Below are 56192 nucleotides of genomic sequence, written 5' to 3'. Positions count from 1 at the left end.
ACAGGACGTCGTCCTTGAGCGCGTACTGCACGTTCATCAGCCCGCGCACGCCGATCCGGGCGGCGAGCGCCTCGGTGGCCCGGCGGATGGCGGCCAGGTCGGCGCCGCCCAGGGTGATCGGGGGCAGCGCGCACGCCGAGTCGCCGGAGTGGATGCCGGCCTCCTCGATGTGCTCCATGACCCCGCCCAGGTAGAGGTCGGTGCCGTCGTAGAGCGCGTCGACGTCGATCTCGATGGCGTCCTCGAGGAACCGGTCGACCAGCACCGGGTGGTCGGCGCTCACGTCGGTGGCCCGGCGGATGTAGGCCTCCAGCGTGTCGTCGTCGTAGACGATCTCCATGCCGCGCCCACCGAGCACGTAGGAGGGCCGCACCAGCACCGGGTAGCCGATCGACGCCGCGATGGCGGTCGCCTCGCCCGACGTCGTCGCCATGCCGTGCTTCGGGGCGAGCAGCCCGCAGTCGGAGAGCACCCGGGAGAACTCGCCGCGGTCCTCGGCGGCGTCGATCGCCTCCGGGGACGTGCCGAGCACGGGGACGCCGGCGTCCTTGAGCCGCTGCGCCAGGCCCAGCGGGGTCTGCCCGCCCAGGGTGCAGATCACCCCGGCGACCGGGCCGGCGGCGCGCTCGGCCTCCACGACCTCCAGGACGTCCTCGAACGTCAGCGGTTCGAAGTACAGCCGGTCGGCGGTGTCGTAGTCGGTGGAGACGGTCTCGGGGTTGCAGTTGACCATCACCGCCTCGTAGCCGGCGTCCTGCAGGGCCATGACCGCGTGCACGCAGGAGTAGTCGAACTCCACGCCCTGGCCGATCCGGTTCGGGCCGGAGCCCAGGATCAGCACCGCGGGCCGCTCCCGCGGCTCGACCTCGGTCTCGGAGTCGTAGGAGGAGTAGTGGTACGGCGTGCGGGCGGCGAACTCGGCGGCGCAGGTGTCGACCGTCTTGTAGACCGGCCGGATGCCCAGCCGCCAGCGCAGCGTCCGGACGCCGTCCTCGCCGGCCAGCTCGGGGCGCAGCGCGGCGACCTGCCGGTCGGACAGGCCGTGCCGCTTGGCCCGGCGCAGCAGCTCCGGGGTGAGCGAGGGCGCCTCCCGGACCTGCTCGCCGATCTCGTCGACCATGGCGATCTGGTCGACGAACCACGCGTCGAAGCCGCTGGCCTGGGACACCTGCTCGACGGTGGCCCCGGCGGCCAGTGCCCGCTGGGCGGTGTAGAGCCGGCCGTCGACGGGGGTGCGCAGCTGCTCCAGCAGCGCCGCGGCGTCCGCGGCCGGTGCCGTGTCGGTCCAGAAGCCGGCCGCCGACGTCTCGGTCGAGCGCATCGCCTTGCCGAGGGCCTCGGTGAAGTTGCGGCCCATCGCCATGACCTCGCCGACGCTCTTCATCGTCGTGGTCAGCCGCGGGTCGGCGCCGGGGAACTTCTCGAAGGCGAAGCGCGGGATCTTCACCACGACGTAGTCCAGCGACGGCTCGAACGAGGCGGGGGTGACCCCGGTGATGTCGTTGGTGATCTCGTCGAGGGTGTAGCCGATCGCCAGCTTGGCGGCGATCTTGGCGATCGGGAAGCCGGTCGCCTTGGAGGCCAGCGCGGAGGACCGCGACACCCGCGGGTTCATCTCGATCACCACGAGCCGGCCGGTCTCCGGGTGGACGGCGAACTGGATGTTGCAGCCGCCGGTGTCCACCCCGACCTCGCGCAGCACGGCGATGCCGACGTCGCGCATCTGCTGGTACTCGCGGTCGGTGAGGGTCATCGCCGGGGCGACGGTCACCGAGTCACCGGTGTGCACGCCCATCGCGTCGATGTTCTCGATCGAGCAGATGACCACCACGTTGTCGCTGCGGTCGCGCATCAGCTCGAGCTCGTACTCCTTCCACCCGAGCACCGACTCCTCGATGAGCACGGTGTGCACCGGTGAGTCGGCCAGCCCGTGGCCGGCCATCCGGCGCAGCATCGGCTCGTCGGTGGCGATCCCCGAGCCCAGCCCGCCCATGGTGAAGCTGGGCCGGATGACGACCGGGTAGCCGACCTCCTCGGCGGTGGCCAGCGCCTCCTCGACCGTCGAGCAGACCGTCGAGCGGGGGGCGTCGGCGCCGATGGAGCGGACGATGTCCTTGAACTTCTGCCGGTCCTCGCCGCGGTTGATCGCGTCGACGTCGGCGCCGATCAGCTGGACGCCGTACTTCTCCAGCACGCCGTTCTCGTACAGCCCGATGGCGATGTTCAGCGCCGTCTGACCGCCGAGGGTCGCCAGCAGCGCGTCGGGGCGCTCGGCGGCGATGACCCGCTCGACGAACTCCGGGGTCAGCGGCTCCACGTAGGTGGCGTCGGCGACCTCGGGGTCGGTCATGATCGTCGCCGGGTTGCTGTTGACCAGGCTCACGCGCAGGCCCTCGGCCTTGAGCACCCGGCAGGCCTGGGTGCCGGAGTAGTCGAACTCGCTGGCCTGGCCGATCACGATCGGCCCGGAGCCGATCACCAGCACGTGCTGGAGGTCCGTCCGCTTGGGCATCTCAGGCCCCCTTCTCGCCGGTGGTGTCCTGCACGGTCAGTGGGGGGCTGACCGCTTGCCCGCGCTCGCGCTCGGCCGCCATCAGGTCGACGAACCGGCCGAACAGCGGGTTGGCGTCGTGCGGGCCGGCCGCGGCCTCGGGGTGGAACTGCACGCTGAACGCCGGGGTCTCCAGCAGCCGCAGGCCCTCGACCACCTGGTCGTTGAGGCCCACGTGGCTGACCTCGACCGGGCCGAACGGGGTGTCGGTCGGCCGGTCCAGCGGGGCGTCGACGGCGAAGCCGTGGTTGTGGCTGGTGACCCGCACCGTGCCGCTCACCCGGTCCAGCACCGGCTGGTTCAGGCCGCGGTGGCCGAAGCGCAGCTTGTAGGTGCCCAGCCCCAGCGCCCGGCCGAGGATCTGGTTGCCGAAGCAGATGCCGAACAGCGGACGGCGGGCCTCGAGCACCCCGCGCACCGCCTCGACCGCGTAGTCCGCAGCGGCCGGGTCGCCGGGTCCGTTGGAGACGAAGACGCCGTCCACGCCGTGCTCGAGCAGCTGCTCGGCGGTCGCGGTGGCCGGCAGCACGTGGGTCTCCACGCCGAGCTCGGCCAGGTAGCGCGGGGTGGCGGTCTTGATGCCGAGGTCGAGAGCAGCGATGGTGAACCGCTTCTCCCCCACCGCCGGGACGACGTAGGGCTCGCTGGCGCTGACGCCCGGCGCGAGGTCCGCGCCGCTCATGCTGGGGCTCCCGGTCACCCGGGCCAGCAGCTCGTCGGCGCCCAGCTCGGTGCTGATGCCCGCGCGCATGGCACCGCGGTCGCGCAGGTGCCGGGTCAGCGCACGGGTGTCGATCCCGCTGATCCCCACCACGCCCTGGGCGACCAGCTCGTCGTCCAGGCTGCCGGTGGCCCGCCAGTTCGCCGGGCGGCGGGCGGGGTCGCGCACGACGAAGCCGGCCACCCACATCCGGCGGCTCTCGTCGTCCTCGCCGTTGACGCCGGTGTTGCCGACGTGCGGGGCCGTCATCGTGATGATCTGACCCGCGTAGCTCGGGTCGGTCAGCGTCTCCTGGTAGCCGGTCATCCCGGTGGAGAACACCGCCTCGCCGACCGTCGTCCCGGTCGCGCCGTAGGAGTCGCCCCGGAACGTCCGTCCGTCCTCGAGGACCAAGATCGCACTCACTTCGTTGCCTTTCCGTCGAGCACGGTCGGCACGCCCCGCAGGAACGTGGCGACCACCCGGCCGGGGAGCTCCCGGCCGGCATAGGGGCTGTTGCGGCTGCGGCTGGCCAGCGCAGCCGGGTCGACGGTGGCCCGGTGCGTGGGGTCCAGCAGCAGCAGGTTGGCCGGCTCGCCGACGGCGAGCGGGCGGCCGTGCCCGTCCAGGCGGCCGATGGCCGCGGGGCGGACCGACATGCGATCGGCGACGCCGCGCCAGTCCAGCAGGCCGGGCTCGACCATGGTCTGGACGACGATCGCGAGCGCCTGCTCCAGGCCGAGCATCCCCGGCCGGGCGGCGGCCCACTCGCTCTCCTTGTCCTCCACCGCGTGCGGGGCGTGGTCGGTGGCGACGGCGTCGATCGTGCCGTCGGCCAGCCCGGCCCGGAGCGCCTGGACGTCGGCGTCGGTGCGCAGCGGCGGGTTCACCTTGAACACCGGGTCGTAGGTCTCCGCGCACTCGTCGGTGAGCAGCAGGTGGTGCGGCGTCACCTCGGCGGTCACCTGCACCCCGCGCGACTTCGCCCAGCGCAGGATCTCCACCGACCCGGCGGTGGAGACGTGGCAGACGTGCAGCCGCGCCCCGACGTGACCGGCCAGCAACACGTCCCGGGCGATCACCGCCTCCTCGGCCGCGGCCGGCCAGCCGGTGAGCCCCAGCCGCGCGGAGCGGTCGCCCTCGTTCATCTGCGCGCCGACGGTGAGCCGGGGCTCCTCCGCGTGCTGGGCGACGACGCCGTCGAGGGCCTTGACGTACTCCAGCGCCCGGCGCATCAGCGCAGGGTCGGCCACGCAGTGCCCGTCGTCGGAGAAGACGCGCACCCGGGCGGCGGAGTCGGCCATCGCGCCGAGCTCGGCCAGCCGCTCGCCGCGCAGGCCGACGGTGACCGCCCCGACCGGGACGACGTCGACCAGCCCGGCCTGCTGGCCCAGCCGCCAGACCTGCTCGACGACGCCGGCGGTGTCGGCGACCGGGTCGGTGTTGGCCATCGCGTGCACCGCGGTGAACCCGCCCAGCGCCGCGGCTCGGCTGCCGGTCTCGACGGTCTCGGCGTCCTCCCGGCCCGGCTCGCGCAGGTGGGTGTGCAGGTCGACCAGCCCGGGCAGCGCGACCAGCCCGGAGCCGTCCACCACCTGGGCGCCGTCCGCAGGCAGGTCGGTGCCGACGGCGGCGATCACGCCACCGTCCAGCAGCAGGTCGACGGCTTCCTCGCCGTACGGGCGGGCGCCCTTGATCAGCGTGCTCATTCGGGTGCGCCTCCCAGCAGCAGGTACAGGACGGCCATGCGCACGCTGACGCCGTTGCCGACCTGGTCGACGATCGTGGAGCGGGCGGAGTCGGCCACCTCGGCGGCGATCTCCATGCCGCGGTTCATCGGGCCGGGGTGCATGACGATCGCGTCGTCCGGCAGCGCCGCCATCCGGTGGGCGTCCAGGCCGTAGCGCCGGCTGTACTCGCGGGCGCTGGGGAAGAACGAGGCGTTCATCCGCTCGGCCTGCACGCGCAGCATCATCACCACGTCGGCCTTGGGCAGCACGGCGTCCAGGTCGTAGCTGACCGTCACCGGCCAGCTGCCCACGCCCACCGGCAGCAGCGTCGGCGGGGCGACCAGGGTCACCTCGGCGCCCAGGGTGGACAGCAGCCAGACGTTGGAGCGGGCCACCCGGCTGTGCAGCACGTCGCCGACCACCGCCACCCGGACGCCGTCCAGACGGCCCAGCCGCTGCCGGATCGTGTAGGCGTCCAGCAGCGCCTGGGTGGGGTGCTCGTGGGTGCCGTCCCCGGCGTTGACCACGCTGCCGCGGACCCAGTGCGCGAGCCGGTGCGGCGCCCCGGAGGCCCCGTGCCGGACGACGATGCCGTCGGCCCCCATCGCCTCCAGGGTGAGCGCGGTGTCCTTGAGGCTCTCGCCCTTGGAGACGCTGCTGCCCTTGGCGGAGAAGTTGATGACGTCGGCGCTCAACCGCTTGGCGGCCAGCTCGAAGCTGATCCGGGTGCGGGTGGAGTCCTCGAAGAAGAGGTTGACCACGGTGCGCCCGCGCAGGGTCGGCAGCTTCTTGACCTCACGGCCGGCCAGCGCCTGCTCGATCTGCGCCGCGGTGTCCAGCACGAGGGTCGCGTCGGCCCGGTCCAGGTCGCCGGCCTCCAGCAGGTGCCGCTTCACCGGTCGCCCCCGGTGACCAGCACCTCGTCCAGCCCGTCGATCTCGGCCAGGTGCACCTCGACCTTCTGGCTGCGCGCGGTCGGCACGTTCTTGCCCACGTAGTCGGCGCGGATCGGCAGCTCCCGGTGGCCGCGGTCGACCAGCACGGCGAGCTGGACGGCGCGCGGCCGGCCCAGGTCGCGCAGCGCGTCCAGCGCCGCCCGCACCGAACGGCCGGAGAACAGCACGTCGTCGACGAGGACGACCAGCCGGCCGTCGATGCCGGCCTCGGGCAGCCGGGTGTCCTCCAGCGCGCGCACCCCGCGCAGCCGCAGGTCGTCGCGGTAGAGGGTGATGTCGACGGTGCCGACCTCGACGGGCTGCTGGGAGAAGGACTCGACGCGGGCGGCCAGCCGGCGGGCCAGCGGGGCGCCGCGGGTGGGGATGCCGACCAGCACGAGGTCGGCGAGGGAGTCCCCGGCCTTCTCGATCAGCTGGTGGGCGATCCGGTCGACGACGCGGGCGACGTCGTCCGCGGTCAGCAGCGCGGCCGGCTGGGCGGGCGTGGGTGGTGCAGACAGCTCTGATGACGGCGCCGGGCGCTCGGTCATCGCAGCCTCCTTCCCCGCCTCACGGGACGGGTCGTTAAAGGAGTTCGCCGTCGTCGGCCGGGACGGCCGGCGACGGAGGTGGACCGACGGCGACGGTACTGCACCCGCCGAGGTGACCCACGTCGCGCCCGCCGGTCCGCCCGCGGGAGGAGATCTGACCCGAACGGGGCTCCTGACTGTCGCCGCCCAGGGAAGCCAAGTACTCTGCGTGACGAGCACGGTCCCATTACGACGACAGTCAGTGAGCAGAGGTCATGAGCACCGACTACTCCAGGGCGCTGGGCGCCCGCCTGCGGGCCATCCGCAACCAGCAAGGGCTGTCGTTGCAGGGCGTGGAGGACAAGTCCCACGGACGGTGGAAGGCCGTCGTCGTCGGCTCCTACGAGCGCGGCGACCGCGCGGTCACCGTCCAGCGACTGTCCGAGCTGGCTGTCTTCTACGGCGTCCCGGTCTCCGAGCTGCTGCCCGACCCGCGGCCCAGCTCCGCGGTCACCAAGAGCACCAAGATCGTGCTGAACCTGGAGTCGCTGGGCTCGCTGCCCGCCGACGAGGCCGGCCCGCTGGCCCGCTACGCCTCCACCATCCAGGCGCAGCGCCACGACTACAACGGCAAGGTGCTGTCCATCCGCGCCGAGGACCTCAAGTCGCTGGCGATCATCTACGACATGAGCCCCGACGAGCTGACCACCCGGCTCATCGAGTGGGGCGTGCTCTCCCCCGGCGCAGACGGCGTCGGCTACGCCACCGAGGACGACGACGAGCCGTCCTGGGGCGGCGACCGGCGGCGCTCCCCCCGCTGACCCGACCGACGCACAGAGGCCCCACCCGGTGAGCGGGCGGGGCCTCTGTGCGTATCGGCGCGCGCGAGATCTGCGATCTCGTGGCGTCCTACCGGCCGAGGTCCCCGAGATCGCAGATCTCGGTGGGTCGGGTGGCGTCGCGTGTCGACAGCAGCAACTGCTCAGTCGGCCTGAGGACGACGGGCCCACTCCGAGGTCCGGAGCGGGCCCGTCGGTGTCGCTGGGGCCTCAGGTGGGGATCTCGGCCCGCACGATGCCGCCGAGGACGCCGTTGACGTAGGCCGGTGAGTCGTCGGTGGACAGCGCCTTGGCCAGCTCCACCGCCTCGTCGATGACCACCGCGTCGGGCACGTCGTCGACCCACAGCAGCTCGTAGACCGCCATCCGCAGGATGGCGCGGTCCACGTCGGGCAACCGGTCCAGCGACCAGCCCGAGGCGTGCTGCTCGATCAGCTCGTCGATCCGGGGCTGCTGCTCCACGGCCCCCTCGACCAGCCGGACGGCGTGCTCGGGCACCGGCGGGTTGCCGTCGGCGACCCGCTCGCGGAGCAGGGCCAGCGGGTCGTCGCCCCGCAGGTCGGCCTCGTACAGGACGTCGACCGCGCGCTTGCGTGCCTTGGAACGGGCTGCCACGAGGTCAGCTGACCCGGCCGAGGTAGCGACCGTCGCGGGTGTCGACCTTCAGCTTCTCGCCGGTGGTGATGAACAGCGGGACCTGGATCTCCGCGCCGGTCTCCAGCGTGGCCGGCTTGGTGCCGCCGGTGGAGCGGTCGCCCTGCAGGCCCGGGTCGGTGTGGGACACCACGAGCTCCATGGTGACCGGGAGCTCGACGTACAGCGGGGTGCCGTCGTGCACCGCCACGATGACCTCGGTGTTGTCCAGCAGGTAGTCCGCGCCGCCGCCGACGGTCACCTCCGGCACGTAGATCTGCTCGAAGGTGTCGCCGTCCATGAAGACGAAGTCGGTGCCCTCCTTGTACAGGTAGGTCATCGAGCGCTTGTCGACCGTCGCCGTCTCCACCTTGGTGCCGGCGTTGAAGGTGCGGTCGACGACCTTGCCCGAGAGCACGTTCTTCAGGGTGGTACGGACGAACGCCCCGCCCTTGCCCGGCTTCACGTGCTGGAAGTCGGTGACGGTCCAGAGCTGACCGTCGAGGTTGAGGACGATGCCGTTCTTGAGGTCGTTGGTGGTAGCCATCTAGAGGACCAGCAGTTCCTTGCTCGTGAGGGTCAACAACTCGGGCTCGTCGTCCGTGACGACCAAGGTGTCCTCGATCCGGACACCGCCGTGGCCGGGCAGGTACACCCCGGGCTCCACGGTGACGGCCATGCCAGCGGCCAGGGTACCTGCGCCCAGTGCCGAGATGGCCGGAGCCTCGTGGATCTCCAGCCCCACCCCGTGCCCGAGCCCGTGGGTGAAGTGCTCACCGTGGCCGGCGGCGGCGATGACGTCACGAGAGGCGGCGTCCACCGCGGTGACGTCCGCGCCGACCGCGAGGGCCGCCCGGCCGGCGGCCTGGGACTCCGCGACCAGCTGGTACACCTCCCGCTGCCAGTCCGCGGCGTGCCCGAGCACCAGCGTGCGGGTCATGTCGGAGTGGTAGCCGTCGACGGTGGCGCCGAAGTCGAGCTTGAGGAAGTTGCCCTCGCGCAGCTCGGTGCCGTCGGGCCGGTGGTGCGGGATCGCCGAGTTCGCGCCGGCGGCCACGATCGTCTCGAAGCTGGGCGCCTCCGCGCCCAGCGCCAGCATCCGGGCGTCGAGCTCGCGGCCCACCTGCAGCTCGGTGCGCCCCGGCCGCAACGCGCCCTCGGCGGCCAGCTCGGCCAGCGCCTGGTCGGCGACCGCGCAGGCCCGGCGCAGCGCCTCGACCTCGCCGTCGTCCTTGATCGCGCGCAGCGTCTCCACCGTCCGCCGGACGCTGACCAGCTCGACCGCGGAGCCGGCCTCGCCGATCAGCCGCTCCAGGCCGCGCAGCTCGTCGACGGTGACGACGTGGGACTCGAAGCCCAGCCGGGTCGCCCCACCGGCCAGCGCGGCCCGGGCCAGCGCCGGCATGGTGCCGCGGTCGACCAGCACCTCCACGTCGGGCACCTGACTCGCCGCCTGGGTGGTGTACCGGCCGTCGGTGCCGAACAGGTCACGGCCGTCGGTGCGCAGCAGCAGCGCCCCGTTGGAGCCGGTGAACCCGGTCAGGTACCGCACGTTGAGCAGGTTGGTGACCAGGACGGCGTCCAGCCCGTTGGCCGCCGCGGTCTGGCGCAGCCGCTCGCGGCGGGCCGCCTCGCGCGAGGTGTCCCGGCTCATCGCACGCCCTTCCCGGCCAGGTAGCGCAGCGCCAGCTCGTAGCCGGTCACCCCGAGCCCGACGATCGTGCCGTCGGCGACGGCGGAGACGTAGGAGTGGTGCCGGAAGCCCTCGCGGGCGTGCACGTTGGTGATGTGCACCTCGACCACCGGCGCGGTGACCGCGGCCAGCGCGTCGCGCAGCACCACCGAGGTGTGCGACCAGCCGCCGGGGTTGATCACCACCGCGTCCCCGGCGTCGGTCGCGTCGTGCACCCAGCCGAGCAGCTCCGCCTCGGAGTCGGTCTGCCGGACGACGACGTCCAGCCCCAGCTCGGTGGCGGCAGCGCCGATCAGCTCGACCAGCTCGGCGTGCGTGGTCGAGCCGTACACCTCCGGCTCGCGGGTGCCGAGCCGGCCGAGGTTGGCGCCGTTGAGCACCTGGATCGTCATGCTTCCTCCACAGCTGCCCAGGCGGCGTCGAGCCAGGCCTGGTCGGGGTCGGTCAGGATCGTCGGGGCGCCGAGCCCGTCGAGGACGACGAAGCGCAGCGAGGCGCCGCGGGCCTTCTTGTCCAGCCGCATCACCGCCTGCAGCTGCTCCCAGTCGCCGCGGTAGGTGGTGGGCAGGCCCATCGCGGAGATCAGCTCACGGTGCCGGTCGGCGTCGGCACGGGACAGCCGGCCGGCCTGGGCGGCGAGCTCGGCGGCGAACACCAGCCCGACCGCGACGGCCTCCCCGTGCCGCCAGCCGAAGTCCTCGACCCGCTCGATGGCGTGCCCCAGGGTGTGCCCGTAGTTGAGGAACTCCCGGCGGCCGGTGTCGTAGAGGTCCTCCCCCACCGCGTCGGCCTTGACCTGCACGGCGCGGGCGATCAGCTCGGCGGTGTCCCGCCGGCCGGTCGGGTCGGTGCCCAGCAGCTCCAGGATGCGGCCGTCGGCGATGAAGCCGCACTTGACCACCTCGGCCAGGCCGGCGCGGAGCTCCGCCTCCGGCAGCCCGGCCAGCGCGTCGGTGTCGGCGAGCACCGCGGCCGGCGGGTGGAAGGCCCCGACCAGGTTCTTGCCCGCAGCGGTGTTGATGCCGGTCTTGCCGCCGACGGCGGCGTCGACCATGGCCAGCAGGCTGGTCGGCACCTGCACGACACGGATGCCGCGGGTCCAGGTCGCGGCGAGGAAGCCGGCCAGGTCGGTGACCGCTCCCCCGCCCACGCCGACGACCGCGTCGGACCGGGTGAGGCCCAGCCGGCCGAACTCCTCCCAGGCGCCGGCGGCGACCTCGGCGGTCTTGGCCGCCTCGCCGTCGGGGACGACCACCGCCTCGGCGGCGATCCCGGCCTGCTGCAGCGTCTCGACCGCGGCACCGGCGGCGGCGGCCAGCGAGCGGCTGTGCACGACCGCCGCGCGGGCGATGCCGTCGAGCACCAGCCCGAGCCGGGACTGCACGCCCGGGCCGATCAGCACGTCGTAGGGGCGGTCCCCGGCGACGGTGATCCGGTGGACGTCGGGGTTCACGGGGCCTCCTGTCCCACGGCGGCCAGCACGTCGGCCACCACCTCGTCGACGGACCGGCCGCCGGTCGCGACGGTCAGCGTCGCCACCTCGGCGTAGAGCGGCGCGCGGGCCTCCAGCATGGTGCGCAGCATGGCGCGTGGGTTGACCGCCAGCAGCGGCCGGTCCCGGGACAGGCCCACCCGCCTGGCCGCCGACGACACATCGACGTCCAGCCAGACGACTGCCCCGCCGGCCCGTCCGTGGGCGACCAGCAGCTCGCGGGTGGCCGCGCTGGTCACCGCGCCACCACCGAGGGCCAGCACGCCGCCGTGCTCGGCGAGCGCGCGGGCGACCGCCTGCTCCTCCAGCGCCCGGAAGTGCGGCTCGCCGTGCTGGACGAACAGGTCGGCCACCGTCGTCCCGGCCTGCGCCTCGACGTCGGCGTCGGTGTCCCGGAAGGCCACGCCCAGCGCCGCGGCCACCGCCGTGCCGACCGTCGTCTTGCCGGCCGCGGGCGGCCCGACGACGACCAGGGCGGGTCCGCTCACCGGTAGGTGAGCGCGTCGAGGTAGCCCTGCACGTTCCGCCGGGTCTCCGCGACCGAGTCGCCGCCGAACTTCTCCAGCACCGCGTCGGCCAGCACCAGGGCGACCATCGCCTCCATCACCACGCTGCCGCGGGGCACCGCGCAGGCGTCGCTGCGCTGGTTGATCGCGACCGCGGCCTCGCCCGTGGCGGTGTCGATGGTGGCCAGCGCGCGGGGCACGGTGCTGATCGGCTTCATCGCGGCCCGGACCCGCAGCGCCTCGCCGTTGGTCATGCCGCCCTCGATGCCGCCGGCCCGGTCGGTGCGCCGGGAAAGCCGGTCCCCGTCGACGTCGATCTCGTCGTGGGCGACCGAGCCGCGCCGGCGGGCGGTCTCCAGCCCGTCCCCGACCTCCACCGCCTTCACCGACTGCACGCCCATCAGCGCGCCGGCCAGCCGGGAGTCCAGCCGCCGGTCCCAGTGCACGTGGCTGCCCAGGCCCGGCGGGAGTCCGTGGACGACGACCTCGATCACCCCGCCCAGGGTGTCGCCGGACTTCCGGGCATCGTCGATCTCGGCGACCATCCGCTCGCTGGTGGCCGGGTCGGCGCAACGCACCGGGTCCTCGTCCAGCCGCGGGTTGTCCTCCGGACCTGGCAGCACACCGTCGGGCACGGTCACCGGCCCGATGCCCACCACGTGGCTGACCACCCGCACACCGAGCACCTGGTGCAGGAAGGCCTGCGCGACCGTGCCCAGCGCGACCCGCGCCGCGGTCTCCCGGGCGCTGGCGCGCTCCAGCACCGGGCGGACGTCGTCGAAGCCGTACTTCTGCATGCCGGCCAGGTCGGCGTGCCCGGGCCGGGGCCGGGTGAGCGGGGCGTTGCGCGCCTGGCCCTCCAGCACCTCCGGGTCCACCGGGTCGGCGGACATGACGCTCTGCCACTTCGGCCACTCGGTGTTGCCGATCTGGACGGCGATCGGACCGCCCTGGGTCACCCCGTGCCGGACGCCGCCGGTGAGGGTGACCACGTCCTCCTCGAAGCTCATCCGCGCGCTGCGGCCGTGGCCCAGCCGGCGACGGGTGAGCTGGGCGTCGATGTCGGTGGTCTGCACCCGCACCCCGGCGGGCAGCCCCTCCAGCAGAGCGGTCAGCTGCTGACCGTGCGACTCGCCTGCGGTCAGCCAACGCAACATGCCGGGGATTCTAGGAGCCCCCGCTGCCGGACTCCCCGCGCGCTCGGGTCGGGCCCGGATCTGGCCGGGCGTCAGGCGAGCGGCGCAGCCAGCAGCAGCGCGACGTAGCCGCCGACGAGCAGGGGCGGGCCGAAGGCGATCGCGGTGCGCCAGCCCGCCCGGCCCAGAGCGATCAGCAGCAGCGAGCCGAGGGCGCCGATCAGCAGGCCGGCGAACACCCCGGCCAGCAGCACCCCCCAGCCGACCCAGCCGAGCACCAACCCGAGCAGCGCCACCAGCTTCACGTCCCCACCGCCGAGGCCGGAGGGCTGGACCAGCCGGGCGGCGGTGCCCAGGAGGTACGCGGCGGCCGCCGCGGCGAGCGCGCGCAGCAGGGCTCCCCAGCTGTCCAGGACGAAGGCGTCGCCCAGCAGGGCCAGGGCGCAACCACCGGCCGCCGGACCGGTGACCCGGTCGGGCAGCCGGTGCACGGCCAGGTCCACCCCGGCCAGGACGACGGCCGCCGCCCCCAACCAGGCGAACGCCAGCACGGCCGGCCGGACTCCGGTCAGTGCCGGGGCGGCGGCCAGCGCGCCCCCGGCCAGCACCGCGGTGACGGCCACCCGGGCGGCCGAGGGCCGGGCCGCCGGGTCACGGTCGGCCAGCCGCACCGTGACCGCGGCCAGCCAGGGGCCCAGCAGCAGACCCACGGCAGCGCCGACGGCGATGAGCAGGCCGGTCACCGACTCGGGCGTCAGGCGTCCAGCGCGGCGCGCATGGCGGCGATCGGGGCGGGCTGCCCGGTCATCAGCTCGACCTGGGCGGTGGCCTGCCAGAACAGGACCTCGAGCCCGCTGATCGAGTCACCGCCCGCCTCCTCGACGCGGCGGGCCAGTGGGGTCGGCCAACCGGCGTAGAGCACGTCGAGCACGAGCTGCCCGGCCCGCCAGTCCAGCTCGGCGACCGCGCGCTGCCCCTCGGCGGGCACCGTGCTCACCACGACCGGCGCCGCGACCCGGCCACCGGCCTCCAGAGGCTGGACGTCGACGGCCACGCCGAGCGTCTCCAGCACCCGCACCACGTCGGCCGCGCGCGCCGGCTCGCGGACCACGAGGTCGACCTGGCGCGCGCCGAGCGAGGCGAGGGCGACGGCCGCTGCCGCCGCCGTCCCCCCAGCGCCGAGCACCGCCGCGTGCTCGAGCTGGTCGACGCCGCCGGCCTGCAGCGCGGTGCCCACGCCGGCCACGTCGGTGTTCTCCGCGCGCCAGCCACCCTCGTCCGTGCGGATGAGGGTGTTGGCGGCGCGGAGCAGTCGCGGGAGGGGCTCGACGACGTCGGCGACCGCCGCAGCGGCGTGCTTGTTCGGCATGGTCACCGAGAAGCCGCGCCACTCCGGGCCCAGGCCGGCGAGCAGCACCGGGAGGTCCTCGGCGCCGACGTCCAGTGCGTCGTAGCTCCAGTCGGTGAGGCCCAGGGCGGTGTACGCCGCCCGGTGCAGCAGCGGGGACAGCGAGTGCGCCACCGGCCGGCCGAGGACGGCTGCCCTCATGCCGGCCGGTGACCCGGTTGCGGTCGTGATGTCAGTTCCCCGGGTTGTCCCGCAGCCACTGCTGGAACAGCAGCACGTTCTGCTGGTGCTCGGCACCGGTGGCGGCGAAGCGCGTCTCCCCGGTGTCGGGGTCGACGACCACGAAGAAGCGCCAGTCGCCCGGGGTGGGGTTCTGCACCGCGCGCAGCGCGTCCTCGCCGGGGTTGTTGATGGCGCCCGGCGGCAGCCCCGGGTGGACGTAGGTGTTGTACGGCGAGGGGTTGGCGCGGTCCTCGGCCGTGGTGGTGATGCCGCCCTTGTCGTTGGCGTAGTTCACCGTGGTGTCCAGCTGCAGCAGCATGCCGTCGGCCAGCCGGTTGTTGAGCACCGTGGCGACCTTGCCCATGTCCTCGACCGAGCCGGCCTCGGCCTGCACGAGGCTGGCCTCGGTGAGCACGCTGAGCCGGTTCTCCACCGGGATCTGCAGGTCGGTCAGCACCTGGTCGGTGCGGGCGACCATCCGGCTGAGCACGTCGACCGCCGTCTGGCCCGGCTCGACGTCGTAGGTGGCCGGGAAGAGGAAGCCCTCCAGCAGGCCGTTGGCGTAGGCCGGGAGCCCCAGCGCAGCGGGATCGGCGGCCGCGGCCTGCAGCTCCTCGAGCGGCAGACCGCCCTTGTCGGCCAGCAGCTGGAGCGTCTGGTCGACCGTCCTGCCCTCGGGGATCGTCACCTTGGTGACCATCCGCGAGGCCGGGTCCAGCAGCAGGTCCAGCGCGGACTGGCCGGACATCTGCGACCGCAGCGCGTAGACACCCGGCTGGATGCCGGTGGCAGCGGGGTTCGCCGCCGCCGCGTCGGCGAACGGCTCCACCGAGGCGATCACGTCGGCCTCGACCAGCGTGTTGCCGATCGCGCGCAGCGAGTCGCCGTCGTTGACCCGGATCTGCACGCTGCCGGTGCCGGTCCCGGTGTAGTCCTCGGCCACCGGGTTGATGGTGCGCCACAGGTAGAGCCCGCCGAAGGCCAGCCCGCCGATGATGCCGAGCAGTACGAGCAGGGAGATGGCGACGGTGATCGGGCCGCGGCGCTTGCGACCACCACCGGACCGTCGCCCACCGCCTCGTCCACGGCCACCGCCCGAGCCGCCGCCGTGCCCCCCGTCGTCGTAGTGGTCGTCGGGGTGGTCACCGATGACCTCGAGGCCACCGGTCTGGTCGAAGACCCCGGCACCCGTGGCCGGCCCGATCCCGTCGTGCTGCGGGTCGTGGTGGCGCGGGTCGACGTGGTACGGGTCGTCCTGGTGCGGGTCCTCGTGGTGCCGGTCGTCGGCGTACCGGTCCTCGGGGTGCTCGCCGTACGGCTGGGCCGCGTCGTGCACCTCGGTGGCCGGCTCGTCGTCCCGGTCGCGCGCGGTGGTGTTCGGGGCGTCGGTGAACAGCGCGGCCAGCGAGCTGCTCGCGGCTGCCTGCGGAGCCGGATCGGACACGGCGCGCTGGGGCGCGGACAGCCAGCCCGGGTCGGTGTCGGTGTCGGCGAACCGGTCGGCGACGACCCGGTCGGCGATGGTGGGCTCGACGGCCGGACGGGGCGGGGGCACGAGCCGTCGGTCGGCGCGGCCGCGGTCGTCGCCGGTGAGGAGCGGGACGGCCGGCGGCGCGGCGGGCATCTCCGCGGTGGCGGGCGCCGCGGCCGGCGGCGGGGCCCACGGACGGTCGGCAGGTGCGCCGGGCCCGCGGGGCGAGGCGCCACGGGCGTCGCCGACGCGCCCTCGGCCGGTCGAGGCAGCACCGTGGTTCGGCCGGTCGATGCCGAACGCGCTCACGTCCAGACCGGCGGCGGCCAGCCCGACGTTGGCGATGCCGGTGGCCTCCAGTCCGGTGATGCCGACGTCGGCGACGTCCACGGCGGGACGGGCGAGGACACGGACGCCGGTGGCGTCGGTGTCCGGGGCGGACCGACGTCCGCGCCGCGGCCGCAGGGTGGCGTCGGCCGGGGTGTCGGTGGCCACCGCGGAGCTGGACCAGGCGGCCAGCATCTCGCTGGCGGAACGGCCCGCGCCGTCGGCGTCGGGCTGTGCGTGGCGGCCGCGCTGGCGCGGCTGGGTCGGGTCCGTCACGAGTGGCGCCCCCTCGAGTCAGTGCCAGTGCGCGATCGCCCGTCGAGGTGACTCTGCAGGATGACCACTGCAGCCGCCTGGTCGATCACCGCACGCTGCCGGCGGGCATCGATGCCGCCTGCGCGCAGATGACTGGTAGCGGTCACGGTGGAGAGCCTCTCGTCGACGAGGTGCACCGGGACGTCCCCGATGCGACTGGCCAGGGCCCGAGCGTATGCACTGGCATCTCTTGCCGAGGCGCCCGACGCACCGGACAGATGCGTTGGCAACCCCACAACCACCTCCACCACCTCTTCTGTCACAACCAGCTCAGCGAGACGGTCCAGGTCGCTCTGGTCCTTGGCCCGGCGCAGCGTCACCAGCGGACTGGCGAGGGTCCCGGTTGCGTCGGAGAGCGCGACCCCGACCCGCACGGTGCCGACGTCGACCCCGAGTCGTCGGCCCGGGGTCCAGCCCTGCGTCGCGGCACCCGCGGCGGGGTCACTCGTCATCGACGCGGCTCGCCTCCTCGTCCGGGGCCGGCTCCGGACGCACCGGTCGGCGTGCTGCGCCTCCGGGCACGCGGGGCGGGTAACCGCCCAGGTCCAGGGCCCCAGTCTCCGGCGGACCCGGCGCAGCCGGCGCCCCGGCGGGCTCGCCGACCGGGGCCGGCGCGGGGAGGGGGAACGGCACGCGCTCGGTCGGCTGCTCTCCGTCAACGGCCCGGCCCGGCGCGCGGCCGGCGGGTGGCACGGGCGGCCGGGCCGCCCGCCGACCCACCGGGCCGGTGCCGGGACCGGAGGACGCGTCGGTCATGCGCCGGCCGCGCCGACGGCCTGCTCGGCCGCGGCCAGCGCGGCGGGGATGCCGTCCGGGTCGGTGCCACCACCCTGGGCCACGTCCGGCTTGCCGCCGCCCCGGCCGCCGACCGCGGGCGCGGCCGCCCGGAGCAGGTCGTTGGCCGACAGCCCGCGCTGCTGCGCCGCCGGGTTGACCGCGGCGATCAGCGCCACCTTCCCGTCCGCGGCGGAGGCGAGCACCACCGCTGCCGGGCGCTCGCCCAGCCGTCCGCGCACGTCCAGCGCCAGGCTGCGCAGGTCGCCGCCGGAGAGCCCGGACGGGGCCCCGGTGACCACCGCGACCCCGCCCACCTCGCGGGCACCGGCCGCCAGGTCGCCGGCGGCGGCCACCGCCTGCTGGGCGCGCAGGTCGGCCAGCTCCTTGTCGGCGTCCCGCAACCGGGCGATCATGCCGCTGACCCGGTCGGCCAGCCCGTCCTGCGGGGTCTTGAGCAGGTCGGCGAGCTGACGGACCAGGTCGCGTTCGCGGGCCAGGTACCGGAAGCCCTCCAGACCGACGGCGGCCTCGACCCGTCGCGCGCCGGAGCCGACCGAACTCTCGCCGGTCAGTGCCAGGGTGCCGATCTGCGCGCTGCCCCGGACGTGGGTGCCACCGCAGAGCTCGCGGGACCACTCGCCGCCGATCTCGACGACCCGGACCTGCTCGCCGTAGGTCTCGCCGAACAGCGCCAGCGCACCGAACTCCCGGGCCTCGGGCAGCGTCATGTACAGCGCCCGGACCCCGTGGTCGGCACGGACGGCGGCGTTGGCGACGTCCTCGACGTCGATCCGCTGCTGGGCGGTGAGCGCCCCCTGCCAGGCGAAGTCCAGCCGCAGGTAGCCGGGGCGGTTGTAGGAGCCCGACTGCAGGGCCTGCGGGCCGAGCACCTGCCGGAGCGCGGCGTGCAGCACGTGCGTGCCCGAGTGCGCCTGGCAGGCCGACAGCCGCCATTCGCGATCGACCTGCGCGGTCAGCTCGGTGCCCGCGCGCAGCTCGCCCTCGAGCACCCGGACCTGGTGCGCGACCAGGCCCTTCACCGGGCGCTGGACGTCGATGACCTCGGCGCGGCCGCCGTCCCAGGTCAGCTCGCCGGCGTCGGCGACCTGGCCGCCGGACTCGGCGTAGAACGGCGTGCGGTCCAGGACGACCCGGGTGATGCTGCCCGGGCCGACGACCGGCTCGCCGTCGGTGTCCTCCTCGTCGACGACGCCGAGCACCCGCGACTGGGTGTGCAGCGTGTCGTAGGCCCGCCAGTCGGTGGGGCCGAACTCCGACAGCAGCCGGCGGTAGGCCAGCACGTCGACCGCACCGGTGCGCTTGGCGCGGGCGTCGGCGCGGGCGCGGTCGCGCTGCTCCTTCATCAGGGCCCGGAAGCCCGCCTCGTCGACGGACACGCCCTGCTCGGCGGCCATCTCCAGGGTCACGTCGATCGGGAAGCCGTAGGTGTCGTGCAGCGAGAACGCCTGCTCACCCGAGAGCGCGGGCGTACCGGCCGCCTTCGCCTGGCCCACCGCGGTGTCGAACAGCGCCGTCCCGGCGGTGAGGGTGCGCCGGAACGCCTCCTCCTCCGCGTAGGCGATGCCGGAGATCCGGGCGAAGTCGGCGGCCACCTCGGGGTAGCTGGCGCTCATGGCGTCACGGGAGACCGGCAGCAGCTCCGGCAGCGTGGCCTCGTCGACCCCGAGCAGCTTCATCGACCGGACGGCGCGGCGCAGCAGCCGGCGCAGGATGTAGCCGCGGCCCTCGTTGCCGGGGGTGACGCCGTCGCTGATCAACATCAGCCCGCTGCGCACGTGGTCGGCGACGACCCGCAGCCGGACGTCGGTCTCGTGGTCGGCGCCGTAGCGCACCCCGGCGAGCTCCGCGGCCCGGCGCAGCACCGGGGCGACCTCGTCGATCTCGTACATGTTGTCGACGCCCTGGAGCAGGAAGGCCACCCGCTCCAGGCCCATGCCGGTGTCGATGTTCTTCTTCGGCAGGTCACCGAGGATGGGGAACTCCTTGCCCTCCCCCGGGCCCCGCTCGTACTGCATGAAGACCAGGTTCCAGATCTCCAGATACCGGTCGCCGGTGGGATCGGCCTCCGGACCGCCGCCGGGGCCGTACGCCGGCCCGCGGTCGTAGTGGATCTCCGAGCAGGGCCCGGCCGGGCCGGCCGCACCGGTGGACCAGTAGTTGTCGTCCTTGCCGCGGCGCTGGATGCGCTCGGCCGGGACGTAGGCCCGCCAGGCGTCGAACGCCTCGTCGTCGTCCAGGTAGACGGTCGGCCAGATCCGCTCGGGGTCCAGCCCCAGGCCGCCGTCGGAGACCTTCCCGGTCACCAGGTCCCAGGCGAACTGGATGGCCTCGGCCTTGAAGTAGTCGCCGAAGGAGAAGTTGCCGTTCATCTGGAAGAACGTGCCGTGGCGGGTGGTCTTGCCCACCTCCTCGATGTCGAGGGTGCGGACGCACTTCTGCACGCTGGTGGCCCGCGGGTAGGGCGCGGGCTCGCGACCGGTCAGGTACGGGATGAACGGCACCATCCCGGCGACGGTGAACAGCAGCGAGGGGTCCGGCGACACCAGAGAGGCGCTGGGGACGACGGTGTGCCCGCGCTTCTCGAAGTGCTCCAGGAAACGGCGGCGGATCTCGGCGGTCTGCATGCGGGTGGTCTCGGTCCTTCAGCGCGGGGTGGGCTCAGCGGTGCCCGGAGGAGGGCTCAGCGGCGCCCGGAGGGGATGGCTCAGCTGTCCGCGGCGTGGGCGCCGCGGCGGGTCGGCAGCGCGACCTGCGAGTTGTCGGGCAGCGGTGCGTCGAGCCCGGTGCCCGCCCGCAGCTCGTCCTCCCGGACCGCGGCGGCGGCGCGGACGTCGGCGCCGAAGTCGCCGATCGCCTCGGCCAGCTCGCGCAGCCCGTCGGCGAGGTTGCCGGCCAGGCTCTGCGGGGTCAGCTTCTCCGCGGTCTGGGACAGCTTGCGGACGACGAGCACACCGATGGTGATGCCCATGGTCAGCCAGAACAGCCGGCGCATCAGGCGGCCCGCCCGGCGCCGCGGCGGGCCCGCCGCTCGGCCTTGTCACGGGCGGCGGCGTCGGCGACGGCCTGCCCCTCGCGCTTCTTGCGGGCTGCGCTGCGCACGCCGTAGCTGAACGCGGCCACCTTGATCAGCGGGCTGCCCAGGGTCGCGGCGAAGACGCTGGTCAGCGCGGCGACGTTGCTCGAGACGTTCGCGGCGTTGCCGGTGATGTCGTCGACCCGCTCGAGGTTGGCGTTGACGTGGGTGACCGTCGTCGACGCCTGGCTCAGGATCGGCTGGCTCTGCTCCCGGACCTGGCGGATGGTCAGCGTCGTCTCGTCCAGGGTGCGTCCGAGCTTGAGCAGCGGCACCGCCACCAGGACCACCAGCAGCACCAAGGCACCGGCTGCGATCAGCCCGGCCCACTCTCCTGCAGACACTCGAGGGTCCCCTTCGTCGTCTCGTGCACGTCGCCGGTGGCAGCCCACCGGTCGAGCAACCCTAACCGCCGACACCGACACCGAGCGCCGCCGTTCGGGGCGGCGGCCGCGGGAGCTCAGCCGCGGCGGCGGACGATGGCCCGGAGCTTGGCCAGTCGGGCACCGATCTGGGCCTCCACCCCACGCCCCGTCGGCCGGTAGTAGTCCTTGCCCACCAGGGCGTCGGGCGGGTACTGCTGCGGGACGACGCCGTCGGGGTGGGCGTGCGGGTAGACGTAGGTCTTCCCGTGCCCGAGCTTCTTGGCACCGGCGTAGTGCGCGTCCCGGAGCCCGGCCGGCACGGGCCCGGCGAGCCCGGCTCGGACGTCGGCGACCGACTCCCCCATCGCGGTGGTGATCGCGTTGGACTTCGGTGCGGTGGCCAGGTGGACGACGGCGTGCGCCAGCGGGAAGTGGCCCTCGGGCATGCCGATGAAGGCGACCGCGTCGGCGGCGGCGACCGCGGTGAGCAGTGCGGTCGGGTCGGCCATGCCGATGTCCTCGCTGGCCGAGATGACCAGCCGGCGGGCGATGAACCGGGGGTCCTCCCCCGCCTCCACCATCCGGGCCAGGTAGTGCAGCGCGGCGTCGACGTCACTGCCGCGGATGCTCTTGATCAGCGCGCTGGCGATGTCGTAGTGCTGGTCACCGGAGCGGTCGTAGCGCACCGCGGCCTGGGCGACCGCTGTCTCCAGGGTGGCCAGGTCCAGCACCTCGGAACCGGCGGCCCGGGCCGCCCCCGCCCCGCTCTCCAGGGCGGTGAGCGCCTTGCGGGCGTCGCCGCCGGCCACCCGCAGCAGGTGCTCCTCGGCCTCGGCGGTCAGCGTCACCGCGCCGTCCAGCCCGCGCTCGCTGGTCAGCGCCCGGCGCAGCACGGTGCGCACGTCCTCGTCGTCCAGTGACTGCAACGCGAGCACCAGGCTGCGGGACAGCAGCGGGCTGACCACGGAGAAGAACGGGTTCTCCGTGGTCGCGGCGATCAGGCTGACGATCCGGTCCTCGACCGCGGACAGCAGCGAGTCCTGCTGGGTCTTGGAGAAGCGGTGCACCTCGTCGATGAACAGCACGGTGCGGCGGCCGGCATGGGTCAGCTCCCGCTTGGCGTTCGCGATGACCGCGCGCACCTCCTTGACCCCGGAGTCCAGCGCCGACAGCTGCACGAAGGAGCGCTGGGTGGCCAGCGAGATGACGTGCGCCAGCGTCGTCTTCCCGGTGCCGGGTGGGCCGTACAGCACCAGGGACATCGGCTCGTCGGCCTCCACCAGCCGGCGCAGCGGGGCACGCGCGCCCAGCAGGTGCTGCTGGCCCACCACCTCGTCCAGCGACCGCGGCCGCATGCGGACGGCCAGCGGCGCCCCGGGGTCGACCGGCGGCGGGCCCTCCTGGGGAGCGGGGTCGAACAACGACGTCACGGTTGCGAAGCTACCCGCGGGGCACGACGGGTCCGGCCACCCTCGACCTCCAGGAGACCCCATGCAGCAGCGCACGATCGGCAACAGCAGCGTCGGCACCGTTCCGGTGGGCGCGGTCGGACTGGGCGCCATGCCGCTGTCGACCAAGGACCCCCGGCCGACGCCGGCCGAGGCCGAGGCGGTGGTGCACGCGGCGCTGGACGCCGGGGTGACCCTGATCGACACCGCGGACGCCTACGCGCGCGACGAGTCGGAGTTCGGCCACAACGAGGAGCTCGTCGCCCGGGCGCTCCACTCGGCCGGCTCCCCGGACGACGTGCTGGTCGCCACCAAGGGTGGGCACACCCGCCGCGGCGCCGAGTGGGAGCTGGACGGTTCGCCGGACTACCTCCGCCGGGCCTGCGAGGACTCGCTGCGCCGGCTGGGCGTGGAGGCGATCGGGCTCTACCAGTTCCACCGCCCCGACCCGGCGACGCCGTGGGAGGAGTCGATGGGCGCGCTGCGGTCGCTGGTGGACGACGGGCTGGTGCGGATGGCCGGCATCTCCAACGCCGACGTCGGGCAGATCGACGCCGCCCGGGCGATCGTCGGTGACGCGCTGGTCAGCGTGCAGAACCAGTTCTCCCCCGGCTGGCGCTCCTCGGCCGGCGAGCTGGCGCACTGCGCGGCCACCGGTCTGGCGTTCCTGCCGTGGAGTCCGTTCGGCGGCGTGTCGGCGGCCAAGGAGCTGGGCTCCACCGCCGCGGAGTTCGCCGCCGTCGCCGACGAGCTCAACGTCTCGGTCTACCAGGTGACCCTGGCCTGGCACCTGGCCCAGGCCGACGAGGTGATCCCGATCCCCGGCGCCTCTCGCCCGGAGTCCATCACCGACTCCGCGGCAGCAGCCGACCTCCACCTGACCGCCGACCACCTCACCCGCCTCAACGCCGCCTGACCCTCGACCTCATGTTGAGGTCCGGTTGATCATCGGCGTCTGGCTGCGGCACTCGGCGTGTCAGTCGGTCGGTCGGTCGCCGATGATCAACGGGGCAGCCACGGGGACGGCGTCATCCACAGTTGGGCGGTGGGTCCACAGATCGGCTGGGCCGGCGCCACCGAGGCGGGACAGGTCAGAGGGTGCTGCGCATGGCACCGCAGGTCTTCACTACAGCCGCTGCACGCTCGGCGGGGCTCACCCGGTCGGTGATGCGTGGGCAGTCCTACGTGCGGCTGGCGCACGGGGTGGTGGCGCACCTCGACGACGCGATCGACGAACGCGAGCGGCTCGGGCTCCTGGCCACCGTGCTGCCGCCGGACGCCGCGTTCAGCCACCAGACGGCCGCTGCGCTCCTGGGTGCGCCGATCGCGATGCCGTCCCGTCCCCACGTCGCGATGACCCCGCGCCGGGTGCTACCCCAGCACGCCGGCCTGGTGGTGCACGGTCGGCGCCTCGTGACCGAGGACGTCGTCCTGCACCAGGGGCTGCGGGTCACCTCGGGCGCGCAGACGTTCCTCGACGTGGCCGCCGTCCTCCCACCCCAGGAACTGGTCGCCGTCGGAGACGCCCTGCTGCGCGCCGGCCACCTTGACGCAGCCGGACTCCTGGCTCGACTCAGCCGTGCCGACCGGGTGCGTGGCGTGGTGCGGGCCCGTGCCTGCGCACCGCTGCTGACGCCGCTGGCCCAGTCCCGCCCGGAGAGCGTGCTGCGGTACTGGCTGCTCGCCAGCGACCTGCCCGACCCGGAGCCCCAAGTACCGGTGGCGGATCGATGGGGCCGCGTGGTGGCGCACGGCGACCTGGGGTACCGCGAGTGGAAGCTGCTGCTGGAGTACGAGGGCCGGCAGCACGCGGACGCCGAACAGTTCGGCCGCGACGTCGACCGCTACTCGCTGATGGCCGCCGACGGCTGGTTGGTGCTCCGCTTCGCCCGGCCGCACCTGCCCCGGCCAGAAGTCGTCGTCGACCGAACCCGCCGGGCGCTCCTCAGCCGCGGCTGGCGTCCGTCAGCGCGTTGATCATCGGCGAGTGGCTGCTCGACTCGCTGGTGCGAGCGACCACTCGCCGATGATCAACTGCAAGAGGGGACTACTTCGTGGGGTCCGTCGGGCCGGGGGCACCGGGCTGGCCGGGGGCCGGCTCGGCCTGCGGGTCGACGTCGATCCCAGCTTCCTTGCGCTGGGCGGGGGTGATCGGCGTGGGAGCGCCGGTGAGCGGGTCGTAGCCGGCGCCGGTCTTCGGGAACGCGATGACCTCCCGGATCGAGTCCACCCCGGCCAGCAGGGCGGTGAGCCGGTCCCAGCCGATCGCGGCGCCGGCGTGCGGCGGCGGGCCGTAGTCGAAGGCCTCCAGGAACCAGCCGAACTGGGCCCGGGCCTCCTCCTGGGTCATGCCCAGGGTCTGGAACACCCGCTCCTGCAGCTGCGCGTCGGCGATGCGGACCGACCCGCTCATCAGCTCGTTGCCGTTGCACACCAGGTCGTAGGCGTCCGACAGCGCGGCGTCCTTGTCCTCGGCGAACCGCTCCCGCCACTCCGGGGTGGGCGAGGTGAAGGGGTGGTGCATGAAGGTCCAGTCGCCGTCCTCGGTCTCCTCGAACATCGGGAAGTCGACGACGAACAGGAACGACCAGGAGCCCGGCTCGATGAGCTCGAGCCGCTTGGCCACCTCGTTGCGCGCGGCGCCCAGCAGCTCCTGCGAGGAGCGGCGCTGGCCGGCGGCGAAGAAGACGCAGTCGCCGGGCTTCGCGCCGGCGGCCTCGACGAGGCCTGCACGCTCGGTCTCGGAGATGTTCTTCGACACCGGCCCGCCGAGCGTGCCGTCCTCGGCGATCGTGACGTAGGCCAGGCCCTTGGCCCCACGGGACCGCGCCCAGTCCTGCCACGCGTCGAACGCCCGCCGCGGCTGCGAGCCACCGCCGGGCATCACGATCGCGCCGACGTAAGGCGCCTGGAACACCCGGAACGGGGTGTCGGCGAAGTAGTCGGTCAGCTCGGTGAGCTCGACCCCGAAGCGCAGGTCGGGCTTGTCGGACCCGAACCGGTCCATCGCCTCGCGGTAGGTCATCCGCGGGATCTCCGGGACGTCGTAGGACGCCAGCTCCCGCCACAGCGCCCGGATGACGTCCTCGGCGACGGCCAGCACGTCGTCCCGCTCGACGAAGCTCATCTCGAAGTCCAGCTGGGTGAACTCCGGCTGCCGGTCGGCGCGGAAGTCCTCGTCCCGGAAGCAGCGGGCGATCTGGTAGTACCGCTCGAGCCCACCGACCATCAGCAGCTGCTTGAACAGCTGCGGCGACTGCGGCAGCGCGTACCAGTGGCCGGGCTGCAGCCGCACCGGGACGACGAAGTCGCGGGCGCCCTCGGGGGTGGAGCGGGTCAGCGACGGGGTCTCCACCTCGGTGAAGCCGTGCCCGGCCATGACGCCGCGGGCGATCCGGTTGACCTCGCTGCGCAGCCGCAGCGCCGCGGCCGGCCCCTGGCGGCGCAGGTCGAGGTAGCGGTACCGGTAGCGGACGTCGTCCCCGGCGGCCTGGGCGGTCTCGATCGGGAACGGCAGCGGAGCGGCGGCCGACAGCACCCGCAGCTCGCTGGCGACGACCTCGATCTCACCGGTGGGCAGCTCGGGGTTCTCGTTGCCCGAAGGGCGGCGCTGGACGTCGCCGGTGACGAGCACGCAGTACTCGTTGCGCAGCGCGTGCGCCTCCTCCTCGCGGACGACGACCTGGGCGTAGCCGGAGGCGTCGCGCAGGTCGAGGAAGACGACCCCGCCGTGGTCGCGCCGGCGGGCGACCCAGCCGGCGAGGGTGACCGTGGAACCGGCGTCGGTCGCGCGGAGCGTGCCGGCGTCGTGGGTGCGGAGCACTTCAGGCCTCTTTCGAGAAGGGGGGACGGGTCACCAGCGGTCGTGCACGTGGGCGCGGATGCGCTCGTCGTACACGCGCTCGAGGTCGGCGAGCTGGCTGGCGGTGAGGGACGGGAGCGAGGCGGCGGCCACGTTGCCCAGCGCCTGCTGGACGTTGCGCGCGCCGGGGATGACGGTGGTGACGCCGGGCTGGTCGATGACCCAGCGCAGCGCGAAGGCGGCCGTCGTGACGTCCGGGCCGGCGATCTCGGCGACCTCGCGGGCGGCGGCGACGCCGACCTCGAACGGCACGCCGGCGAAGGTCTCGCCGACGTCGAAGGCCTCGCCGTTGCGGTTGAAGTTCCGGTGGTCGTCGGCCGGGAAGGTGGTGTCGGTCGAGTACTTGCCCGACAGCAGGCCGCTGGCCAGCGGGACGCGGGCGAGGATGCCGACCTCGGCGCGCACGGCGGCGGGCAGCAGCTCCTCCAGCGGCTTGCGCCGGAACACGTTGAGGATCACCTGGATCGACTGCACACCCGGGTGCTGCAGCGCGGTCAGGCCCTCGGCGACGGTCTCGACCGAGACGCCGTAGGCGGCGATCGCCTGCTCCTCGACCAGGGCGTCGAGGGTCTCGTAGACCCGGTCGTCGGAGTAGACGGCCGGCGGCGGGCAGTGCAGCTGCACCAGGTCCAGGGTGTCCACGCCGAGGTTGCGCCGCGACCGGTCGATCCAGGCGCGCAGGTTCTCCGGCGTGTACTGCTCGGCGGTGAACGGGTCGGCGCGGCGGCCGGCCTTGGTTGCGACGAAGGGGCGCTCGCCGCGGGCGGCCAGCGCCTTGCGGATGCGCTCCTCGGAGCGGCCGTCGCCGTAGACGTCGGCGGTGTCGAGCAGGGTGACCCCGGCGTCCAGCGCGGCGTCGAGGACGGCGGCGGCGTCGTCCTCGGTGACGTCGCCCCAGTCGCCGCCCAGCTGCCAGGTGCCCAGGCCGACGACGGAGACGTCGGCCCCGGTGCGGCCGAGCGGGCGGGTCTCCAGCGGAGTCGATGAGGTCATGCGCCCACCGTCGCACGCACGCGGTCGAACAGCTCACCCAGGGGGACGGCGACCTGCTCGGCGGTGCGCAGGTCACGCAGCTGCGCGACACCCTCGGCGATGTCCCGGTCGCCGACGACGACGGCGTGCGTGGCCCCCGACCGGTCGGCGGCCTTCATCGCGCCCTTGAGCCCGCGGTCGCCGTAGACGGTGTCGGCGGAGATGCCGGCCTCGCGCAGCTGGCCGACCAGCTTCACCGCGAGCCGCTTGGCCTCGGCCCCCAGCGGGACGACGAACGCCTGCACGCCGGCCGTGGCGGCGACGTCCAGCCCCTCGGCCTGCACCGCCAGCAGCGTGCGGTCGACGCCCACGGCGTAGCCGATGCCGGACAGGTCCGGGCCGCCGAGGGCCGCGGACAGCCCGTCGTAGCGCCCGCCGCCACCGATCGCCGACTGGGCGCCCAGGCCGGAGTGGACGAACTCGAAGGTGGTCTTCGTGTAGTAGTCCAGCCCGCGCACCAGCCGCGGCGCCTCGGTCCACGCCACACCGAGGTCGGTCAGGTGCTGGCGGACCGCGTCGTAGTGCGCCTTGGTGGAGTCGGAGAGGTGGTCGACCATCAGCGGGGCGTCGGCCAGCTGGGCCTGCACCTCGGGGCGCTTGTCGTCCAGCACCCGCAGCGGGTTGATCTCCGCCCGGCGCCGGGTCTCCTCGTCCAGGTCCAGCTCGGCCAGGTAGGAGACGAGCAGCTCGCGGTACTGCGGGCGGCAGGTGGCGTCACCCAGCGAGGTCAGCTGCAGCTCGAAGTCGCGCAGCCCCAGGTCACGGAACCCCTGCACCGCCAGCGCCACCACCTCCGCGTCCAGTGCCGGGTCGTCGACGCCGAGCGCCTCGCAGTCGACCTGGGTGAAGTGCCGGTACCGGCCGGCCTGCGGGCGCTCGTAGCGGAAGGCCGAGCCGACCGCCCACAGCTTCACCGGCAGGGCGCCGGAGTACAGCCGGTGCTCGATGAACGACCGCATCAGCCCGGCGGTGAGCTCCGGCCGCAGCGTCAGCGACCGGCCACCGCGGTCGGTGAACGTGTACATCTCCTTGGACACGACGTCGGTGGACTCCCCCACCCCGCGGGAGAAGACGGCGGTGTCCTCGAACGTCGGCGTCTCGATGTATCCGTAGCCCGCCCGGCGCAGCGGCGCGGTCAGGGTGTCCCGGACGGCCAGGAACTGGGCCGACTCGGGGGGCAGCGTGTCGAACGTGCCCTTGGGAGCCCGCATGGGCTCGGTCATCAGAGTCCTCGTCCCTTCGGCGCACTCGCGGCTTCGGCGAGGTACGGGTTGGTGGCGCGCTCGCGCCCGATCGTGGTGGCCGGCCCGTGCCCGGGCAGCACGACGGTCTTGTCGTCCAGTGGCAGGACGACGTCCCGCAGCGACCCGAGCATGTCGTCCCAGGAACCGCCGGGCAGGTCGACCCGGCCCACCGAGCCGGCGAACAGCACGTCACCGGCGAGCAGCCCGGGGGCCTCCCCGAGGTCGAGGGAGAAGACCACCGAGCCACGGGTGTGCCCCGGCGCGTGCCGCACGGTCAGGTCGACGCCGGCCAGCGAGATCGTCGTCCCGTCGGCCAGCGGCAGGACGTCGGCAGGGTCGGGCAGCCGCACGCCGGTGATCAGGGGGGCGAGCTGCGGGCCGTGCCAGCGCGCCGGGTCCGACAGCATGCCGGTGTCCTCGGGGTGCAGGTAGGCCGGGATGTCGTAGCCCTCGCAGACCGGGAGCACGGAGAAGGTGTGGTCCAGGTGGCCGTGGGTGAGCACGACCGCGACCGGCTTCAGCCCGTCCGCGGCCAGCATCGCGGCCAGCGGCTCCACGGCGTCCATCCCCGGGTCGACCACGACGCACTCCTGCCCGGCGCCGGACGCGACGGCGTAGCAGTTGGTGCCGAAGGCACCGGCTGGGAAGGAGCGGATGAGCACCCGTGCAGGTTACGCGGGCGTCCCGGCGAGCTGGCCGCGCTGCCAGGGAGTGGACAGCCACCCCACCTACACTGCGCACTCGACATCCACGGATGCGTGACCGGACGGCGGCCGCCCGTGAGACAGCGCAGCAAGCCGAGGAGCCCGAGAAGAGTGCCGACCAACAAGCAGCGCCGCGAGGCGGCCCAGCGACGTCTGCAGCGCCAGCTCGAGCGGCGCGAGGAGCTCGCCCGCAAGCGCAAGCGGAACCTGCTGGTGGGGGTGACCGTGGTCGCCGTCCTCGCCGTGATCGGCGCCGTCTTCGTCATCACCGGCCTCGGGAACGACGAGGACAACGCCGGCAACGCCACCGCCGCCGGTGAGTCCACCGCGGCCGGCGTCGTCGACGGCAGTGACGGCACGTGCGACTTCGTCCCGGACACCTCCGGCAGCGACACCCTCACCGACGTCGGCGTCCCGCCGGCCGAGGTGCCGACCACCGGCACGGCGAACGTCACGATGACCACCTCCGCCGGTGACATCGGGCTGACCCTGGACCAGGAGAACGCCCCCTGCGCCTCCGCGAGCATGGTGTACCTGGCCCAGCAGGGGTTCTTCGACGGCACGCCCTGCCACCGGCTGACCAGCGGCGGGCTGAGCGTGCTGCAGTGCGGTGACCCCAGCGGCACCGGCACCGGCGGCCCGACCTACGACTTCCCGACCCAGGTGACCGGCTCGGAGACCTACCCGCGCGGCACGCTGGCGATGGCCAACGCCGGGCAGGGCACCGACGCCAGCCAGTTCTTCCTGGTCTACGCCGACAGCCAGCTCCAGCCGGACTACACCGTCGTCGGCACCATCGACGAGGCCGGCCTGGCGACCCTGGACGCCATCGCCGCCGCCGGCATCGCGGACGGCGCCACCGACGGGGCCCCCGCGCAGCCGGTGACCATCGAGTCGGTCACCGTCGCCCAGTGACCCGCTGATCCAGCCGCCGGCGGCCCGGACCCCACCTGGGGGCCGGGCCGTCGGCGTCTCGGCCCCGCGACAGCGCCCGTGAGGGCAGCGGGGCCCTCCCTCAGGCGGTGACGCGCTCCACGTCGAAGACGCCGTCGACGTTGCGGACGGTCTGCAGCACCGCGCCCAGGTGCGCCGGATCGGCCAGCTCGAAGGTGAACCGGCTGATCGCCACCCGGTCGCGGCTGGTCTGCACCGACGCGGACAGGATGTTGACCCGCTCGTCGGCGAGGGCCTTGGTGACGTCCGACAGCAGCCGGTGCCGGTCCAGCGCCTCCACCTGGATGGCGACCAGGAACACGGCACCTGGCTGGGAGGCCCAGTCGACCTCGACCAGCCGCTCGGGCTTGCGCTGCAGGTCGGCTGCGTTGGTGCAGTCGGTGCGGTGCACGCTGACGCCGCCGCCGCGGGTGACGAACCCGAGGATGTCGTCACCGGGCACCGGGGTGCAGCACTTGGCGAGCTTGGCCCACACGTCGGTCATGCCGTGGACGACGACGCCCGGGTCACCGCTGGCGGTGCGGGCGACGGTGCGCTTGGTCGGGATCGCCGTCTCGGCGATGTCCTCGGTCGCGCCCTCGGAGCCGCCGAGAGCGGTGATCAGCTTCTCCACCAGGGAGTGCGCGGAGACCTGGTTCTCCCCCACCGCGGCGTACAGCGCGCTGACGTCGGGGTAGTGCAGGTCGGCGGCGAGAGTGGCCAGCTGGTCACCGCCCAGCAGCCGCTGCAGCGGCAGCCCGGCCTTGCGCATCGCCTTGGTCAGCGCGTCCTTGCCCGCCTCGACGGCGTCCTCGCGGCGCTCCTTGGTGAACCACTGCCGGATCTTGGTGCGGGCGCGGGAGCTGCCGACGAAGGACAGCCAGTCCTTGGACGGCGCGGCCGTGGGCGACCGGGAGGTGAAGACCTCCACCACGTCACCGTTGGACAGCTTGCTGTCCAGGGAGACCAGGTTGCCGTTGACCCGGGCGCCGATGCAGCGGTGGCCGACCTCGGTGTGCACCGCGTAGGCGAAGTCGACCGGGGTCGACTCGCCGGGCAGGCTGATCACGTCGCCCTTGGGCGTGAAGACGAAGACCTCCTGCGGACCGAGGTCGTAGCGCAGCGTCTCCAGGAACTCACCGGGCTCCTGCGCCTCGCGCTGCCAGTCCAGCAGCTGGCGCAGCCACAGCATGTCGTCGCCGGGCGCGCCCGGGGCCGGCACTAGCTCGGCCTTGCCGCCACCGGCCTTCGCGGCGGCCTTCGCCTTCTCCTTGTACTTCCAGTGCGCCGCGATCCCGTACTCCGCGGTGCGGTGCATCTCGTGGGTGCGGATCTGCAGCTCGACGGGCTTGCCCTGCGGGCCGATCACCGTGGTGTGCAGCGACTGGTACATGTTGAACTTCGGCATCGCCACGAAGTCCTTGAAGCGGCCGGGCACCGGCTGCCAGTGCGCGTGCATGATGCCGAGTGCGGCGTACACGTCACGTACCGACTCGACCAGGATCCGGATGCCGACCAGGTCCCAGATGTCGGTGAAGTCGCGCCCGCGGACGATCATCTTCTGGTAGATCGAGTAGTAGTGCTTGGGCCGGCCGGTGACCGTCGCCTCGATCTTGGCGGCCTTGAGCTGGTCGGTGACCGCCGAGGTGACCTCGGACAGGTAGGTGTCCCGGGACGGCGCCCGCTCGGCGACCAGCCGCACGATCTCGTCGTACCGCTTGGGGTAGAGCGTGGCGAACGCGAGGTCCTCGAGTTCCCACTTGATCGTGTTCATGCCCAGCCGGTGGGCCAGCGGGGCGAGGATCTCCAGCGTCTCGCGGGCCTTCTTCTCCTGCTTCTCCGGCGGGAGGAAGCGCAGCGTGCGCATGTTGTGCAGCCGGTCGGCCAGCTTGATGACCAGCACCCGGGGGTCGCGGGACATCGCGACGATCATCTTGCGGATCGTCTCGGCCTGCGCGCCGTCCCCGAACTTGACCTTGTCGATCTTGGTGACGCCGTCGACCAGGTGGGCGACCTCCGGGCCGAAGTCGGCGGTGATCGACTCCAGTGTCGTGCCGGTGTCCTCGACGGTGTCGTGCAGCAGCGCGGCGACCAGTGTGGTGGTGTCCATGCCCAGCCCGGCCAGTACGGTGGCCACCGCCAGCGGGTGGGTGATGTAGGGGTCACCGCTCTTGCGCTTCTGCGCGGAGTGGGCCGCCTCGGCCACGTCGTAGGCGCGCTGGAGCAGCAGCAGGTCGGCCTTGGGGTGGCTCTGCCGGTGCAGCGCCGCCAGCGGTTCGAGCACCGGCCGGATGCCGGTGGAGCGCTGGCCGGCCACGATCCGGCGGGCCAGCCGGTCGCGTACCCGGCGGCGCGGGGCGGCGTCGTGCTCCCCGCCGGGCTCCGGTGCGACGTCGTCTGGACGACGGACGGCAGGCCGCTGGGGCAGCGTCACCCGCGGCGGCTCCTCCTCGACGGGGGGCGCGCCGGACGTCTGCGGTGCGACGACGTCAGAGGCCACGGGAGCTCCTGCACTGTTGAGGAGTGGATGACCCTCCCCATGCTAGCCGCGGCCGAGGGGGGAGCGCCGGGTGCGCTCACCCGGAGGGGGCTGCCGGTCAGGTGCGCCAGAGGGCGTGGACCGGGTGCGGGGCGATCCGCTCCCGGCCACCCAGCCCGAGCAGCTCGACCACCACCGCGACCGAGGTCACGACCCCGCCGAGCTGCTCCACCAGGGCGATCGCCGCCTGCAGGGTGCCGCCGGTGGCCAGCACGTCGTCGACCACGAGCACCCGCTGACCGGGCCGGATCGAGTCCGTGTGCAGCTCGAGCGTGGCGGCGCCGTACTCCAGGTCGTAGGAGGCGGAGACAACCTCCCGGGGCAGCTTGCCCGCCTTGCGCACCGGGACGACGCCGGTGCCGGCGTCGAGTGCGACCGCGGCCCCCAGCAGGAAGCCACGTGCCTCGATCCCGGCGACCACGTCGAAGCCCGGCCCACCGTCGGGGCCGCTGAGCGCGGCGGCCCGCGGGTCGACCTCGGCGGGCTCGGTCAGCGCGTCGACCACCCGGCGGAACGCCACCGGGTCGGCGAAGACCGGGGTGAGGTCCCGGAAGAGCACGCCCGGCTCCGGGAAGTCGGGGATCGACACCGCGACCGCGGCGACCAGCTCGTCGATGGGCAGCTGGTCACCGGTCACCGGCGCGGTGGTCACCGTCGCTTCCTGCCGGCCGGGCGCTGCGGGCGCTGGCCGGGCCGCGGAGTCGTGCTGCCCCCGCGCACGGTGGGCTGCACCGACGCCGGCGACTCGACCTGGACGTCGGCGGCGGGCCGGTCCGGCAACGCATCCGGCCGCTCGGCGACGGCGACCGTGGCACCCCGGGCGGCGCCGCGGGCCCGCCGGGCGCTGGCCACCGGTGCATCGTCCCGCGGAGTGCCCTGCCGGGCCTCGGCGGACCGCCGGGCCAGGACCCGCCTGCGCAGTGCCTGGTTCTCCGGCTTCCGCTCCTCCAGCTCGGCCAGCACGGGCGTGGCCAGGAAGATCGAGCTGTAGGTCCCGGCAGCCAGACCGACGAAGAGCACCAGCGCCAGGTCCTTGAGCGTGCCGGCACCGAGCAGCCCCGCGCCGACGAACAGCAGGCCGGCCACCGGCAGCAGCGCGATGACCGAGGTGTTGATCGAGCGCATGAGGGTCTGGTTGACCGCCAGGCTCGCCGCCTCGCCGTAGGTGGACCGGGCGCTCTTGGTCAGGTCCTTGGTGTTCTCGTCGACCTTGTCGAACACCACGACGGTGTCGTAGAGGGAGAAGCCCAGGATGGTCAGCAGGCCGATCACCGTCGACGGCGTCACCTCGAAGCCCACGAGCGCGTAGACGCCCGCCGTCACGAGGATGTCGTGCAGCAGAGCCACGATCGCGGCGATCGCCATGGTCGGCCGGAAACGCACCGCCAGGAAGAGCACCACCGCGACCAGGAAGACCGCGAGCGCGATCAGCGCCTGGTTGGTGACGTCACCGCCCCAGTCGGCGCTGACCGACTGCGGGCTCACCTGGCTGGGGTCGACACCGGCGGCCTCGGCGACCGCGGCCACCACGGCCTCCTCGGCCTCGTTGTCCAGGGCCGCAGTACGCAGCAGGATCGAGTCGCCGCCGACCACCTGCGCGGTGGACACCTGGGCACCGGCGTCCTCGGCGGCCTGTCGGACGTCGGCCAGCTGCTCGCTGCCGGCCGGCACCCGCAGGCTGTTCCCACCGGCGAACTCGATGCCGAAGTTGAAGCCCCGGAAGACCATGGTCAGGGCGCAGAGCAGGACGACGACCGCGGTCACCCGGAACCAGAAGCGGCGCCGGGCGACCACGTCGAGCCCGACCTCGCCGTTGTAGAGCCGGTGGGCCAGCGAGCCCCGTGCCGGCGCACGGCGGCGCCCGTCGCCGGCCGCGGACAGCCCGGCGTCGGCGAGGGCGTCGTCCCCGCTGCTGTCCGCAGCGGCCTGGTCGCGCACCTTCTGCTCGTCCACCGACTCGTCGGCGTCGGTGCCCAGCGGCACCGCGGGCCCGTCGGTGACCTCGTCGGCACGGACGCCGTCACGAGCGGCGCCGTCGTCGCCGGTGGGCCCGCCCGCGGTCACCTCGTCGGCCGGGTGCTCGACCGGGTCGTGGTCGGGCAGGTCGGCTGCGCTGCGGTCGCGCGGGGTCATCGGTTGCTCCCGTTCGTGCTGCTGCTGCCCGTGCCGGCACCGACCAGTTCACGGTCGGTGCGGGCCGGGGCGGCCGGCCGGCGGCTGTGCTCGACCTGGCCCAGGCCGGAGAACCGGTTGCCGCCGAAGCTCTTGACCCGGCTGAGCACCGCCATGAGCGGGTGGGTGAAGAGGAAGACCACGATCAGGTCCAGCACCGTGGACAGGCCCAGCGTGAAGGCGAAGCCCTTCACGTCACCGATCGCCAGCCAGTAGAGGATCGCCGCGGCCAGGAAGCTGACCGCGTCCGCGGACAGGATGGTGCGCCGGGCCCGGACCCAGGCCCGCGGCGTGGCGCTGCGCAGGCTGCGTCCCTCCCGGACCTCGTCCTTGAGCCGCTCGAAGTAGACGACGAAGGAGTCGGCCGTGATGCCGATCGAGACGATGAACCCGGCGATGCCGGCCAGGCTGAGGGCGAACCCGATCTCCCGGCCCAGCAGCACCAGCGCCGCGTAGACCACGACCGCCGACAACGCGAGGCTGGCGATCATGACCAGGCCCAGCAGCCGGTAGTAGAGCAGCGCGTAGAGGAAGACCAGCGCCACGCCGATGGCGCCGGCGATCAGCCCGGCGCGCAGCTGCTCGCTGCCCAGCTCGGTGGTGATCGTCTGCGCGGTGGCCTGCTCGAAGGTCAGCGGCAAGGCGCCGTACTTCAGCTGGTTGGCCAGCTCGGTCGCCGACGCCTGGTCGAAGCTGCCGGAGATCTGCGTGGTGCCCCCGGCGATCGCCGAGTTGATCCGTGGCGCGGAGACGACCCGACCGTCCAGCGTGATCGCCACGCTGTTGCCGACGTTGGCGGTGGTGTAGTCCGCCCACGCCGTCGACCCGGCGTTGGTGAAGTCCAGGTCCACGACCCACTCGCCGGTCCCCTGCGCGGTGCCGGCGGTGGCGTCGGAGACGTCGGTGCCCTCGATCACCGCCGGGCCCAGCAGGAACTTCGCCGTCCCGTCGTCGGAGCACGCGGCGATGTAGGACTCCGGCCGGTCGACCTCGGTGGAGGTCGTGTCGCAGGTGAGGGTCGCGTACTCCGCGGCGGCCTCCTCCTGGGTGACCGCCGGGGCGTCGGCGTCGGCGACCGCCGGGTCGCTGACCGCGCCGCTGCCGGTGGCCGCCGGGGCGGTGGTCTCGGCCCCGGCGTCCGTCGGCTCGGCAGCCGTGGGCGCCGCCGAGGTGGCGGCGGGGTCGGTGACGGCCGGGTCGGTGGCCGCAGGATCCGTCGCCTCGGCGCCGTCGGTGGGCGCGGCGGACTCGGTGGCGGCCGGGGTGGCGGCCTCGGGCCCACCGAGCACCGGCCGGAACCGCAGCTGAGCGGTGGCCCCCAGCTCCCGGGCACGCTCGCCGTCGTCACCGGGGACCGAGATGACGATGTTGCTGTCGCCCTCGGTGACGACCTCGGCCTCGCTGACCCCCAGCCCGTTCACCCGCTGCTCGATGATCTGCCGGGCGAGCTCGAGGTCCTCGCGGTCGGGGGCCTGTCCGTCCGGGGTACGGGCGGTGAGCGTGACCGTCGTGCCGCCCTGGAGGTCCAGGCCCAGCTGGGGGGTGCGGGTGTCTCCGGTGAGGAACACCAGTGCGTAGAGCCCCGCGACGATCGCGAGGAAGGCGGCGAAGTAGCGCCGCGCGGGGAGCTGGCGGGCGGCCATGCGGGGTACCCGGCTCAGCGGGCGCGGTCGGAGGGGCCGCCGTCGCCGTCGACGGTGCCCTCGACGGTGCCCGAGGCGCCGGTGCTGCCCCCGGGACCGACGGTGCCGGCCGGCTGGCGGACCTCCATCACGGCCGGGCGGGCCACGGTGACCACCACGCCCGGAGCCACCTCGAGACCGATGGTGCCCTCACCGAGGGAGGCGACCGTGCCGTGGATGCCGCTGGTCAGCATCACCGGGGTGCCGACGGTCAGCGACTCCTGCAGCGCCGCCGCGTTGGCCTGCATCTTCTTCCGCTGCCGGGCGGGCAGCACGATGAGCAGGGCGAACGCCAGGACGAGCAGGATCAACGGGAAGAACTGTTCCACGACTGGTGAGCCTCTCTACCGCGACTGGTGGCGCGGTGGGTGCGGCCCGGGATCGGGCCGCTCGGGTACATCGGCGCCGGCGCACTCCGCGCGCACGGAGTGGCTCCGGGGCGAGGCGCCCCGGCCGCAGCCGGGTTGCGCGCCAGCGCGCAGGAGTCTAGGCGTCGAACAGGGTCTGTGACGAAGCCCCGTCCAGCGGCGGGTCGGCTGTGCCCCCACTGAGAGGGAGGCCGCCACGCGGCACCGGGTGCCCCAGGTGACGGAACGCCGCCTCCGTCGCCACCCGGCCGCGCGGGGTGCGGGCGAGCAGGCCGGCGCGCACCAGGAAGGGCTCGCAGACCTCCTCCACGGTGTGCGGCTCCTCCCCCACGGCCACCGCGAGGGTGGCCACACCCACCGGGCCGCCGCCGAACTTGGTCACCAGCGCGTCGAGCACCGAGCGGTCCAGCCGGTCCAGCCCGAGGTCGTCGACGTCGTAGAGCGCCAGGGCGGCCCGGGCCACCTCGAGGGTGACCCGGCCGTCGGCCCGGACCTCGGCGTAGTCGCGCACCCGGCGCAGCAGCCGGTTGGCGATCCGCGGCGTGCCGCGCGAGCGCCCGGCGATCTCCGCGGAGCCCTCCGGAGAGAGCTCGACGCCCAGCAGGTCGGCGCTGCGGGCGAGCACCCGTTGCAGCTCGGCGGGCTCGTAGAACTCCATCTGCCCGACGAAGCCGAACCGGTCGCGCAGCGGCCCGGTCAGCAGGCCGGCCCGGGTGGTGGCGCCGACCAGGGTGAAGGGGTTGATCTCCAGCGGGATCGCGGTGGCGCCCGGGCCCTTGCCGACGACGACGTCGACCCGGAAGTCCTCCATCGCCATGTAGAGGAGCTCCTCGGCGGGCCGGGCGATGCGGTGGATCTCGTCGATGAACAGCACGTCACCGGGCGCCAGGTTGGACAGCATCGCGGCCAGGTCACCCGACCGCTCGATCGCCGGACCGCTGGTGATCTTCACCGAGGTGCCCAGCTCCGAGCCGATGATCAGCGCCAGGCTGGTCTTGCCCAGCCCGGGCGGCCCGGACAGCAGCACGTGGTCCGGCGGACGGCCGCGCCGCTTGGCGCCCTCCAGCACCAGGTCCAGCTGCCGCGCCACCTTGGGCTGACCGATGAAGTCACCCAGCGAGTGCGGCCGGAGCGCGGACTCGACGACCCGTTCCTCGTCCCCGGCGCGCGGGTCGACCGCGTCGTCGGGGAACCGGCCGGGCCCGGCGTCGGCGGCGGACAGGCCCCGGTCGAACGGGCCGCTCACGACCGGCCCAGCATCTGCAGCGCCTGGCGCAGCAGCAGGGCCACCTGGACGCCGCCGTCCGCGGCCTGCGCCTCGGCCACCGGCTCGAGGGCGGCCAGCGCGGACTCGGCCTCGCGGCTGCTCCAACCCAGCCCGACCAGGGCCGAGGTGAGCTGGTCACGCCAGGGCGCCACGGGCGTCACCGCCGGCAGGCCCGGAGTCGCCGGGCCGTCCAGCGAGGTGTCGGTGGCCGTGGTGCCCAGCCGGTCACGCAGCTCCAGCACGAGGCGCTCGGCGCCCTTCTTGCCGATCCCGGGCACCTGCATCAGCGCCTTGAGGTCGCCCATCGACACGGCCCGGCGCACCTCGCGCGGCGGGTGGATGGCCAGCACCGCCTGGGCCAGCCGGGGGCCGACGCCGTTGGCGGTCTGCAGCAGCTCGAACAACTGCCGCTCGTCGTCGTCGGCGAAGCCGTAGAGGGTCAGCGAGTCCTCGCGCACCACCAGGCTGGTGGACAGCCGGGCGGGCTCCCCCACCGTCAGGCGGGCGATCGTGCCGGGCGTGCACTGCACGGACAGCCCCACACCGCCGACCTCGACGACCGCGCCGTCCGGGGACACCGCGGCCACCCGGCCGTTCACGCTGGCGATCAACGGGCCACTCCTGTCGGTCGGTTCGGGCACGCGCTGGTGCGGGCCCCGTCCATCGTGGGGCCGCTCATCGCGAGATGCCGGTCCAGCGCGGCAGGGTGGTGCTGCGCACCGGCGCGCCGATCCCGCCGGCGAGCGCCGCCACCCGCAGTCTGGCCTGCGCCGGGGCGCGCCACACGTGGCACACGGCCAGCGCGAGGGCGTCGGCGGCGTCGGCCGGCTTGGGGGCGGTCGCCAGGCCGAGCACCCGGGTGACCATGAGGGTGACCTGCTCCTTGTCGGCGCGGCCGTTGCCGGAGATCGCGGCCTTCACCTCGCTGGGCGTGTGCCAGGCGACCGGCAGGTCGGCCTGGGCCGCAGCCAGGGCTGCGACCCCGGCGGCCTGGGCGGTGCCGGTCGCCGTCCCCTTGTTGTTCTGGGTGAACACCCGCTCGATGGCAACCGCCGCGGGCCGGTGCTCCCGGAGCAGCGCGGTCACCGCGGTGTGCACCTCGAGCAGGCGCAGCTCCAGGTCCAGCTCCGGGGAGGTGCGGACCACCCCCACCCCCAGCGCGGTGGGCCGGGCACCGGGCCGGCCCTCGACCACGCCCCACCCGCACCGGGTCAGGCCCGGGTCGATGCCGAGCACCCGCATGACCACTCCCCCACCATCGCACGAACACCTGTTCGATGGAACGCTAACCGGGAGAGCCGACCGGACCCGGGCGCGACACGCCCCCGGCCACCGGCCCCCTGCGAGGGGGCCCTTCCTCAGGCGTCGATCGTCTCCAGGACCTCGTCGGAGACGTCGTAGTTGGCGTAGACGTTCTGCACGTCGTCGAGGTCCTCGAGGGCGTCGATGAGCTTGAACACCTTCGCCGCGCCCTCGGCGTCCAGCTCCACCTGCACGCTGGGCACGAAGCCCATGTCGGCGGAGTCGTACTCGATGCCGGCCTCCTGCAGCGCGGTGCGCACGGCGACCATGTCACCGGGCTCGCTGACCACCTCGAAGGTGTCGCCCAGGTCGCGGACCTCCTCGGCCCCGGCGTCGAGCACGGCCATCAGCACGTCGTCCTCGGTGTGGCCGGCGGCCGGGACGACGACGACGCCCTTGCGGGAGAACAGGTAGGACACCGAGCCCGGGTCGGCCATGGTGCCGCCGTTGCGGGTCATCGCGGTGCGCACCTCCATCGCCGACCGGTTCTTGTTGTCGGTGAGGCACTCGATGAGCACGGCCACACCGGCCGCGGCGTACCCCTCGTAGGTGATGCCCTGGTAGTCGACGCCACCGGCCTCGGCACCGGAGCCACGCTTGACCGCACGGTCGATGTTGTCGTTGGGCACCGAGCTCTTCTTCGCCTTCTGGATGGCGTCGAAGAGGGTCGGGTTGCCCGCCGGGTCACCGCCGCCGGTGCGGGCCGCCACCTCGATGTTCTTGATCAGCTTGGCGAAGAGCTTGCCGCGCTTGGCGTCGATCCCGGCCTTCTTGTGCTTGGTCGTCGCCCACTTGGAATGGCCGCTCACTTGCTCTCCTCGCTGACGCTCGTCGGCTGCGTTCGCAGCCGAGCCACTGTGCACTCTGGTGAGTTCGCACGCTCACTCACGGAGCAGCTCTCCTCCTCCACCGCCGACGCCGGCACCGGCGCCGTCCGAACTCAGGTCCCGGGCACGGGCTGCCCGCACCAGCTCCACGAACAGCGCGTGCACCCGGGGATCACCCGTGAGCTCGGGGTGGAAGCTGGTGGCCACCAGGCGACCCTGGCGCACGGCCACGATCTTACCGTCGGCGGGTCCGCCCTCGACCCGGCCGAGGACCTCGACCCCGGGCCCGGCCTCCTCGACCCAGGGTGCCCGGATGAAGACCGCGTGCACCGGGGGGCCGTCCAGCCCGGCGATCACCACCTCGGTCTCGAAGGAGTCGACCTGCCGGCCGAAGGCGTTGCGGCGCACCGTGACGTCCAGGCCACCGATGGTCTCCTGGTCGGCCGGGGCGTCCAGCACCGTGTCGGCCAGCATGATCATCCCCGCGCACGAGCCGTACACCGGCAGCCCAGCGCGCACCGCCGCCCGCAGCGGCGCCAGCATCCCGAACCGGGCGGCCAGCTTCGCCATCGTGGTCGACTCCCCGCCGGGCACGACCAGCCCGTCGACCTCGGCCAGCTCCGCCGGCCGGCGGACCGGCTGCGCACGGGCGCCGGCGGCGGTCAGGGCCGCGACGTGCTCCCGGACGTCGCCCTGCAGCGCGAGCACCCCGACGAGCGGGGCGCTCACCAGCGCCGCGCCGCTCACCAACCCCGGGTGGCGTAGCGCTCGGACTCCGGCAGCGTCGACACGTTGATGCCGACCATCGGCTCGCCCAGCCCGCGGGACACCTTGGCGATCACCTGCGGGTCGTCGAAGAAGGTGGTGGCCTGGACGATCGCCGCCGCCCGCTGCGCCGGGTCACCGGACTTGAAGATGCCAGAACCGACGAACACGCCCTGGGCGCCCAGCTGCATCATCATCGCCGCGTCGGCCGGGGTGGCGATGCCGCCGGCGGTGAACAGCACGACCGGCAGCGCACCGCGCCGGGCGACCTCGACCACCAGGTCGTGCGGGGCGCGCAGCTCCTTGGCGGCGACGAACAGCTCGGTCTCGTCCAGGGTCGACAGCCGCTTGATGTCGCCACGGATCTGACGCATGTGCCGGGTGGCCTCCACGACGTTGCCGGTGCCGGCCTCGCCCTTGGAGCGGATCATCGCCGCACCCTCGGCGATCCGGCGCAGCGCCTCGCCCAGGTCGGTCGCCCCGCAGACGAACGGCACGGTGAACGCGCTCTTGGCGATGTGGTGCGCCTCGTCGGCCGGGGTCAGCACCTCGGACTCGTCGATGTAGTCGACGCCGAGCGCCTGCAGCACCTGGGCCTCGACGAAGTGGCCGATCCGGGCCTTGGCCATGACCGGGATGGAGACCGCGCCGATGATCGACTCGATCATGTCCGGGTCGCTCATCCGGGCGATGCCACCCTGGGCACGGATGTCGGCGGGCACCCGCTCCAGCGCCATCACCGCGACGGCGCCGGCGTCCTCGGCGATCCGGGCCTGCTCCGGGGTGACGACGTCCATGATCACGCCGCCCTTGAGCTGCTCGGCCATGCCGCGCTTGACACGCTGCGTGCCGGTGCCCGGGGTGGTCTCGGTGGACTCGCTGGCGTGCTGGGTCACGGTGTGCTGCCTCGCAGGGTCGTCGGGCGCGGACGGCCCAGCGTACGGCGGCTCAGCCGGCCGGCCGCCCGCCGTACGGTCCGCGCCCGGACGCCGGGCCGGTGAGGACGGCGTCCAGCCCGTCGTCGATGTCGAAGTAGCGGGGCAGCGGACGGCGGGCGTGCAGCCGCAGCACGCGGGCCAGCCGCCCGTGCCGCAGCGCCCGGGTGTCCCGGACGGCGTCGTTGTAGAAGCGCCGGGCCAGCCCCACCCGGACGCCGGCCTCGGTCAGCTCGGCCGGCCGCGCCGCCTCGGGCACCCGCTGCAGCAGCCGGCCCACGGCGTTCTCCGCGGCCTCCCGGTCGCCGGCCGCCGGTGCACGCGCCCCGGCCGCGGCGGTCGCCAGCGCGGCGGCCAGGTCCGGCCCGAGGGCGTCGGCACCCTCCCGGGCCAGTGCCGCGGCGAGCTCGGCACGGCGCAGCAGCGCGGCGTCCAGCACGTCCCGCGCCCGCCGGACCCGGCCGGCCAGCCGCCGCAGTCGGGTCAGCGTCCACGCCGTCCAGAGCAGGAGCAGGACCGACAGGACGCCGACCGCGAGCAGCAGCCAGGCACCGGTGGTCACGACTGCTCAGGCTAGCGGCGGACCCGCCGGCGGAAGGGCCCCGACGTCCCGGGTGCACCCGGGACGTCACCCAACAGGGCGGCGTCGTCTGCGCTGGAGGCGGTGACGCCCACGCCGCCGGGTGGGGCGACCGTCTCGTACACGGCGAGGATGCGCCGGGCGATGACCGCCCAGTCGTAACCGGCGGCCACCCGGTGGCCGGCGGCGGCCAGCTCGGCTCGGCGGGCGGGGTCGGCGAGCAGGCCGCCCAGCGCGGCGGCCAGCGCGACGGCGTCGCCGCGCGGCACCAGCACACCGGCCGCGCCGTCGTCCAGCACCCGGGCGAAGGCGTCCAGGTCACTGGCGACGACCGGCGCACCGGCCGCCATCGCCTCCAGCAGGATCACCCCGAAGGACTCCCCCAGCAGGTTGGGCGCGCAGTACACGTCGACCGTGCGCAGGAAGGCGCCCTTGTCCGCCTCGCTCAGCTCACCCAGCAGCGACACGTGCGGGCGGAGGTCCTCCCCCACCAGCTGGCCGACCTCGTCCGGGTCGCCCCGGCCGGCCACCAGCAGCTGGGCGCCCGGGTGCTCCCGGACGACGGTGCGCATCGCCTGAAGCAGCACCGGCAGGCCCTTGCGCGGTTCGTCGTAGCGCCCGAGGAAGCCGATCGTGGGACCGCCCGTGCCGCGCCGGGATCCGGGCAGCGAGGGGCCCTCGGCGAAGGCCGGCACGTGCACGCCGTTCGGGATGACCACCGCGTCCCCGCCGAGGTGCTCGACCTGGACCCGCCGGGCGAAGTCGGAGACCGCGATCCGGCCGGCCACCTTCTCCAGCCAGGGCCGGGCCCACGGGCCGAGGGCGGCGAGCACCTTGGAGCGGGTGGTCGCGGCGTGGAACGTCGCGACGATCGGGCCCTCGGCGATGATGCACACCAGCAGCGACAGCGAGACCGACGCCGGCTCGTGCACGTGCACGACGTCGAAGTGCCCCTCCCGCAGCCAGCGGCGGGCCCGGGCCGCCGAGACCAGGCCGAAGGACACGCTGGCCATCGACCCGTTGTAGGGGACCGGCACCGCGCGGCCGGCCCAGGTCACGTGCTCCGCGGGCAGCGACTCCTCGTGCAGCGCGGGGGTCAGGATCTCGACGTGGTGACCCAGCCCGCGCAGGGTCTCGGCGAGGTCGCGGACGTGGTACTGGACGCCGCCGGGCACGTCCCACTGGTAGGGGCAGACCAGCCCGATCCGCATCAGCCCGTCACCGCCTGCGTCGGGTCCGCTCCGGCGGGGCGGGGCGCGGGCGCGGGGCGCCCCTCGGGGCCGACCTCGGGCCAGATCCGGCCCAGCACGTGCCAGTCCTCGGGCCGCTCGGCGATGGTCGTGGCGAAGGCGTCGGCGACCTGCTGCATGGCGGCGGTCACCCGGTCCCGGAGCCGGCCGGGACCGTCCACCGGCACCGGCGGGTGCACCACGAACCGCCAGCCGGCACCGTCGAACTGGCAGACGGCCGGCAGCAGCGTGGCCCCGGTCTGCGCGGCCAGCAGCGCCGGTCCGCCGGGCATCGTCGACATCCGGCCGAAGAACCGCACCGGCACCCCGGCACCGGAGAGGTCCCGGTCCACCAGCAGGCAGGTCGTCCCGCCGGCGGTGAGCCACTCCTTGAGCACGGTGGTGCTGGGCCGCTCGCCGCCGGTGAGCGGCAGCACCCGCATGCCGAGGCCCTCCCGGTAGGCGACGAACCGGCGGAAGAGGGACTCCGGGCGCAGCCGTTCGGCGACGGTGACGAAGGGGCCGTTCAGCCAGCGCACCAGCCACACGCCGGCGGCGTCCCAGTTGCCGCTGTGCGGCAGGGCGATCACGACGCCACGCCCCCGGGCCCGCGCCGCCTCGAGGTGCTCCCGCCCGACCATGGTCGAGTTCGCGACGACCCGGTCGGTGTCGAGCACCGGCAGCCGGAAGGCCTCCTGCCAGTAGCGGGCGTAGGACTGCATCGCCCGCCGGGTGAGCGCGTCGAGCTCGGCGTCGGTCGTGCGCCCACCGGTCACCACGTCCAGGTTCGCCCGCAGCTGTCGCACCCCACGGCCGCCCCGGTGGGCGGCGAACGCGCCCCCGCCGGCGAACAGCGCACGGGCCACCGGCTCGGGCAGCAGCCGCACCGCCCGCCAGCCGGCTGCGTAGCCGGCGTCGGTGACCCGGTCGAGGAGGGCAGCGCGGCGGCTCACGACGCGGGGCGGCCGGAGGTCTCGTCGCTGGACGACGGGGGCAGTCGCATGCCCTGCGAGCCCCGGTACACGGCGGCCACCCGCTGCCCCACGGTCACCGCGCTGCCGACGAGCAGCACCCACAGCGCGACGTGCACGGCGTACGGGATGCCGAGCCCGGTGAACCCGGTGCCCACGAGCACCAGGATCAGCCGCTCGGTGCGCTCCACGATGCCGACGTCTGCGGACAGCCCCATCCCCTCGGCGCGGGCCTTGACGTAGGAGGTGAGCACGCCGAGGACCAGGCACAGCAGGGCCAGCAGCACCAGCAGTCTGTTGTCGCCCGCCCCGGAGAACCACCAGACCAGCCCGCCGAAGATCGCCGCGTCCGCGGCCCGGTCGCCGGTGGAGTCGAGCACCGCGCCGAACACCGAACCGCCGCCGCGGGCCCTGGCCAGCGCGCCGTCGAGCATGTCCAGCAGCACGAAGACGGTGACCGCGAAGGCGCCCCAGAACAGCTCGCCGTTGCCGATCAGGAAGACGGCCGAGGCGACCGCGCCGAGCGTGCCGGTCAGCGTGACCGCGTCGGCGGTGACCCCCAGCTTGACCAGCGCACGGACGACCGGCGCCCAGAAGCGGCCGACGACGGGGCGGAGGTTGACGCCGAGCACTCAGACCCCCGTCGGGGCGGTCGGGTGACCGGCCGGCCAGGCGGCGGCCAGCAGGGCGCGGGTCTCCGCGAGCACCTGCGGCAGCACCCGGGTCAGCCCGATCACCGGCATGAAGTTGGTGTCCCCGCCCCAGCGCGGCACCGCGTGCTGGTGCAGGTGGTCGGCGATGCCGGCGCCGGCCACCGAGCCCTGGTTCATGCCCACGTTGAACCCGTGCGCGCCGCTGACCGACCGGACCACCCGCATGGCCGTCTGGGTGAACGCCCCCAGCTCGGCCACCTCGGCGGTGGTCAGGTCGGTGTAGTCGGGCACGTGCCGGTACGGGACGACCATCAGGTGGCCGGCGTTGTACGGGTAGAGGTTCAGGACGGCGAACACCGACTCCCCACGGGCCACGATCAGCCCGTCCTCGTCCGACATGGCCGGGATCAGGCAGAACGGACAGTCGTGGTCGCCGGTCGGCTTGTTCTCACCCCGGATGTAGGCCATCCGGTACGGCGTCCACAGGTGCTCGAAGCCCGACGTCGGGCCGCCGTCGTCGTTGCGCACCGGCACCCGGTACCCGGCCACACCCTCGCCCGCGTCGCCGACCTGCTCCCCGCCGGTCATCCGGCCACCAGCGGCGTCTCGGCCGTCGGGTCGGCGTTGTGCCGGCCCTCGACCCAGGCGACGACCTGGGCGACGGCGTCGGCCACCGGCACCCCGTTGCGCTGCGACCCGTCGCGGTAGCGGAAGGAGACCGCACCCGCCTCGGCGTCGGTCGCGCCGGCGATCAGCACGAACGGCACCTTCTGCTTGCTGGCGGTGCGGATCTTCTTCTGCATCCGGTCGTCGGAGTCGTCGATCTCCACCCGGATGCCGCGGGCGCGCAGCTGCAGCGCGACGTCGGTCAGGTAGGGCACCTGCTCGTCGGTGATCGGGATGCCGACGACCTGGACCGGAGCGAGCCAGGCCGGGAACGCGCCGGCGTAGTGCTCGGTCAGCACGCCGAAGAACCGCTCGATGGAGCCGAACTTCGCCGAGTGGATCATCACCGGCTGCTGCCGGGTGCCGTCGGCGGCGCTGAACTCCAGGCCGAAGCGGGCCGGCTGGTTGAAGTCGTACTGGATGGTCGACATCTGCCAGGTGCGGCCGATCGCGTCCCGCGCCTGCACGCTGATCTTCGGGCCGTAGAAGGCCGCGCCGCCCGGGTCGGGCACGAGCTCCAGGCCGGTCTCCCGGGCCGCCTCCTCGAGCACCGCGGTCGCCAGCGCCCACTCCTCGTCGGAGCCGATGAACTTCTCCGACTCCCCGCGGGTGGACAGCTCCAAGTGGTAGTCGTCCAGGCCGAAGTCGCGCAGCAGGCCCAGCACGAAGGCCAGCAGGTGCCGGATCTCCCCCGGCGCCTGCTCCGGGGTGACGTAGCTGTGCGAGTCGTCCTGGGTCAGCCCGCGCACCCGGGTCAGGCCGTGCACGACGCCGGACTTCTCGTAGCGGTACACCGAGCCGAACTCGAAGAACCGCAGCGGCAGCTCACGGTAGGACCGCCCGCGCGACCGGAAGATCAGGTTGTGCATCGGGCAGTTCATGGCCTTGAGGTAGTACTTCGAGTTCTCCAGGTCCATGGCCGGGAACATGGTGTCCTCGTAGTACGGCAGGTGCCCCGAGGTCTCGAACAGGCCGCCCTTGCTGATGTGCGGGGTGCCGACGTAGGAGAAGCCCTCCTCGATGTGCCGGCGGCGGACGTAGTCCTCCATCTCCCGCTTCACGACCCCGCCCTTGGGGTGGAAGACGACCAGGCCGGAGCCGATCTCGTCGGGGAAGCTGAACAGGTCCAGCTCCACCCCGAGCCGGCGGTGGTCCCGGCGCTCGGCCTCGGCGAGCTGCTCCAGGTACGCCTTGTGCGCGTCCTTGCTCTCCCAGGCGGTGCCGTAGACCCGCTGCAGCTGGGGGTTCTTCTCGCTGCCCCGCCAGTAGGCGGCGGCGCTGCGGGTGAGGCTGAACGCCGGGATGTTCGACGTCCGAGGCAGGTGCGGGCCGCGGCACAGGTCGGTCCAGACCCGCTCACCGGTGCGCGGGTCGAGGTTGTCGTACATGGTCAGCTGTGCGCCGCCCACCTCGACCTCGGCGCCCTCGGCCGGCTCCTCGCCGGCGCCCCCCTTGAGGCCGATCAGCTCCAGCTTGTACGGCTCGTGCGCCAGCTCGGCCCGGGCCTCGTCGTCGCCGATCTCCCGGCGGCTGAAGTTCTGCCCCTGCTTGACGATCGCCTGCATGCGCTTCTCCAGCGCCTGCAGGTCCTCGGGGGTGAACGGCCGCTCGGGGTCGAAGTCGTAGTAGAAGCCGTTCTCCACCGGCGGGCCGATGCCCAGCGAGGTGCCCGGGAACAGGTCCTGCACGGCCTGGGCCAGCACGTGCGCGGTGGAGTGCCGGATCACCGCGCGGCCGTCGGCGCTGGCGGCCGGGACCGGCTCGACCTCGGCGTCGGCGTCCGGGGTCCAGGCGAGGTCCTTGAGGTCACCGGAGGCCAGCTCACGGACGACGACCGCGCCGTCCGGGCCCTTCAGCGGCACCCCGGCGTCCTTGAGCGCCTGCAGGGCCGTCGTCCCGGCCGGCACCCGGATCGGGGTGACGACGGTGGGCGAAGGCGGGGTGGACACGAGAGCTCCCGAGGGGTCGGCGCGGTCCCGGCCGGTCGGCCGGACCTGTCGAGACTAGTGCGCCGGGACGACGGCCCGGGTCAGCCGGGGACGATCGCCAGCCCGTCGGCCACGGCGCCCCGGGAGTCGAGCACCGCACCGATCCGCGCGGCGCTCTCCGGGTCGGCGGGCACGAGCCGGACGGCGTCCGCGCCGACCTCGATCCGGACCGGCACCGCCTCGGCCTGCGACACGGTGAACCGGCCGTCCTCGCCGCGGGTGAAGGTGAACCGGGCGATGACCGAGTCCTCGGTGTCGTACCCGCGGGTGCTGTGCTCGGCGAGGTGGTTGCCCAGGCCGTAGGCCGCCCACTCGCCGTCCACCTGCTCGAACGGCTGGACGACGTGGGCGTGGTGGCCCAGCACCAGGTCGACGTCCGGGGAGGCGAGCAGCGTGCGCACCGCCTGCTCCTGGGCCGCGGTCGGCTCGTGGTCGTACTCGGCGCAGCAGTGCACGCTGGCCACCACGACCTCCGCGCCCGCGGCCCGCGCCGCGGCCGCGTCGGCGAGCAGCCCGCTGACGTCGGGCACGGTGAACGTGTCCACCGCCCAGGGGGCGTCGGCCGGCAGCGGGACGCCGTTGAGGGAGAAGGTCGTGGCCACGTGCCCCACCCGGACGCCGTCGACGTCCACCACGGTCGGCGGCTCGTCGGCGGCGCGGTGGGTGCCGGTGTGCGCGATGCCCGCGGCGTCGAGGGTGTCCAGGGTGCGGACCAGCCCGCCGAGGCCGTCGTCCAGCGAGTGGTTGGAGGCGGTGGAGCACAGGTCGTACCCGGCGCCGGCGAGGGCGTCGACGATCTCGGGCTGGGCGGCGAAGGACGGGTAGCCGGAGTACGGCCCACCGACCGGGGCGACCGGCGTCTCCAGGTGACAGATCGCCAGGTCGGCCTGCTCGATGACCGGCGCGACCGCGGCGAAGACCGCCGAGAAGTCCCAGCTGCCGTCCGGCCGGCGCGCGCCGGTGGTCAGCGCGCGGCCCTGGTGCACCAGCACGTCCCCGGTCGCGACGAGCGTGAACGAGTCCGGCTCGGACGGCGCGGCCGACGACGGCGGCGGGGTGGACGGCTGCGCCTCCCGGGCCGGCTCGTCGGTGCCGCACCCGGCCAGCAGCACGGCCAGCAGGACCAGCGCGGTTCTCCGCATCACGGCCGGGAGGCTAGCGCTGCTCCCGGTCAGGACCGTCAGTCGAGCAGGTGCACCTCGTCGCCCTCGGCGACCCGGCCCGGCGTGCGGACCTCGGCGTAGACGCCCAGGCAGTGCTTCGGGGTGCGGACCACCTCGAGCTCGGTCGTCCCGACCCGCACCCGGCGGCCGACCCAGTCCCGCTCGTCCTGCCCGCCGGTCAGGTGCAGCAGCAGGTTGGCCCGGGGGTCGTCGGCCGAGCAGCCCTCGGGGACGTCGCCCTCGGCGGCCCGGTCGATCGCCGAGCGGGACACCAGGTGCACCGCGGCTGCGTCGACCTGCGGCCCGGCGGCCGATGCGGCCAGCCGGACCGGCCGGCCCAGCACCTCGGTCAGCGTGATCGTGTCGGCCTCCGTGTCGCCCGTGGGCACCACGCTGCTCAGCTGCGGGGTCGTCTTGACCGTGACCCGCTCGCCGGTGTCGGCGTCGACGACCGACCAGGCGCGGTCACCCCGCAGGCCGGCGTCGTCCACCTCCGCCGCCGGCACCTCCCGCCCGGCCAGCGACTTCACCGGGTACACCGAGACCTGGGCCACCTGCCCCACCACGACGCTCACCCCGGCGACGCTACGCGGGACGGTCCCGGCCCACCTGTCCGGCCGACGACCCGCCCCGGCGGCGCAGCCGGCGCCGCTGGGCGTCCAGGTAGGGCCGGGCCCGGCGCTGCCCACCGCGCTCGCCGATCGCGCCGGACAACGCCTCGAGCAGCTGGGCGAGCCGCTGCTCGTCGGGGCGCCAGCCGCGACGCTCGCACTCCTCCAGCCACTCGACCGGCGCGACGTGCCCCCGCGCGGAGTTGCAGCGCCGGCAGGCGGCGACCTCGTTCTCCAGCCACGACGGGCCGCCCTTCACCCGCGGCACCACGTGCTCGGTGGTCGGGCCCACCTGCGCGCCGAAGGCACGGCCGCACCAGACGCAGGTGGGGCCGTCCCGCTCCACGGCGGCCCGCAGACGGGCGGCCCGGTCCAGTGCCATCGCCGTCCATGGTGCGCCGGCCGGGTGGCCTGCGCCCGGGATCGACGCCCCAGGGACGACGAAGGGCCAGGGTCCCCCGTCGTCCGGGTTCGCCTGGCCCTGCATCCGGTGGGCGATACTGGGTTCGAACCAGTGACCTCTTCGGTGTGAACGAAGCGCTCTACCACTGAGCCAATCGCCCGCTGCGTCGAACATTCTGCCAGACGCTCACCGCCAGAGCGGCACCCACCCCGGGACCCAGTCCGGCACGCCCGTCACGTGCAGGGTCAGCACCAGCACCGCGCAGACGAACGCCGCGGTCAGCAGCGCGAACGCCAGCCGGACGAAGATCGACTGCCGCCCCAGCCACGCCGTCCAGCGGGAGACGTGGCGGCGGCTGAACTCGAGCACCCGCTCGGCCCAGGTGAACTCGGTGGCGAGCACGAAGAGGCCGGCGAACACCGTCAGCCAGCCCGGCCCGGGCAGCGGGATGGTCACGATGCCGAAGGCCACCACCAGGCCACCGACGAGGCCGACCCCGGCGCGGTACGGGGCGTCCAGCGACCGGCGGGCGGCGATCCTGCTCCGCCAGCGGGACTCGGCCACCCGTTCGCGCAGGCTGTGCACCTCGTCGGCGTCGTAGCGGGCGCGGCGCTCCTGCGACGTCTCCGGCGTCACCGGGGCCGGGGTCAGGCCGTCCGGCGACGCCGGACGCCGGGGCAGGTGCTCGCCCGGTGCCGCCATCGTGTCCTGTCCGCTCAGCTCGTCACCTGCCCGTTAGCGACGACGTCCGTCGGTTCCGACGGAGCCTGCTGACCGGGTTCGATGCTGACGGCGTAGGCCGAGTACTGGTCCAGCCCGGTCGCCGCCGAGCCTACGGTCCGCAGGTCCATCTGGGGAGTGACCACGTCGAACGTCCCGATGGCCACTGGGGAACCAGCACCCATCCCCCAGAGGACGTACGTGCTGTCCGACCGGTCGTTGACCGGCAGCCCGGTGGTGACCACCTGCGCCTGGCCGTCGCGCACCACCACGGTGGCGACCGGGTCGCCGTCGTCGGTGAGCGGCGCGATCGTGGCCTGGCCCGGCACCAGCAGCGCCTCGAGCACCTGCGAGCGTTCGGCGGCGGTGGACCGCGCGCTGTCGAGATCGCTGGAGAGGACGACGTTCCAGGCCCCCAGGGCGAGCACCGCGGCCACGGCTGCCGCCGCGAGCGCCGTGGGCAGCAGCCGGCGCCAGGCCGGCCGCAGGTCGGCGGGCTCGGCGAACACCGGGTCCGCCAGGCCGCCGACGTCGCGGGCGGTGTTGCCGCGGGCGCTGTGGTCCCGGGCGACAGCCGGGGAGGGCTGCGACACGGCGGGCTGCGGCGCGATCCGCCGCGACTCGGCCGGCCGCGCGGGCGGCAGCTGCTCGGTCTCCTCGACCGCCGCCCGCAGCCGGTCGCGCAGCCCGTCGGAGGGCTCGGCCTGCGGCAGGTCGCGGGCCATCGCCGCCATCACCTCGGCGGTCTCGGCCACGGTCCGGGTGCAGCGCGGGCAGTCCGTCAGGTGGGCGGCGAAGAGCGCCTCGTCCTCGGGCTCCAGGGCGTGCAGCGTCCAGCCGACCGCCAGCTCGTCCCAGGCGCGGTGCTCGTCCCCGCGGGGGTCCACGGCGCTCATCGCGAGGTCCCGTCGGCCGGCGTTGCGCCGGGCACTCCGGGCAGCCCGGTGCCCAGCGTGTCCTTCAGCCGGCGCATGCCGGCCAGCATGCGCGTCTTGACGGTGCCCAGTGGCGTGCCGGTGAGCGCCGCCACCTCCCGCTGGGTGTACCCGCCGTAGTAGGCCAACGTGAGCGCCTCCCGCTGGTGATCGGGCAACGAGCGCAGCGCCGAACGGACCCGGCCGGCCTCCACCCGCTCCCAGACGTCGTCCTCCACGTCACTGGTCTGGGTGGGGGCGCTCAACGTCAGGTCGTCCTCCGCCCGCGCCGTGCGCCGGCGGTGGGACTCCTCGCGCCGGACGGCGTCGACCGCCTTGTGGTGGACCATCGTGAGCAGCCAGGAGGCCACGCTCCCCCGGGCGGCGTCGAACGCCGAGGGGTCGCGCCAGACGCTGAGGAACACGTCCTGGAGCACGTCCTCGGCGAGCACGTCATCGGCCAGCACCCGCCGCGCCAGCGCGAACGCGGGACGACGGAACCGCTGGTACAGGTCGTCGATCGCGCCGCGGTCCCCCGCTGCCACCCGACGGACCAGTTCCAGGTCGGCCGCGCCGTCCTCTGGACTGCGCGCTGGTCGGCTCACGAGGCCCATGGTCACACGGGACGTTCGCAGCGCCCAGGGTGATCGGTTCAGTGCGTGCCGCCCCCTCCCCGGGACCACCCGGAGGTGTGACTGGTGGGACTGGTGGGACTCAGGAGGGACCAGAGGCGCGACACGCCGAGACCATGCGTGACCGAGGGCCTTTCTGGGTCGTTACCAGGACATGGCGCGCTCCCCGAGGTCCGGCTGCACTGCACGAACCACCCTCCACCTGGTCGGCCCATCGGCGTGGACCCCCGTCCCGGCGGCACTGGTCTACGACTCCGCCGACCCCTTCGCGGTCCGGGTCCGCTTCGGTGACGACGGCCCCGAGGACCCCGGCCACGACGCCCCGCACGAGGAGGCGCCCTTCGGCGTCACCGACCTCGACCTCATCGCACCCACCGACACCGGCCTCGTGGACGAGGAGGTCGACGACCTCGACGACGAGGGCCCGGACGAGGACGGCGGCGTCGAGTGGCTGCTCAGCCGGGACCTGCTGCGGGCGGGACTCACCGGACCGGTCGGCGAGGGCGACGTGCGGCTGTGGCCGGCTCGCGGCGGTCTGGACGTGCTGTTCCTGCAGCTGCGCGCACCGTCGGGCGAGGCGCTGTTCGAGCTGTCCGCCGCAGCGGTGGGCGACTTCCTCCGCGAGACGGAGCTGCTGGTCCCGGTCGGCCACGAGAGCGAACTGCTCCGCGTGGACGACGAGCTGTCGGCGCTGCTGAGCGGCGGCACGGACAACCCGCGCTCGTGGTGACGTCCGCAAGCCTCTGACCAGCGGGAACAGGCTCCTCGACACCCGCTGGACCCCCCGGGTTTGGAGGCCTGGAACGGGTCGGTTAGAGTTCTCCACGTAACGCGGACTTGATCCGCAACGCGGACGTGGCTCAGTTGGTAGAGCATCACCTTGCCAAGGTGAGGGTCGCGGGTTCGAATCCCGTCGTCCGCTCGGAACCCCGGGCGCTGGTCGCGAGACCGGCGCCCGGCGTGCGGTGGAGTGGCCGAGAGGCGAGGCAACGGCCTGCAAAGCCGTCTACACGGGTTCAAATCCCGTCTCCACCTCGTCTCCTCCACGGAGCACGGGTGTGGGGGCGAGCCGGTCGTGAGACCGGCACGGGCGATTGGCGCAGCGGTAGCGCGCTTCCCTGACACGGAAGAGGTCACTGGTTCGATCCCAGTATCGCCCACCAGCTGCAAGAGGCCCCAGGTCCCCGGACCTGGGGCCTCTTGCCGTCTCAGCGGGCGGCAACTCGACGCAATCGTCCGACTGTGACCATCCCCACGTCAGCCGACCGGCACCCCGTCCGCGGCGGCACGCAGCGCGGCGACGTCCAGCTTGGTCATGCCGAGCATCGCCTGCACGGCGCGCTGGGCCCGACCCGGGTCCGGGTCGGCGAAGAGCTCGGCCATGCCCGCCGGGACCACCTGCCAGGACAGACCGTAGCGGTCCTTCAGCCAGCCGCACTGGCTCTCCTGGCCACCGTCGGCGATCAGCCGGTCCCAGTAGCGGTCGACCTCCGCCTGGTCGGCGCAGTCGATCTGGAAGGACACCGCCTCGGTGAACGGGAACTGCGGACCCCCGTTGATGCCCATGAACCGCTGGCCGGCGACCTCGAACTCCACGGTCATCACCGATCCGGCCGGGCCGGGCGCACCCTCGGGGTACCGGGCGACGTCCAGGACGCGCCCGTCCCCGAACACGTCGATGTAGTAGTGCGCCGCCTCCTCCGCCTGGGTGTCGAACCACAGGTTCGGGACGATCTTCTGCTGCGCCATGCCGAGTCCTCTCCGCGCCGGGACGACCCCGCACCGGGGCCGCACCACGAAGACCGGACCACCGGCCCGAACTCATCGCCGACCGCCCGGGGCACCTGCGGCCCTCAGCTCCGCGCGGGCTCCACCTGGTCCACCCAGAACCGGTCGACCTGGGCGGCGAGCGCCTCCTGGTCGCCGTCGTTGTCCAGCACCACGTCGGCGACCGCCCGCCGCTGCTCGTCGGTGGCCTGGCTGGCCATCCGCGCCCGGGCGTCCTCCGCGGACAGGCCGCGGCCCACCAGCCGGCGCACCCGGGTCTCGGGGTCGGCCTCCACCACCAGCACCAGGTCGTGGGCCCCCGCCTGACCGGTCTCCACCAGCAGCGGGACGTCCTGCACGACGACGGAGTCGTCCGGGGCCGCGGCGACCAGCTGTGCCGCACGTGCGCGCACGAGGGGGTGCACGATGCCGTCCAGCCGGGCGCGGGCAGCCGGGTCACCGAAGACCACGGCCGCCAGTGCGGCGCGGTCGAGGCTGCCGTCAGCGGTCAGCACGTCGGGTCCGAACGCCTCGACGACGGCCGCCAGTCCGGGAGTGCCCGGCTCGACCACCTCACGGGCGATGCGGTCGGCGTCCACGACCAGGGCGCCGCGCTCGGCGAGCAGCGCCGCCACGGTGCTCTTGCCCGACCCGATGCCACCGGTCAGTCCGATCTTCAGCACGCGCCGACCCTAGGCCCTGCTCAGCCGGAGAGCGCACCCGCGCGGCACCCTCCGCTCGCCGGCCCTGCCGAGGCCCTGAGACGGGGCTCCGCAGCGCCCAGGTCTCGGACAGGTCACGGCGACCGGGCGACCGGCGCGTCGCACCAGTCACACCAGTCACAGGACTTACCTTTCGTCCCGGTGGACTTCCCCCGCCACAGGAGAGAGGCAGGATCGTCATGTCCCGTTCGACGCTCGATGGCACGCCGTCCGCCGGCACCCCCCGCCGCGGTCGGCACCGGATCGAGACCCCCTCCGGGGTCCGTTGCTCCGACCTGCCGGGCGTGCGCGAGCGGCTGCCGCAGAGCCGACGGGGTGTCGCGTTCCTGCGCGCACTGCTGCCCAGCGTGCCCTCCGGCCGGCACACCTGGGACTTCCTGGCCAACGCGGGCGGTCGCCCCCGCACCGCGTTCGCCATCATCCTCAGCCTCTGACCGGGTGACCGGCCGCGGCCGGTCACCCGCGCTCACGGCCGCAGGACCGGACCACCCGGGTGCACGACCGGCGCAGCGGCTGACGACACCAGCGTCGCCCAGCACCATCTCCACACCGAGACCATCGCCGGCTCATGGACGAGCTGGCACCAGGGGAACGGCCGGACGGCTCATGGCTGAGCCCGACGACCCGACGACCCCGTCGACCACCACGGTCGGCGGGGTCGTCGCGTTGGGCGGGGTGATCGCGAGGAGCGGATCGCCACCCTGAGCGGGTCACCACCTTCAGCGGGCCGTCACGCTGGGCGGATCGTCGCGGTGGGCAGCCTCCCGCCGGCCGCCACCCGGCCAGAGGCCTGGGCCCCCCACACGGCTGACCGCGCCGCACCGCTCTCCCGACCGCTCAGCCGTCGTACCAGCGGCCCGGCAGGCACGCCGCGCCCCGAGGCACCCTCGGACGGTCGACGACGTCCGCGACCGGGTGCCCACACACGACAGTGCGCCGCCCACCGCGAACGGTGGACGGCGCACTGTCAGGTGCTGCTCAGACGAGCGGCAGGGTCACTCGCCGCCGGCGAGCTTCGCCCGCAGAGCGGCCAGCGCCTCGTCCGAGGCGAGGGTGCCGCCACCGCCGCCGGCGTTGCCGCCGGTCGAGGCGACCTCACCCTCGGGCTCGGCGGCGCTGGAGTAGCTGCCCCCGGCCGCGGCCTCGGCGTCGGCGGCCTTGGCCTCCGCGATCTGCTTGCGGTGCGCCTCGAACCGGGCCTGGGCGTCGGCGTACTGCTTCTCCCAGGTCTCGCGGGCCTCGTCGTAGCCCTCGAGCCACTCGCCCGTCTCGGGGTCGAAGCCCTCCGGGTAGATGTAGTTGCCCTGCTCGTCGTAGGACGCGGCCATGCCGTAGGCAGCCGGGTCGAACTGGTCCTCGTCGCCGACGACGCCCTCGTTGGCCTGCTTGAGCGACAGCGAGATGCGACGACGGTCCAGGTCGATGTCGA

The 56192-nt window shown here is 74.0% G+C and carries 56 protein-coding genes and 4 tRNA genes (2 of these 60 cut by a window edge); 9 read left to right on the top strand and 51 right to left on the bottom strand.

Features of this window, described 5'->3' with window-relative positions; translation table 11 throughout:
* The 5 genes in view from carB to pyrR are tightly spaced (at most 1 nt apart) and all read right to left on the bottom strand, a layout consistent with a single transcriptional unit that may run on beyond the window.
* Window positions 1-2512 carry the 5' portion of a carbamoyl-phosphate synthase large subunit gene (gene carB / locus HLA93_RS07260; RefSeq protein WP_222193665.1) on the bottom strand. 809 nt of this gene lie to the left of the window's left edge, so the window shows 2512 of its 3321 coding nt (coding positions 1-2512); its start codon is at window positions 2510-2512; its stop codon lies beyond the left edge, outside the window.
* 1 nt (window position 2513) lies between these two features.
* The gene (gene carA, locus HLA93_RS07255; RefSeq protein WP_222193664.1) at window positions 2514-3677 is read right to left on the bottom strand and encodes a glutamine-hydrolyzing carbamoyl-phosphate synthase small subunit; all 1164 of its coding nucleotides are present in this window, start codon (window positions 3675-3677) and stop codon (window positions 2514-2516) included.
* Window positions 3674-4960 (bottom strand): dihydroorotase, encoded by a 1287-nt coding sequence (locus tag HLA93_RS07250; RefSeq protein WP_222193663.1) that lies wholly within the window; start codon window positions 4958-4960, stop codon window positions 3674-3676. Before HLA93_RS07250 ends, carA begins: the two co-directional genes overlap by 4 nt.
* Complete coding sequence (locus HLA93_RS07245; protein ID WP_222193662.1) at window positions 4957-5877, bottom strand: aspartate carbamoyltransferase catalytic subunit; 921 nt, start codon at window positions 5875-5877, stop codon at window positions 4957-4959. Before HLA93_RS07245 ends, HLA93_RS07250 begins: the two co-directional genes overlap by 4 nt.
* A complete protein-coding gene (gene pyrR / locus HLA93_RS07240; protein ID WP_222193661.1) occupies window positions 5874-6467 on the bottom strand; it encodes a bifunctional pyr operon transcriptional regulator/uracil phosphoribosyltransferase PyrR in 594 nt (197 codons plus the stop codon). Before pyrR ends, HLA93_RS07245 begins: the two co-directional genes overlap by 4 nt.
* Window positions 6468-6721: 254 nt before the next feature.
* Here pyrR and bldD point away from each other — a divergent pair, with 254 nt between their 5' ends.
* Window positions 6722-7267, top strand: coding sequence for a transcriptional regulator BldD (gene bldD, locus HLA93_RS07235; protein ID WP_222193660.1), 546 nt, complete (start codon window positions 6722-6724; stop codon window positions 7265-7267).
* 228 nt (window positions 7268-7495) lie between these two features.
* Here the strand turns inward: bldD and nusB are convergent, their stop codons facing one another.
* The 15 genes from nusB to HLA93_RS07160 all read right to left on the bottom strand — a co-directional run bounded on the left by nusB (window position 7496) and on the right by HLA93_RS07160 (window position 22094).
* Window positions 7496-7900, bottom strand: coding sequence for a transcription antitermination factor NusB (gene nusB, locus HLA93_RS07230; protein WP_222193659.1), 405 nt, complete (start codon window positions 7898-7900; stop codon window positions 7496-7498).
* Window positions 7901-7904: 4 nt separating this feature from the next.
* Window positions 7905-8465 carry an elongation factor P gene (efp, locus tag HLA93_RS07225; RefSeq protein WP_222193658.1) on the bottom strand — a complete coding sequence of 187 codons (561 nt, stop codon included), beginning with the start codon at window positions 8463-8465 and terminating at the stop codon, window positions 7905-7907.
* Window positions 8466-9572, bottom strand: a complete 1107-nt coding sequence (locus HLA93_RS07220; protein ID WP_222193657.1) for a M24 family metallopeptidase — start codon at window positions 9570-9572, stop codon at window positions 8466-8468.
* On the bottom strand, window positions 9569-10003 hold the full coding sequence (gene aroQ / locus HLA93_RS07215; RefSeq protein WP_222193656.1) for a type II 3-dehydroquinate dehydratase: 435 nt from the start codon (window positions 10001-10003) through the stop codon (window positions 9569-9571). Before aroQ ends, HLA93_RS07220 begins: the two co-directional genes overlap by 4 nt.
* Window positions 10000-11064 (bottom strand): 3-dehydroquinate synthase, encoded by a 1065-nt coding sequence (aroB, locus tag HLA93_RS07210; protein ID WP_222193655.1) that lies wholly within the window; start codon window positions 11062-11064, stop codon window positions 10000-10002. Before aroB ends, aroQ begins: the two co-directional genes overlap by 4 nt.
* Window positions 11061-11591, bottom strand: a complete 531-nt coding sequence (locus HLA93_RS07205) for a shikimate kinase (RefSeq protein ID WP_222193654.1) — start codon at window positions 11589-11591, stop codon at window positions 11061-11063. The genes aroB and HLA93_RS07205 overlap by 4 nt, the downstream gene beginning before the upstream one ends.
* Window positions 11588-12766: a chorismate synthase gene (aroC, locus tag HLA93_RS07200; RefSeq protein WP_222193653.1), complete on the bottom strand. Its 1179-nt coding sequence runs from the start codon at window positions 12764-12766 to the stop codon at window positions 11588-11590. The genes HLA93_RS07205 and aroC overlap by 4 nt, the downstream gene beginning before the upstream one ends.
* Window positions 12767-12837: 71 nt before the next feature.
* Window positions 12838-13488 carry a prepilin peptidase gene (locus HLA93_RS07195; RefSeq protein ID WP_222193652.1) on the bottom strand — a complete coding sequence of 217 codons (651 nt, stop codon included), beginning with the start codon at window positions 13486-13488 and terminating at the stop codon, window positions 12838-12840.
* Between the two features lie 11 nt (window positions 13489-13499).
* The gene (locus tag HLA93_RS07190) at window positions 13500-14294 is read right to left on the bottom strand and encodes a shikimate dehydrogenase (protein WP_222193651.1); all 795 of its coding nucleotides are present in this window, start codon (window positions 14292-14294) and stop codon (window positions 13500-13502) included.
* Between the two features lie 31 nt (window positions 14295-14325).
* A complete protein-coding gene (mltG, locus tag HLA93_RS07185) occupies window positions 14326-16389 on the bottom strand; it encodes an endolytic transglycosylase MltG (protein WP_308127992.1) in 2064 nt (687 codons plus the stop codon).
* On the bottom strand, window positions 16386-16880 hold the full coding sequence (ruvX, locus tag HLA93_RS07180) for a Holliday junction resolvase RuvX (protein ID WP_222193650.1): 495 nt from the start codon (window positions 16878-16880) through the stop codon (window positions 16386-16388). The genes mltG and ruvX overlap by 4 nt, the downstream gene beginning before the upstream one ends.
* Before the next feature lie 300 nt (window positions 16881-17180).
* On the bottom strand, window positions 17181-19850 hold the full coding sequence (alaS, locus tag HLA93_RS07175; RefSeq protein WP_222193649.1) for an alanine--tRNA ligase: 2670 nt from the start codon (window positions 19848-19850) through the stop codon (window positions 17181-17183).
* An 80-nt stretch (window positions 19851-19930) separates the two neighbouring features.
* Window positions 19931-20218, bottom strand: a complete 288-nt coding sequence (locus tag HLA93_RS07170; RefSeq protein WP_222193648.1) for a hypothetical protein — start codon at window positions 20216-20218, stop codon at window positions 19931-19933.
* Window positions 20218-20643, bottom strand: coding sequence for a DUF948 domain-containing protein (locus HLA93_RS07165; RefSeq protein WP_222193647.1), 426 nt, complete (start codon window positions 20641-20643; stop codon window positions 20218-20220). The genes HLA93_RS07170 and HLA93_RS07165 overlap by 1 nt, the downstream gene beginning before the upstream one ends.
* A gap of 116 nt (window positions 20644-20759) precedes the next feature.
* Window positions 20760-22094 (bottom strand): replication-associated recombination protein A, encoded by a 1335-nt coding sequence (locus tag HLA93_RS07160; protein WP_222193646.1) that lies wholly within the window; start codon window positions 22092-22094, stop codon window positions 20760-20762.
* Window positions 22095-22155: 61 nt separating this feature from the next.
* Here HLA93_RS07160 and HLA93_RS07155 point away from each other — a divergent pair, with 61 nt between their 5' ends.
* Entirely contained in the window at window positions 22156-23028 is an 873-nt protein-coding gene (locus HLA93_RS07155) for an aldo/keto reductase (protein ID WP_222193645.1), read from the top strand.
* A gap of 191 nt (window positions 23029-23219) precedes the next feature.
* Complete coding sequence (locus HLA93_RS07150; RefSeq protein ID WP_222193644.1) at window positions 23220-24089, top strand: hypothetical protein; 870 nt, start codon at window positions 23220-23222, stop codon at window positions 24087-24089.
* A 70-nt stretch (window positions 24090-24159) separates the two neighbouring features.
* Here HLA93_RS07150 and aspS read toward each other — a convergent pair whose 3' ends face one another.
* From aspS to HLA93_RS07130, 4 genes are read right to left on the bottom strand one after another with little or no spacing between them, the layout of a single operon-like run.
* Window positions 24160-25935, bottom strand: coding sequence for an aspartate--tRNA ligase (aspS, locus tag HLA93_RS07145; RefSeq protein ID WP_222193643.1), 1776 nt, complete (start codon window positions 25933-25935; stop codon window positions 24160-24162).
* A gap of 30 nt (window positions 25936-25965) precedes the next feature.
* Window positions 25966-26967 (bottom strand): aldo/keto reductase, encoded by a 1002-nt coding sequence (locus HLA93_RS07140; RefSeq protein WP_222193642.1) that lies wholly within the window; start codon window positions 26965-26967, stop codon window positions 25966-25968.
* Window positions 26964-28229: a histidine--tRNA ligase gene (gene hisS, locus HLA93_RS07135; protein ID WP_222193641.1), complete on the bottom strand. Its 1266-nt coding sequence runs from the start codon at window positions 28227-28229 to the stop codon at window positions 26964-26966. Before hisS ends, HLA93_RS07140 begins: the two co-directional genes overlap by 4 nt.
* Window positions 28229-28912 carry an MBL fold metallo-hydrolase gene (locus HLA93_RS07130; protein ID WP_222193640.1) on the bottom strand — a complete coding sequence of 228 codons (684 nt, stop codon included), beginning with the start codon at window positions 28910-28912 and terminating at the stop codon, window positions 28229-28231. Before HLA93_RS07130 ends, hisS begins: the two co-directional genes overlap by 1 nt.
* Before the next feature lie 153 nt (window positions 28913-29065).
* Here HLA93_RS07130 and HLA93_RS07125 point away from each other — a divergent pair, with 153 nt between their 5' ends.
* Window positions 29066-29869: a peptidylprolyl isomerase gene (locus HLA93_RS07125; protein WP_222193639.1), complete on the top strand. Its 804-nt coding sequence runs from the start codon at window positions 29066-29068 to the stop codon at window positions 29867-29869.
* 100 nt (window positions 29870-29969) lie between these two features.
* Here HLA93_RS07125 and HLA93_RS07120 read toward each other — a convergent pair whose 3' ends face one another.
* The 24 genes from HLA93_RS07120 to HLA93_RS07005 form a co-directional block, all read right to left on the bottom strand.
* Window positions 29970-32387, bottom strand: coding sequence for a RelA/SpoT family protein (locus HLA93_RS07120; RefSeq protein WP_222193638.1), 2418 nt, complete (start codon window positions 32385-32387; stop codon window positions 29970-29972).
* 97 nt (window positions 32388-32484) lie between these two features.
* The gene (locus tag HLA93_RS07115; protein ID WP_439957962.1) at window positions 32485-33078 is read right to left on the bottom strand and encodes an adenine phosphoribosyltransferase; all 594 of its coding nucleotides are present in this window, start codon (window positions 33076-33078) and stop codon (window positions 32485-32487) included.
* Window positions 33075-34559 (bottom strand): protein translocase subunit SecF, encoded by a 1485-nt coding sequence (gene secF, locus HLA93_RS07110; protein ID WP_246625841.1) that lies wholly within the window; start codon window positions 34557-34559, stop codon window positions 33075-33077. The genes HLA93_RS07115 and secF overlap by 4 nt, the downstream gene beginning before the upstream one ends.
* Window positions 34556-36241 carry a protein translocase subunit SecD gene (gene secD / locus HLA93_RS07105; RefSeq protein ID WP_222193637.1) on the bottom strand — a complete coding sequence of 562 codons (1686 nt, stop codon included), beginning with the start codon at window positions 36239-36241 and terminating at the stop codon, window positions 34556-34558. Before secD ends, secF begins: the two co-directional genes overlap by 4 nt.
* A gap of 14 nt (window positions 36242-36255) precedes the next feature.
* Window positions 36256-36609: a preprotein translocase subunit YajC gene (gene yajC / locus HLA93_RS07100; RefSeq protein WP_222193636.1), complete on the bottom strand. Its 354-nt coding sequence runs from the start codon at window positions 36607-36609 to the stop codon at window positions 36256-36258.
* A gap of 157 nt (window positions 36610-36766) precedes the next feature.
* Entirely contained in the window at window positions 36767-37894 is a 1128-nt protein-coding gene (gene ruvB, locus HLA93_RS07095; protein WP_308127991.1) for a Holliday junction branch migration DNA helicase RuvB, read from the bottom strand.
* Window positions 37891-38556 (bottom strand): Holliday junction branch migration protein RuvA, encoded by a 666-nt coding sequence (gene ruvA / locus HLA93_RS07090; RefSeq protein ID WP_308127990.1) that lies wholly within the window; start codon window positions 38554-38556, stop codon window positions 37891-37893. Before ruvA ends, ruvB begins: the two co-directional genes overlap by 4 nt.
* Window positions 38557-38590: 34 nt before the next feature.
* The gene (ruvC, locus tag HLA93_RS07085; RefSeq protein WP_222193635.1) at window positions 38591-39157 is read right to left on the bottom strand and encodes a crossover junction endodeoxyribonuclease RuvC; all 567 of its coding nucleotides are present in this window, start codon (window positions 39155-39157) and stop codon (window positions 38591-38593) included.
* A gap of 116 nt (window positions 39158-39273) precedes the next feature.
* A complete protein-coding gene (locus tag HLA93_RS07080; RefSeq protein ID WP_222193634.1) occupies window positions 39274-40026 on the bottom strand; it encodes a YebC/PmpR family DNA-binding transcriptional regulator in 753 nt (250 codons plus the stop codon).
* A gap of 72 nt (window positions 40027-40098) precedes the next feature.
* A complete protein-coding gene (gene pdxT / locus HLA93_RS07075) occupies window positions 40099-40791 on the bottom strand; it encodes a pyridoxal 5'-phosphate synthase glutaminase subunit PdxT (RefSeq protein ID WP_308127989.1) in 693 nt (230 codons plus the stop codon).
* Entirely contained in the window at window positions 40788-41705 is a 918-nt protein-coding gene (gene pdxS, locus HLA93_RS07070) for a pyridoxal 5'-phosphate synthase lyase subunit PdxS (RefSeq protein WP_222193633.1), read from the bottom strand. The genes pdxT and pdxS overlap by 4 nt, the downstream gene beginning before the upstream one ends.
* A 52-nt stretch (window positions 41706-41757) precedes the next feature.
* Complete coding sequence (locus HLA93_RS07065; protein ID WP_222193632.1) at window positions 41758-42306, bottom strand: hypothetical protein; 549 nt, start codon at window positions 42304-42306, stop codon at window positions 41758-41760.
* An 11-nt stretch (window positions 42307-42317) separates the two neighbouring features.
* Window positions 42318-43535 (bottom strand): glycosyltransferase family 4 protein, encoded by a 1218-nt coding sequence (locus HLA93_RS07060; protein ID WP_222193631.1) that lies wholly within the window; start codon window positions 43533-43535, stop codon window positions 42318-42320.
* Window positions 43535-44506, bottom strand: a complete 972-nt coding sequence (locus HLA93_RS07055; protein WP_222193630.1) for a phosphatidylinositol mannoside acyltransferase — start codon at window positions 44504-44506, stop codon at window positions 43535-43537. Before HLA93_RS07055 ends, HLA93_RS07060 begins: the two co-directional genes overlap by 1 nt.
* Window positions 44503-45156, bottom strand: coding sequence for a phosphatidylinositol phosphate synthase (gene pgsA / locus HLA93_RS07050; protein ID WP_222193629.1), 654 nt, complete (start codon window positions 45154-45156; stop codon window positions 44503-44505). The genes HLA93_RS07055 and pgsA overlap by 4 nt, the downstream gene beginning before the upstream one ends.
* On the bottom strand, window positions 45157-45765 hold the full coding sequence (locus tag HLA93_RS07045; RefSeq protein WP_222193628.1) for an HIT family protein: 609 nt from the start codon (window positions 45763-45765) through the stop codon (window positions 45157-45159).
* On the bottom strand, window positions 45762-47792 hold the full coding sequence (gene thrS / locus HLA93_RS07040; RefSeq protein ID WP_222193627.1) for a threonine--tRNA ligase: 2031 nt from the start codon (window positions 47790-47792) through the stop codon (window positions 45762-45764). The genes HLA93_RS07045 and thrS overlap by 4 nt, the downstream gene beginning before the upstream one ends.
* A gap of 80 nt (window positions 47793-47872) precedes the next feature.
* Window positions 47873-48973 carry a CapA family protein gene (locus tag HLA93_RS07035; protein WP_222193792.1) on the bottom strand — a complete coding sequence of 367 codons (1101 nt, stop codon included), beginning with the start codon at window positions 48971-48973 and terminating at the stop codon, window positions 47873-47875.
* A gap of 38 nt (window positions 48974-49011) precedes the next feature.
* Complete coding sequence (locus HLA93_RS07030; protein ID WP_308127988.1) at window positions 49012-49569, bottom strand: MOSC N-terminal beta barrel domain-containing protein; 558 nt, start codon at window positions 49567-49569, stop codon at window positions 49012-49014.
* Between the two features lie 10 nt (window positions 49570-49579).
* Window positions 49580-49987, bottom strand: coding sequence for an HNH endonuclease (locus HLA93_RS07025; RefSeq protein WP_222193626.1), 408 nt, complete (start codon window positions 49985-49987; stop codon window positions 49580-49582).
* A gap of 109 nt (window positions 49988-50096) precedes the next feature.
* Window positions 50097-50168 (bottom strand) — tRNA-Val (locus tag HLA93_RS07020).
* A 26-nt stretch (window positions 50169-50194) separates the two neighbouring features.
* The gene (locus tag HLA93_RS07015; RefSeq protein WP_222193625.1) at window positions 50195-50710 is read right to left on the bottom strand and encodes a TIGR02611 family protein; all 516 of its coding nucleotides are present in this window, start codon (window positions 50708-50710) and stop codon (window positions 50195-50197) included.
* 14 nt (window positions 50711-50724) lie between these two features.
* A complete protein-coding gene (locus tag HLA93_RS07010) occupies window positions 50725-51624 on the bottom strand; it encodes an anti-sigma factor domain-containing protein (RefSeq protein WP_222193624.1) in 900 nt (299 codons plus the stop codon).
* Window positions 51621-52256: a sigma-70 family RNA polymerase sigma factor gene (locus HLA93_RS07005; RefSeq protein ID WP_246625840.1), complete on the bottom strand. Its 636-nt coding sequence runs from the start codon at window positions 52254-52256 to the stop codon at window positions 51621-51623. Before HLA93_RS07005 ends, HLA93_RS07010 begins: the two co-directional genes overlap by 4 nt.
* A 172-nt stretch (window positions 52257-52428) precedes the next feature.
* Here HLA93_RS07005 and HLA93_RS07000 point away from each other — a divergent pair, with 172 nt between their 5' ends.
* The 4 genes from HLA93_RS07000 (at window position 52429) to HLA93_RS06985 (ending at window position 53437) form a co-directional block, all read left to right on the top strand.
* Window positions 52429-53004 carry an SsgA family sporulation/cell division regulator gene (locus tag HLA93_RS07000; protein WP_222193622.1) on the top strand — a complete coding sequence of 192 codons (576 nt, stop codon included), beginning with the start codon at window positions 52429-52431 and terminating at the stop codon, window positions 53002-53004.
* 119 nt (window positions 53005-53123) lie between these two features.
* Window positions 53124-53196 (top strand) — tRNA-Gly (locus tag HLA93_RS06995).
* Window positions 53197-53238: 42 nt separating this feature from the next.
* A tRNA-Cys gene (locus tag HLA93_RS06990) sits at window positions 53239-53309 on the top strand.
* Between the two features lie 53 nt (window positions 53310-53362).
* A tRNA-Val gene (locus tag HLA93_RS06985) sits at window positions 53363-53437 on the top strand.
* A gap of 94 nt (window positions 53438-53531) precedes the next feature.
* On the opposite strand, the gene HLA93_RS06980 is transcribed toward HLA93_RS06985, so the two are convergent.
* Both HLA93_RS06980 and coaE read right to left on the bottom strand, forming a co-directional pair.
* On the bottom strand, window positions 53532-54023 hold the full coding sequence (locus HLA93_RS06980; RefSeq protein WP_222193621.1) for a VOC family protein: 492 nt from the start codon (window positions 54021-54023) through the stop codon (window positions 53532-53534).
* A 104-nt stretch (window positions 54024-54127) separates the two neighbouring features.
* The gene (gene coaE, locus HLA93_RS06975; protein WP_222193620.1) at window positions 54128-54724 is read right to left on the bottom strand and encodes a dephospho-CoA kinase; all 597 of its coding nucleotides are present in this window, start codon (window positions 54722-54724) and stop codon (window positions 54128-54130) included.
* Between the two features lie 218 nt (window positions 54725-54942).
* Between coaE and HLA93_RS06970 the strand changes: the two genes are divergently transcribed.
* Window positions 54943-55197, top strand: a complete 255-nt coding sequence (locus tag HLA93_RS06970) for a hypothetical protein (protein WP_222193619.1) — start codon at window positions 54943-54945, stop codon at window positions 55195-55197.
* A gap of 561 nt (window positions 55198-55758) precedes the next feature.
* On the opposite strand, the gene rpsA is transcribed toward HLA93_RS06970, so the two are convergent.
* Window positions 55759-56192, bottom strand: partial view of a 30S ribosomal protein S1 gene (gene rpsA / locus HLA93_RS06965; RefSeq protein WP_222193618.1) — the final stretch only. 1054 nt of this gene lie beyond the right edge of the window; the window shows 434 of its 1488 coding nt (coding positions 1055-1488); its start codon lies off the right edge, out of view; its stop codon occupies window positions 55759-55761.

Source organism: Modestobacter italicus, assembly GCF_019799965.1.
In the GTDB taxonomy this organism is placed as follows: Bacteria; Actinomycetota; Actinomycetes; order Mycobacteriales; family Geodermatophilaceae; genus Modestobacter; species Modestobacter italicus_A.
This window is presented reverse-complemented; position numbering and strand designations above follow the sequence as displayed.

Bases quoted from the DNA above. Each gene is read 5' to 3' on its own strand.
- HLA93_RS06980 (WP_222193621.1), bottom strand. From the start codon at position 54,023: ATGGCGCAGCAGAAGATCGTCCCGAACCTGTGGTTCGACACCCAGGCG.
- HLA93_RS07045 (WP_222193628.1), bottom strand. From the start codon at position 45,765: ATGACCGGCGGGGAGCAGGTCGGCGACGCGGGCGAGGGTGTGGCCGGG.
- HLA93_RS07250 (WP_222193663.1), bottom strand. From the start codon at position 4,960: ATGAGCACGCTGATCAAGGGCGCCCGCCCGTACGGCGAGGAAGCCGTC.
- HLA93_RS07005 (WP_246625840.1), bottom strand. From the start codon at position 52,256: ATGGGCCTCGTGAGCCGACCAGCGCGCAGTCCAGAGGACGGCGCGGCC.
- HLA93_RS07220 (WP_222193657.1), bottom strand. From the start codon at position 9,572: ATGAGCCGGGACACCTCGCGCGAGGCGGCCCGCCGCGAGCGGCTGCGC.
- HLA93_RS06970 (WP_222193619.1), top strand. From the start codon at position 54,943: ATGTCCCGTTCGACGCTCGATGGCACGCCGTCCGCCGGCACCCCCCGC.
- HLA93_RS07035 (WP_222193792.1), bottom strand. From the start codon at position 48,973: ATGCGGAGAACCGCGCTGGTCCTGCTGGCCGTGCTGCTGGCCGGGTGC.
- secD (WP_222193637.1), bottom strand. From the start codon at position 36,241: ATGGCCGCCCGCCAGCTCCCCGCGCGGCGCTACTTCGCCGCCTTCCTC.
- ruvC (WP_222193635.1), bottom strand. From the start codon at position 39,157: ATGCGGGTGCTCGGCATCGACCCGGGCCTGACCCGGTGCGGGTGGGGC.
- HLA93_RS07140 (WP_222193642.1), bottom strand. From the start codon at position 26,967: ATGACCTCATCGACTCCGCTGGAGACCCGCCCGCTCGGCCGCACCGGG.
- aroC (WP_222193653.1), bottom strand. From the start codon at position 12,766: ATGTTGCGTTGGCTGACCGCAGGCGAGTCGCACGGTCAGCAGCTGACC.
- HLA93_RS07170 (WP_222193648.1), bottom strand. From the start codon at position 20,218: ATGCGCCGGCTGTTCTGGCTGACCATGGGCATCACCATCGGTGTGCTC.
- aroQ (WP_222193656.1), bottom strand. From the start codon at position 10,003: ATGACGATCCAGGTGCTCAACGGCGCCAACCTCGGCCGGCTCGGCACC.
- HLA93_RS07060 (WP_222193631.1), bottom strand. From the start codon at position 43,535: ATGCGGATCGGGCTGGTCTGCCCCTACCAGTGGGACGTGCCCGGCGGC.
- bldD (WP_222193660.1), top strand. From the start codon at position 6,722: ATGAGCACCGACTACTCCAGGGCGCTGGGCGCCCGCCTGCGGGCCATC.
- HLA93_RS07010 (WP_222193624.1), bottom strand. From the start codon at position 51,624: ATGAGCGCCGTGGACCCCCGCGGGGACGAGCACCGCGCCTGGGACGAG.
- HLA93_RS07000 (WP_222193622.1), top strand. From the start codon at position 52,429: ATGGCGCGCTCCCCGAGGTCCGGCTGCACTGCACGAACCACCCTCCAC.
- hisS (WP_222193641.1), bottom strand. From the start codon at position 28,229: ATGACCGAGCCCATGCGGGCTCCCAAGGGCACGTTCGACACGCTGCCC.
- HLA93_RS07025 (WP_222193626.1), bottom strand. From the start codon at position 49,987: ATGGCACTGGACCGGGCCGCCCGTCTGCGGGCCGCCGTGGAGCGGGAC.
- HLA93_RS07190 (WP_222193651.1), bottom strand. From the start codon at position 14,294: ATGAGGGCAGCCGTCCTCGGCCGGCCGGTGGCGCACTCGCTGTCCCCG.
- HLA93_RS07150 (WP_222193644.1), top strand. From the start codon at position 23,220: ATGGCACCGCAGGTCTTCACTACAGCCGCTGCACGCTCGGCGGGGCTC.
- alaS (WP_222193649.1), bottom strand. From the start codon at position 19,850: ATGCAGACCGCCGAGATCCGCCGCCGTTTCCTGGAGCACTTCGAGAAG.
- efp (WP_222193658.1), bottom strand. From the start codon at position 8,465: ATGGCTACCACCAACGACCTCAAGAACGGCATCGTCCTCAACCTCGAC.
- pyrR (WP_222193661.1), bottom strand. From the start codon at position 6,467: ATGACCGAGCGCCCGGCGCCGTCATCAGAGCTGTCTGCACCACCCACG.
- HLA93_RS07015 (WP_222193625.1), bottom strand. From the start codon at position 50,710: ATGGCGGCACCGGGCGAGCACCTGCCCCGGCGTCCGGCGTCGCCGGAC.
- secF (WP_246625841.1), bottom strand. From the start codon at position 34,559: ATGACCCCGCGCGACCGCAGCGCAGCCGACCTGCCCGACCACGACCCG.
- HLA93_RS07155 (WP_222193645.1), top strand. From the start codon at position 22,156: ATGCAGCAGCGCACGATCGGCAACAGCAGCGTCGGCACCGTTCCGGTG.
- ruvX (WP_222193650.1), bottom strand. From the start codon at position 16,880: ATGACGAGTGACCCCGCCGCGGGTGCCGCGACGCAGGGCTGGACCCCG.